We start from the raw sequence: 57,228 nt of genomic DNA, 5'->3' as shown, positions 1-57,228 counted from the left end.
CGCGATTTCGGGTCCGGCAGGCTGCCGCGGCGCGCCTCGCTGAGCAGCGGGTTGGCGTCGGCATTGGCCGGGGGATTGCCGAGCGCCTCCATGTGCCGGGCCTGGACGGGCGCCGAAAGCTGGTAGGCGATCAGGCGGATCGCCGCCTCCTTGCGCGGCGAGCCCTTCATGACGCCCAGGAAGATCAGGGCGTTGGTGTAGCCGGCATCCCAGACGATGCGCAGCTTGCGGTTGTTGGAGTTGTTGGCGGCGTTGACGCGGCCGAGCCAGCCATAGCCCATCGAGACCTCGCCGGTGAGCAGGAGCTGCATCGACTCGTCGCCGCTCTTCCACCATTTGATGTGCGGCTTGAGTTCGGCGAGCTTCCTGAAAGCGCGGTCGACGCCACCTGGTCCCGTGAGGACGTTGACGACATCGGAGGGCGCGACGCCGTCCGCCATGAGCGCGATCTCGAGCGTCTGGTCCGGCTGGTACATCAGGGAGCGCTTGCCGGGGAACTTGGCGACGTTCCAGAAATCGGCCCAGCTCTTCGGCGCCGCGTCGCCCTTCAGCTTGTCGGAGTCGATGACGAGAGCGCCGGGCGAGGCGAGGTAGGGCGCTCCGCATTCGCCGAAGCCGCCTACGGCTTCGAAGGCTTCAGGCCTGGCGTGTTTCGACCAGTCGATCTTTTCGAGCAGGCCTTCCTCGCAGCCGGCGACCTCGTTGATCGGGTTGAGGCTCACCGCATCCCAGACGAGGTTGCCCGTCTCGACCTGCGTGCGCAGCCGCGCCAGCTCCTGATTGAACGTGTCGACCCTGATCTGGATCCCGGTTTCGGCCGTGAAGGGCTCGAAGACCGTCTTCTTCTGGACATCGCCCGGCTGGCCGCCCTGGGTGACGATCGTCAGCGTTTCGGCGCCGAGAACCTGCGCCTGTGAGAAGGTAAGGGCGATCGCGGTCGCGATCGCAGCATGAACCGGCCGCATCGGTAGTCTCCCTGGATCCGAGTGCTATTGCGCGGCGAAGGTGATGAAGCGCTGGAGCAGCGCGTCGCCGTTGTTGAGCCAGAAGTCGAGATAGACCGTCCCGCTCTGCAGCGACGCCAGCTTCATGTGCCCGGCGGGCAGCGTCGCGCGCTCGGCTTCGGTCAGGAAGGCGTAGGCCTTGGCATTCACCGGCGCATAGTCGATGGCGCGCGCGAAGTTCGCCTGTGGCTCCGGCGACGATGCGAGCTTGATGAAGTCGACCGCGACGTCCTTCTTCTTGGTCCCCTTCATCACCGCGATCATCTGGCTGCCGGACACGTGGCCGGCGCCGAATTCGATCTTGAGCTGGCGGTTGTTGGCGCGGTTCGCCATGCCGACCCGGCCGTTCCAGGCGAAGGTCATGACGACCTCGCCGGTCAGGATGGCCTGCATGGACTCGTCGCCGCTCTTCCACCATTTGATGTGCGGCTTGAGCTCCGCGAGCTTCTTGAAGGCACGGTCGACGCCGCCGGGCGCAGAGAGGACCTTCATGACGTCGGCCGGGGGCACGCCGTCGGCCATGAGCGCGACTTCCAGCGTCTGCTCGGCGCGATAGAGCAGGCCGCGCTTGCCGGGAAACTTCTTCACATCCCAGAAATCGGCCCAGCTCTTCGGCGCTTCGCCGCCTTCGTAGCGCTTCGAGTCGTAGACGAGGCCGCCGGAGACGAAATTGTTGGGCAGGCCGCATTGGCCGAAGCCGCCGACATCGGCGAAATCCTTCGGGTCGAGGTGCTTTGACCAGTCGATGCGCTCGAGCAGGCCTTCGTCGCAGGCCGTGGCCTCGTTGATCGCCGTCACGCTGACCACGTCCCAGACGAGATTGCCCGTCTCGACCTGCGAGCGGATCTTCGCGAGCTCCTGGCTGAACTGATCGTCGACGATCGTGTGCCCGGTCTTGGCGGTGAAGGGCTTGTAATAGGCCTCGCGATAGCCGGCCCCGGCGGCGCCGCCGTTATTGGCGACCGTGATCGAATCTGCGGATGCGATTTGCGGCGCGATCAGTCCGACCAGCGCCATGCTCAGGCCGAGCATGCTGCGGTTTGCCATGGCGACAACCTCCGTTCCCCGTTGGATTGGTTGCATTTTTGGTTGCGATTTGGCTCGCATCCAGATTGTTGGCGCTTACTTGAATATCTGTCTTGGTCGCTGTCAACTCTGAATCGTGCCGAAGAATCTTGACTTTGTGAGCAAGGCTTGAGCATTTGATTTCAACCAAAGCAAATCATTGGTTGCAATTATGACTCGCCAGCGGATCACGAACGAGATTAGATCGGCTCTGGAAGAGGGCATCGAGGCGATGATGGCGGCTGCGGCAGATCGAACGGGGGCGAAATTGCCCACGGAACGGGAGCTCGCCGAGCGCTTTCAGGTGACCCGGCACGCCATAAGACAGGCCCTGGAGCGGCTCGAGGCGAAGGGCTCGCTTTGGCGACATGTCGGCCGCGGCACCTTCCGCGGCCGCCGCAGCGAGGCCGAGCCGCTCGCGACCGACGTCACGGACTTCTGCAGCCCGCGGCACATCCTGGATGCCCGCCGGATGGTCGAGCCATCGCTTGCGTCGCTCGCGGCCGTGAACGCCACTCCTTCGCAGATCGCCGAGATCCAGGCCACCTGCCGGCGCTGCGCCGCGGCGAGGAACATGGATGACTACGAAGTCTTCGACGAAGCCTTTCATCGGGCAATCGCGCAGGGCAGCGGCAACCCGCTCGCAACGGAGCTGTTCGAGACCGTCAACCAGGCACGCAAGAAGATCGTCTGGGGGGCCATGCGCCGCGCGGTGCTCCGCCCCGATCGCAGGGCGTTCTTCAGCGAGCAGCACCGCGAGATCGTCGAAGCGATCGCCCGGCGCGATGCGCATGCCGCCTGGCAGGCGGTGATGTCCCACATGGAAACGGTCGCGCAGACCTACGAGACCCTGCGGCCGGGTGAACCGTTTATCGTCTAGTGTCGAGAGGGCTGAGACAGTGGAGCTAGAGAGCGTTGACCTCGCGGTGCGCGGTCGCATCGTTACCATGGACAAGGACCGGACCGTCATCGACGACGGCATGGCCGTCTCCCGGGCCGGCCGCATCCTCGCTGTCGGTCCGCGCAAGGAGATCGCGTCGCGCTTCCGCTGCGACCAGGTCCTAGGTGACGCCCACTCCATCATCATGCCGGGCTTCATCGACGCCCATACGCATTGCACCCAGTGCTTCGTCCGCTCGCTGACCAGCGGCGAGCTGCCGATGATCCCGCGCATCTACAGCCCGGCCCAGCGCTCTCTGAACCCCGAGCAGGCCGCCACGACCGTCAGGCTCATCGCCGCGCAACTGCTGCGATCCGGCATCACGACGATGTGCGAGGGAACCCTGAACCCTGCGCATGAGCCGGCAATCGTCGAGGCGATCGAGGAGACCGGAATCCGTTGCGTGATGGCGCGGGGCGCGGCGGACCAGGATTTCCACCACGCGGCGCTCTACAGCCAGATCACCGATCGCTCCTGGTACAAGGCGCGGGAAGGGCAGGCCGAGAAGGAGCTTCTCGCGACCGAGGATTTCCTGAAGCGGCACCCGGCGCGCGGGGAGGGCTTGATCCGGGGGGCGGTCAATGTCTCCGCGCTGATGAATTTCTCCGAGGCCTATTTCAAGGGCGGGGCCGAGCTCGCGCGCCGGCATGACGCGACGATCCAGGTCCATATCGGCAGGGATCGCGAGGAGGTCGAGTTCTGCCTCGCCGCCTTCGGGCGCCGCCCGATCGAACGGCTCGCCGATCTCGGCGTCATCGACGAGCATCTCGTCGCGGTCCATGCCGTGCTGGCGAGCGAGAAGGAGATCGAGCTCCTGGCCCGCGGCGGGGCGGGCCTCGCGCACTCCCCGGTGGAATGCGTCGCCAATCTCAATGCCATTCCCAACCTGCCGCGCTTCCGGGCTTCGGGCATCCGCGTCGCGCTCGGCTGCGACAACCAGGCCAACGACATCTTCGTGAACATGCGGGCCGCCTGGCTGATCCATGGCGCCAAATGGGGCGTGTCGAGCTACGACGCCGAATTTCTGTCCGCCGGCGAGATCATCGACATGGCGACCATCGAGGCCGCCTCGGTGCTGCGATGCGACGATCTCATCGGTTCGCTGGAGCCCGGCAAGGCGGCCGACATGGTCGTGCTCGACGGCAGCGGGCCGCACATGATGTCCTCGCAGCATCTCTCAAGCGAGCTGCTGCGCTACGCCTCGCGGGCCGAGGTCAAGTCGACGATCGTCGCCGGCAAGGTTCTCTATTCGGACGGGGAGTTCCCGACGATTGACATCGAGCGGCTGCGGGAGGAAGCCACGGCCGGCGCGCGGTTCGTGCGCGACGTCGTGGCCGACCGGCGCTACCGCCCGCTTCCGGCCTGGTAATCCACCGGTGCGAACCATGCGATCGATGTCTTTCCGGCCATCGCATGCGCGCCTCAGGAGCTGCAATGTATCTCGCGGTCGTGCTGATCGGCCTGAATCTCAGGCCTTTCCTCACCGGCGTGGCTCCCTTGGCTTCGGATATCCACGCGGCGACGGGGCTCAGCGATCAGGGCATGTCCCTGTTCGCGAGCCTGTCCATGGCCGCGATGGGGCTGTGCGCCTTCGTCGGCCCCGCCATTCAGCGAAAAATCGCCGAGGACCGCTGGGTCATCATCGGGGCGCTGACCGCGCTCGGCTTGTTCTCCGGCTGGAGGATGACGACCGATAGCGGCAGCGTTCTGATCGCCACCACGACGCTTTGCGCCCTGGCCGTGGCGCTCCTCCAGGCGGTTTTCCCGCGGCGCATCAAGGCGCATTTCCTCGACAGGACGCCCTTCGCCATGGGGCTGTTCTCGGCGTGCCTGATGGGCGGTGGCGCCATCGGCGCCCAATTATCGCCGCTGATCGCCGAAGCGAGCGGCAATTGGCGGCTCGGTCTCGGCTGGATGGCGCCGTTCGCCGTCCTGGCCGCTGCCATCTCCTTCTTCCATCTGCCGTCCAACGGCGGAGGCCCGAGCGGCACGCTGAGACTTCGGGACCTGATGTCCAGGCCGCGAGCCTGGCTGCTGATGGTCGGCTTCGGAATCGTCAACGGCAGCTATGCGTCGATCGTCGCCTGGCTCGCGCTCGCGCCCTATTATCAGCGGATGGGCTGGACCAGTACGAACAGCGGCAGCCTTCTCGCCGTGCTGGCGACGAGCCAGGCGATCGCCGCGCTCGCGCTTCCCGTGCTGGCTTCCAGGGGCCTGGACCGGCGCCCCTGGATCCTCCTCTCTCTCGGCCTGCAGCTCGTCGGCTTCTGCGGTCTCGCATTTGTTCCCGAATTCCACCCCGCCCTGTGGGCGGTCGTGATCGGCACCGGAATGGGGGGAGCGTTCTCGCTGTTCATGGTCGTGGCCCTGGATCACCTGGAGAACCCGATCGACGCAGGCGCTCTTTCCGCCTTCATGCAGGGCGGCGGTTTCCTGATCGCGGGCAGCTTTCCGTGGATCGTCGCCGCCCTGGGCGAACGAGCCGGCGGTCTTTCATTCGGTTGGCTCGTCCATGCCGGGGCCATGGGCCTCGTCGCTGTCCTGGCTTGCCGCTTCAGGCCACAGGATTACGCGCTCGCGCTGGGCATTCGCTGCGATCGTGGTCTACGGACCAGTTCGGCCGCCCGCAGATAGAAGTGCCGAACGCCGAGCACAGAATCCAGGTCCGGGTATTGGCTGGTCGGCAACTGCGCGCGGACGACGTTGTCCTCATATCGAAGCGCGGCATTCGCGACGACGTGCTGGGCGATGCCGTCGCGAATGCCGTCTTGCCCATGACAAGTCTCGGCGCTCAGTTCGGCGTGTAGACCAGCTCGCGCTCGCCCTTCGGCGGCAGGAACTGGCGCGAGAAGATCTCCTCCGGCTTCGGCGTGCGGGCAAGCTGGTAGCCCTCGACGATGATGCCGATGGCGCGCGCCATGCGGTCGTCCTTGGTGTCGCCGACGCCGATCTCCTTCATCTCGGGCGAGACGATCAGCTCGCTGAACGAGTACTGCAGGCGTTGTTTCTCGATCTTCTCGTCGACGAGGTTGTCGAAGTTCATCACGCCCTTCATGCCGAGATTCTGGTCCTTGCCGATCTCGAGCATGGCCTTGTTGGTGGCGCGGACCAGCCCGGCGACGGCCTTCGGGTTCTCCTTGAGCAGCTTCTGCGAGACCATCAGCCCGTTCGAGTAGAGGTCGAGGCCGTAGTCGCCGAACATCAGCCAGTTGAAGTCCTTCTGCGGGTCCTGCCGGTTCAGCAGCAGATTGAAATAGCTGGTGATGTTGAAGATCAGCGCGCCGTCGATCTCGCCCTTGATCAGCAGCGGCTCCTGCAGGTTCGGCGCCATGTTCGAGAGCTTGATCTTGGACATGTCGACGCCGTTCTTGCGCGCGAAGACCTCGAGCAGGCGCGTCGTCGGCGTGCCCTGCGAGCCACCGAGCGTCTTGCCTTCCAGATCCTTCGGCTTGGCGATGCCGGTCGTCTTCTTGCTGGAGATCGCGAAGGGAGGGCGGTTCCAGATCATGTAGACCATGACCGGGTTTTCGCCGGGCTTGGCCGCAGCGTTCTGGATGATCGCATTGACGTCGCCGAAGCCGGCATCATAGGCGCCGCCCATGATGCGGGTCACCGTCGCGCCCGAGCCTTCTCCCTGGTCGATCACGACGTTCAGCCCTTCGGCCTTGTAGTAGCCCTTGTCGCGGGCGACGAAGAAGGCGGCGTCCGATCCTTGGGTCTTCCAGCCAAGGGTGAACTTGATGGTCGTCTCCTGCGCCAGTGCGGAGCCGGCCAGCGCGAAGCTCGCGAGCAGGGCCGCAGTCAGTGTCTTGAGCATGGTCTTTCCCCTCTTGTTTTGCGCGGATTGAGATCAGGCGGCGGCGAAATCATTCTTGCGGTTGGCCCAGCCGGTGACGCGCATCTCGATCAGCGAGAAGGCGACGTAGAGGGCGACGCCGAGCCCGGCGAGGATGAAGAGCCCGGCGAACACCAGCGGCACGTTGAAGTTGGAGGAGGCCGTCATCATCACGTTGCCGATGCCGCGATTTGAGGCGACGGTCTCGGCCAGCACGGTGCCGACGAAGGCATAGGTGACGGCGACCTTCAGCGAGGCGAAGAAGAACGGCATCGTCCGCGGCAGGCCGACATTCCAGAGGATGTCGAGCTTGCTGGCGCCGAGCGCCTTCAGCACGTCCTCCATTTCGGGCTCGGTGGTGGCGAGGCCGGTCGCGATATTGACGACGATCGGGAAGAAGCAGATCGCGAGCGAGGTCAGCACCGCCGGGACCGTGCCCGAGCCGAACCAGAGCACGAAGATCGGCACCACGGCGACCTTGGGGATCGACGAGAACCCGATCAGCAGAGGATAGGCCGTGTCGTAGGCGGTGCGCGAGACGCCGATGATCGCGCCGAGCACGACCCCGAGCGCCACGCCGAGCCCGAAGCCCAGCATCGTCGTCGCCAGCGTCTGCAGGATATGCGGCCAGAGGATCGGGAAGCGCTGCACCAGCGTGGCGAAGACCTGGCTCGGCCGCGGCAGGATCAGGTCCGACATGCCGGACGCGATGCAGAACACCTCCCAGCCGGCGAAGAACAGCAGGATCAGCGCAGCCGCCCAGAATTTGCGCTTGAGGTTCTCGGACATGTCAGTGGCTCCCCGCTATTGCCTGGGCCGAACGGGCATCGACGATCAGCTCGCGCAGGCGCTGGTTCAGCGCCACGAAACCGGGCTCGAAGGTCATGGCGATGCTGCGCGGCCGCGCGAATGCGACGGGGCTGTCGTCGATGATCCGACCGGGCCGGGCGCTCATCACGCAGATGCGGCTCGCCAGGAAGCCGGCCTCGCGCAGATCGTGCGTCACCAGCAGGACGGTTGGCCGATGGGTCAGCCAGAGCTCCTGAAGGATCGCCCAGAGTTCCTCGCGGGTGAACTGGTCGAGCGCGCCGAACGGCTCGTCGAGCAGCAGCATCCGCGGCTCATGGATCAAGGCGCGGCAGAGATTGGCGCGCTGGAGCATGCCGCCGGACAGCTGCCAGGGATATTTGCCGGCAAAGCCCTGCAAACCCACTTGCGCGAGCAGCGCATGCGCCCTGTCGCGGAAGCTGCCGCGCTTCTCCTTGCGGAACCGCGAGCGGAATGGCTCGACGATCTTGAGCGGCAGCATGACGTTCTGCTCGATCGTCATCCAGGGCAGCATGGTCGGGTTCTGGAAGGCCATGCCGAGCCGCAGCGCCTTGGCCGCGACCTCGCGCCCGCCCACGATGACGGCGCCCGAACTCGGTTGCACGAGGCCGCTGACCAGGCGCAGGATGGTCGACTTGCCGCAGCCGGAAGGGCCGACCAACGCGAGGAACTCGCCATCCGGAACGCGCAGCGTCGTCTCGGAGAGGGCAGGGACGGCGTTCGCCCCGCGCCCGAACGTGACGGAGGCCTGGGAGAGTTCCGCCGCGAGCCGCGGCTGCGCGGCGGGCTGCGTTTCGGGTTCCGGCGCCACCGCGATGGCGAGAAGGGGGCTGGTCTGGCTCATGAGAAAGTGCATGCAATAGGAATGCCAAACTGCATTCGATGCTCTGTGGCCGCTCTCCGTTCATGGAGCGGCGAAGGCACGACCGCTGCCGCGGCTGTTCGCACGGTTCCTGGCGCACTGCATGCATTGCGCGGTCCCCCGGGACGGCGCTAAGACGACTCGTACAGGGTGGACGATGACGATGGCGCGTGACGGTGGCGGGGGCAGTGGCCCCTCGGACAAGGTCGGACAGATATGCCGGGCCCTGCGCCGCGCGATCATCGAGCAGGCGCTCGAGCCGGGCGAGAAACTGCCCGAGGATGCGCTTGGTGAACGTTTCGGCGTCAGTCGCACAATTGCGCGCCATGCGCTCGGTCAGCTGGCCGCCGAGGGGCTGGTCGAGCTGCGCCGCAACCGCATTGCCGTGGTTGCGACCCCGAGCTGGCAGGAGGCGCGCGACACGTTCGACATCCGCATTGAGCTCGAGCGCCTCGTCGTGCGCCAGCTCGCCGGCCGGCTGAGCAAGAGCCAGGTCGCGACGTTGCGCGCCCATGTCGATGCCGAGGATGCCGCACGCAGCGGGCCGGACGCAGTCTCGATCCGGCTTGCGACCGAGTTCCACATCCTGCTGGCGACGATGACGGAGAGCCCGATCCTGATCCGCTATGTCAGCGAGATCGCCTATCGCTGCTGCCTGACGCTATCGCTGTTCAGCCGGCCGCATTCATCCGAGTGCGGGATAAACGAGCACAGGCTGCTGATCGATGCGCTCGAGGCGGGGAATGCAGAGGCTGTGGCGAGCCTGATGCACCATCACCTCGACTCGGTCGCGGAACGCGCTTTGGTCGCGCACGCGAAACCGCGCGGGCGCGACATCATGGATATTCTGGCGCCCTATGCCGAGACGGCGCCCGCCGCCCCGCCTTCCGGGCGCAGGCGCCGGCTGGACGCGGCCGAATAGCCGCTTCAGGCAACGATGCCGCGCTGCTGCAGGATGCGCTCGGCGCTGTCGTTCCAGACGTCCATCTTGACGATCAGCCCATCGCGCACGACGAAACGATCGACATAGCGATTGCCTTCGAAGGCAGTGCCGTCTGGCCATTCGCCATAGAGCGTGCCGACGCTGTAGACGACCGTCTCGCCCTCGGCGGGGCAGACATCGAAACGCTCCATGCGCTTCTTCACCCAGCGATAGCGCATGGCGTTGAAGCCCGACGGTCCGCTCGGATGGTCGAACAGGCGCCCGCCGGTAAAGGTGATCGGCGTCCCCGGCGCCATGTACTGCGCCGCGCCGTCCGGATCCGGCACCATCGAGGCTTCGAGATAGGCTCGCACGATCTCGGCGTCCGAGAGCGTCTCCACGCGGTTCAACATGGTCTGGTCCACTGTCACGGGGTAATCCTGAGCCTAGTGTTTAGCGTCTCGGCACATAAAGTGCATGCATGTTTTCTGCGCAACTGAATACCAAACGACAAGCAGAGCCATGCCGACCGCCCCTTCTCTCGATCTCGTCTTTCGCCGAGCGACCATCCGCGGCCATGACCAACCGCAGGATATCGGCGTCAGGGCCGGGAGGATCGCGGCCATAGGCGCGGGGCTGTGTTGCGATGCGCCGGAGGTCGAGGTCGGCGGCCGGTTGGCGCTGCCGGGCTTCGTCGACAGCCATATCCATCTCGACAAGGCCTGCCTGCTCGGCCGCTGCGGCCACGGCCATGGCGGACTCGCCGGCGCCATCGCGTCCGTCGCCGCAATGAAGCGCGACTTCACCGAGGCCGATGTCTACGAGCGCGGCGCCAGGGTCATCGAAAGGGCGATCGGCAAGGGCACCACCCGGATGCGCACCCATGTCGAGGTCGACCCGCGCGCCGGACTGCGCAGTTTTGCGGCGATCAAGGCGCTGAAGGCCGACTATGCCTGGGGGCTCGACCTCTCGATCTGCGTCTTTCCGCAGGAGGGGCTGACCAACGATCCCGGCACCGAGGAGCTGCTCGTCACCGCACTCGAGGACGGGGCCGACCTCCTCGGCGGCTGCCCCTACACAGACACCGATCCGGCGGCCCAGATCGAGCGACTCTTCGTCCTGGCGCGGCGCTTCGATGTCGATCTCGATTTCCATCTCGATTTCGACCTCGATCCGAGCTGGATGCATCTCGATGAGGTCTGCCGGCAGGCCCAGTTGCATGGCTGGGGCGGGCGCGTGGCGATCGGCCACGTGACCAAGCTGTCGATGATTCCGCCCGATGCCCTGGCGACGATCGGGCGAAGGCTCGCCGATACCGGCATCGCCCTGACCGTGCTGCCGGCGACCGATCTCTACCTCATGGGTCGGCAGGAGACCCATGCGAGACCGCGCGGGCTCACGCCGGCGCACCTGCTGGCGGCTCAAGGCGTGACCTGCTCGGTCGCAACGAACAATGTGCTCAATCCCTTCACGCCCTTCGGCGACGCCTCGCTCCTGCGCATGGCCAATCTCTACGCCAATGTCGCGCAATGCGGCCCGCACGAATTCGAGCAGTGCCTCGACCTTGTGACCACCGCGCCGGCACGGCTGATGCGCCTCGCCGATTACGGCATCGCCGTCGGCAATCCCGCTGACCTCGTCATCCTGGATGCCGGGGCGCCGGGCGACGCGCTGGCGGAAATCGCTGAGCCGGTCATGGGCTTCAAGCGCGGCCGCCTGAGCTTCGAGAGGCCGCCAGCGCGGTTGAACCTGCCGACCGCGAGTATGTCCAGCGAGCCAATGGCTTGAGCGAACATTGCCTATCGCGCAGCCGCCATCCCGCCAGAGTGGCCCCGCCGAGCCCGATGCATGGTCCGCTTTGCGGGGCAAATGGCGGAGTCCGCGGGAATGCTCGGCACTTCTGCGATCCGACAACGCCGACCGGGAGGCGGTCGACTGACGGTGGGCCGGACGCCACGGACATGGGCCGCGCCAACCGCGCCCGTGGGAGGGCTGGACGGGGTGCTTCCTAACCTTCGCGGACTCAGCTTGCGCCGGCAGCCGAACGCCTGACAATCAGCTCGACCGGCAAAACAGTATGCTGCTCAATTGCTTCGCGCCGGACAAGCGCCATCAGCTTCATCGCCGCAAACTGACCGATCCTGCCGGTCGGCAGATGCACGGTCGTCAGCGAAGGCGAGATGTGAGCGGACATGTCGAGCCCGTCGATGCCGACGACCGCGAGGTCGCCGGGCACGTTCATGCCGCGCGCATGGGCCTCCTCGATGCAGCCGATAGCCAGCAGGTCGACGCCGCCGATCAGCGCTGTCGGCTTGTCATCGAGTTCGAGAAGGGTGGCGCAGCCGGCGCGGCCGCCGGCCAGCGTCAACGCCTGTTCTGTGACCAGCTGGTCTGGGAGCGACAGTCCCGCCTTCGCCAGTGCCTGCCTTGCCCCGGCGAGGCGCGCCGTCTGTCGGTCGTTGAACTGGAGCGGGCCGGTGATCATGCCGATGCGCCGGTGGCCGAGCGCGATCAGATGCTCGGCGGCCAGCCTTCCGGCTAGCACGTTATCGATCGCGACCGAAGCGAAATGGCCGTCTCCGCACCAAGTCAGGACGACGGGAACGCCCGAAGCCCTGAGCAGCGCGGTCGTTTCCGGCGCACGCTCAGCTCCAACCAGCATCAGCCCGTCGACGCCGCGCCCGAGCAGGGCCCGAACCGCCTGTGTCTCAGCCGCTGGGCTGGCCTCGTGCGAGGCGACCAGCAGCAGATAACCGGACTGCGCCAATGTGGCCTGCATCGCCTGGAGCGCGCGGGCGAAGATGGCGCTGTCCAGTGTGGGGACAATCGCGCCGATCGTCATCGAGCGGCCCGAGGCGAGCGCGCGCGCCGCGCCATCCGGCAGATAGCCGAGGCGCTGGGCGCTGGCCATGACCTTGGCCAGCGTCTCGGGCGAGACCAGCTCCGGCTGCGCGATCGCACGCGACACGGTAGCGGGCGACACGCCGGCATCGCGGGCGACATCGCTCAGCTTGATGCGGCGACCATCCATCGGTCTTCCCTGATGAAAATTCTTTCATAACCCTAGCGCCCAAGCCAGGTCGGATACAAGCGCTCAAGCCCGATATACCATCTCGCAAGGCATGTTGACATCCGGATGGCGATCTGGAAGCTTAACTGAAAGCGCTTTCATAAAAGAGCGCATGAGGAGCGCGATGATAGGACGGCGAGGATGGGTCAGTCTGGCCTCGGTAGCGGCGACGCTGCTGCTGTGGTTTGTCTTGACGACGGCGACGGGCCTGGTTTCGCCCGGCCGTTTTCCCTCGCCCACCGAATTCTGGCAGTCGCTCAACCAGATCACGACGCGCGGCTATGCCGGCGCCGAGCTTGCGAACCATGCCTTCCATAGTGTCCGGCTCGTCGTCCTCGGCTTTCTCGTAGCGATCGCCACCGGCGTGCCGCTCGGATTGTGGATGGGCTGGAGCCGGCGGGCCGAGGCGGCGATCAACCCGATCTTCCTGATCATCCGCCCGATCCCGCCGCTGGCCTGGATCCCGCTCGCGATCCTCTGGCTCGGCCTCGGCGACGCCGCCAAGATCATGGTGATCTGGTTCGCGGCCTTCGTCCCCGCGGTCATCAATGCCTTCGCCGGCGTCCGTAACATCGACCGACCGATCATCGAGGCGGCGCGCATGCTCGGCACACCGCGCTGGCGGCTGGTCAGCGAGGTCATCGCACCGGCGGCGTCGCCGATGATCTTCACCGGCCTTCGCCTATCGCTGCAGGCGGCCTGGACGACGCTGGTCGCCGCCGAACTGGTCGGGGCGCTGGTCGGTATCGGCTTCGTCCTCAACATGGCGCAGCAGGACATCTACCCCGGCATGATCCTCGTCGGGATGGTCACCGTCGGCGTCCTTGGCTGGGCGACGACGCTGCTTCTCGGCCTCGCCGAGCGCCGCGCGCTCGCCTGGAACGTGGCGGGGAGAGACTGAGGCCATGAGCGACTCACCACTGCGATTGGGCGAAAAGCTGGCATGGGGGCTGCTCGGGCTCGTCGGATTCATCGGCCTGTGGACCCTGCTCTCGGTCTCGGGGATCGTGCCCCGGCAGTTCCTGCCTTCGCCGCTCGATGTGCTGACGCGGACCCTCCAGCTCAGCTCGACACCCTTCGCAGGTGCGACGCTGCCGCAGCACCTTGCCTCCAGCCTGCAGCGCTACGCCTTGGGCGTGCTGCTCGCCGCCGGCATCGGCGTCCCGCTCGGCCTGCTGATGGGCTGGTTCCGCCTGCTCGACGACATCGTCACGCCGCTCTTCGACGGGCTGCGCTTCATCGCTCCGATCGCCTGGGTGCCCTTCGCCGCGCTCTGGTTCGGCACCGGCATCGGCGGGCCCGTCCTGATCATCTTCGCCGGCGCCTTTCCGCCCTGTCTGATCAACGCCTATCGCGGCGCGCGCTTCGTCGAGCCGCGCCTGATCGAGGCGGCGCGGATGCTCGGCACAGGCCATTTGCGGATGATCCTGGAAGTCCTGCTGCCGGCGGCAATGCCCTCGATCGTCGCGGGACTGCGCGTCTCGGCCGGGCTCGGCTGGCAGTCGCTGGTCGGCGCGGAGCTGATCGTCGCGGCGGCCGGCGTCGGATTCATGATGGTGCAGGCGCAGGCCAATGTCGCGACGCCGACGGTGATGGCCGGCATGGCCGCGATCGGCATCGTCGGCATGCTGATCGACATGTTGCTGCGGCAGGGCGAGGCGTGGATGCGCCGTCGCCGCGGCCTCGAGGCTTGAAGGGCTAGACGATGGGATCGATCCGTTTCGACAAGGTCGACAAGGTCTTCGGGCCGCGCGGCTCCGGCGTGAAGGCGCTCGACGACATCAATCTGGAGATCGGCGAGAAGGAGTTCGTCGCGATCGTTGGCCCCTCCGGCTGCGGCAAGACCACCTGCCTGAGGATGGTCGCGGGCTTCGAGCCTCCCAGCGCGGGCACGGTCAGCGTCAACGGCAAGGCGGTGACCAAGCCGGGGCCGGATCGCGCTGTGGTGTTCCAGCAATTCGCGCTGTTCCCCTGGAAGACTGTGCGCGAGAACATCGAGCTCGGCCTGCGCAACAAGGAGCTGCCGAAAGCGGAGCGCGACGAGCTCGTCGCCGGCGCGCTGAAGCTGATGAACCTCGAGAGCCATGCCGGTGCCTTCCCGCATCAGCTCTCCGGCGGCATGCAGCAGCGCGTCGCCATTGCCCGCGCCTATGTGCTCGACCCCGAAGTGCTGCTGATGGACGAGCCCTTCGGCGCGCTCGATGCGCAGACCCGCGTCGTCATGCAGGAGGAGCTGGTCCGGCTGGCAAGGGTCAATCCCCGCACCGTCCTGTTCATCACCCATGCGGTCGAGGAAGCGGTCTATCTCGCCGACCGGGTCGCGATCATGACGCGGCGACCGGGCCGCATCAAGGAGGTGCTCGACATCCGCTCGATCCGCGAGGCCGAGAACTGGGACCGGCTGCAGAAGATCGAGGACGTGATGGACCTCGAATCCTTCGTCCATCTGCGCACCCAGATCTGGAAATCGCTGCGCGAGGAGAAGGGCGCCCATGGCGGCTGACCGCGCCGACAGGCGACCGAGACGCTGCCTCGCGCAGCCAATCAAGCCGGCGCGGCTGCTCGAGGCCGAGACCGGAGAAGCACGACCAGGGAGGAAAAGATGAGACGGATCATTGCAGGACTAGGTATCGCCGCAGCGCTCGCCTGCACCCTGCCGGGGGCCGCACGGGCCCAGACAGCGATCGGGGTCAGCTATCAGCCTTCGCTCTACTGGGCGCTGCCCTTCCACTACGCCACGGTGAAAGGCTGGTGGAAGGAGGTCGGCCTCACCCCCAATTTCTCGACCTTCCCGGCCGGTGCGCCGCAGATCGCGGCGGCGGCCGCCAAGTCATGGGATGTCGGCGGCACCGGCTCGGTGCCGGCCGTGCTCGGCGCAGTCCGGTTCAACATCCTGACGATCGGCCTCACCAACGACGAGTCGAAGACCAACGCCATGATGGTGCGCGGCGACAAGTTCGACGCGATCAAGGCCGATCCGAAGTCGCTGAAGGGCCAGAAGCTGCTGCTGACGACGAATTCCACCGTGGACTACTCGGCGCGCAAATGCCTGACGAAGTTCGGCCTGGCGCATGGCGACATGCAGTTCGTCAATCTCGGCCAGGCCCAGATCATCACGGCGATCACCTCCAACAATGGCGACGTCGCCGGCGTCTGGGCGCCCAACACCTACACGCTGGAAGACCGCGCCAACGCCAAATATCTCTGCTCCGGCGCCGATGCGAACGCGATCGTGCCCGGCGCGCTGATCGTGCGGGCCGAGTTCGCCAAGGAACGGCCGGACGATGTCGCGAAGTTCCTCGCAGTCTTCCTGCGCGGCTGGTCCTGGGCCAAGGCCAACCCGGCCGAGGCGCGCACGCTCGCGCTGGACTTCTACAAGCAGGGCGGTCTCGAGGTCACGGCCCGCGCCATAGACCAGGAATTCGCGCTGCGTCCGACCTTCGGTCTCGACGAGCAGTTGAAGCTGATGGCGCGCGGCGCGGCTGCCTCGACCGTCGATGGCTGGTTCAGCGAGATCGGCAAGTTCATCACCGAGGTCGGCACGATCCCGTCGAACCCGGACACCAAGAACTATCTCACCGACGACTTCCTGAAGCGTGTCGCGGCGGACCCGAAGCTCAAGGCCTTCGCCACCGAGTTCGACAAGAAGTGACCTGAGATCGGACCAAGCATGGCGATGGCGGCGCCCTCCGGGCCGCCATCGCGTTCCCCACCTTTTTGACCGAAGCGGACAGCGCCATGGCGATCACGCATCTGAAAACAGCCACCAAGACGCCCGAGACGGAAACCGACACCGCCCGCGCGGTCGTCACCGAGATGCTGGCTGCGATCGAGACCGGGGGCGAGCAGGCCGTGCGCGACTATGCGGCCAGGCTCGACAAATGGGACGGATCGATCGTCCTGGACCAGGCGGCGATCGCCGAGCGCATCCGGGACATTCCGCAGAACGTGAAGGACGACATCTCCTTCGCCGCCGGGCAGGTCCGGCGCTTCGCCGAGGCACAGCGCGCCTCCTGCCGGGATTTCTCGCTGGAGATGTCGCCGGGCCTGCATCTCGGGCAGAAGCTGGTGCCTGTGAACACGGCCGGCTGCTACGTCCCGACTGGCCGCTACGCCCATATCGCCTCGGCCTACATGTCGGTCGCCACTGCCAAGGCAGCGGGCGTCAAGACCGTCGTTGCCTGCTCGGCGCCCTATCGCGGTCAGGGCATCCATCCCCATGTCCTCTATGCGATGACGGTGGCGGGCGCCGACATCATCATGTGCCTTGGCGGCGTGCAGGCGATCGCCGCCATGACCTTCGGCCTGTTCACCGGCCGCCAGGCCGACATCATCGTCGGTCCCGGCAACAAGTTCGTCGCAGAAGCCAAGCGCATGCTGTTCGGGAAGGTCGGTATCGACGTGTTCGCTGGCCCTTCGGAGGTCGCAGTCCTCGCCGATGACAGCGCCGACCCGCTGCTCGTCGCGACCGATCTCGTCGGGCAGGCCGAGCACGGCCATGAGAGCCCGGCCTGGCTGATCACAAGCTCTCGGCGGATCGCGCAGGAGGTGTCGCGGCTGGTGCCCGAGCTGATCGCGGCGCTGCCCCCGACCGCCCGCGACGCCGCCGGCGCAGCCTGGCGCGACTATGGCGAGATCGTACTCTGCGACAGCCGCGAGGAGATGGTCGAGGTCTCGGACCGCTATGCCTCGGAACATCTCGAAGTGCACTGCGCCGATCTCGACTGGTGGCATGCGCAGCTGAGCAATTACGGCTCGCTCTTCCTCGGCGAGGAAACCAATGTCGCCTTCGGCGACAAGGTCTCGGGCCCCAACCACATCCTCCCGACCAAGTTCGCCGCCCGCTATTCGGCCGGGCTCTCGGTCCATAAGTTCCTGAAGCCATTGACCTGGCAGCGCATGGACCGCGAGGCCTGTACGCGCATCGCTCCGGTCTCGGCGCGGATCTCGCGACTGGAGGGCATGGAGGCCCATGCCCGCACCAGCGATGCGCGGATGGCGAAGTACGCCCCGGGCTCGAATGTCGATCTCGGCCAGCCGGTGGAGGCGTGAGCGTGTTCCGCCTCGCGGCACTGTTCGATCTGACCGGGCGCACGGCCCTGGTGACCGGCGGCAACAGCGGCATCGGGCTCGCCATGGCGCGGGCGCTGGGCCTCGCCGGTGCCCGGCTCGTCCTCGTCGCACGACGCGAGGAGGAACTGCGCAAGGCGGCGCAGGCACTCGCGACGGAGGGGATCGCCGCCGAGATCGCCGCGGCCGATCTGGCCGCGCCGGAGGCGGGAACCGCGCTGGCGACCACCTGCGAAACCCTCGGATGCGAGATCGACATCCTGGTCAACGCAGCCGGGCTCAATCTGCGCCAGCCCTTCGGCGAGGTTACGGCCGCGGCGTTCGACCTGCACATGGCGGTGCATCTGCGCGCGCCCTTCCTGCTGACGCAGGCCTTTGCTCCGGCCATGGCGAGACGCGGTCATGGCCGGATCATCAACATCGCCTCGCTGCAAAGCTACCGGGCCTTTCCCGACAGCGCGCCCTATGGCGCCGCCAAGGGCGGCGTCGTGCAACTGACGCGGGCGATCGCGCAGGAATGGTCCAGCCGAGGCGTGACCTGCAATGCGATCGCGCCTGGCTTCTTCCCGACGCCGCTGACGCAGGCGGTGTTCGATGACGCCGAACGGGCGGCCCGCAATGCCGCGCAAACCGCGATCGGCCGCAATGGCGAGCTGGAGGATCTCGCCGGCGCCACGGTGTTCCTCGCCTCTCCCGCTTCGGCTTACGTCACCGGCCAGACTTTGACCGTCGATGGCGGTTTCACCGCCAAATGAGGATGGATGTGGTATGAAGGCACTGGTCTATACCGGCCCCAACAGCCTCGCCTTCCGCGACGAGCCGGACCCCGTGCCGCAGGCCGACGAGGTCCTGGTCCGGGTCGAGGCGGTGGGCATCTGCGGCTCCGACATGCATGCCTATCACGGTTTCGACACGCGGCGGCCGCCGCCGTTGATCCTCGGCCACGAAGCGGCGGGGCGGATCGCGACAGGGCCACGAGCCGGCGAACGCGTGACCATCAACCCGCTCGTCGTCGATCCCAACTGTCCGTATGCGATCGAGGGACGCTGGCATCTCTCGCCAACGCGGCAGATCATCTCGATGCCGCCGCGGCCAGGCGCATTCGCCGAACTGGTGCGCATCCCGCTGCGCAATTTGACGCCGATCCCCGACACGATGCCGGTCGCCCACGCGGCGCTCGCCGAGCCGCTCGCCGTTTCCTGGCATGCGATCCGGACCGGGGTGAAACGTCTGCACCAGCCTCTTTCCGCCTGCCGCGTCGTCGTGCTCGGCGGGGGCGCCATCGGCCTGGCGGCCGGGCTCGTCGCACGCCTGTTCGGTGCGCGCGATCTCCTGCTCGGTGAAACCAATCCGCTGAGGCGAGAAACGCTGATGGCGGAAGGGTTCGCCGTTTATCAGCCCGGCCAGGACGAGCCGCCTGAAAATACCATCGACCTCGTCATCGACGCAGTCGGCGCCGATGCCACACGTGCTGCTTCCTGTCGCCTGGTGCGGCCCGGCGGCGTGATCGTCCATGTCGGCCTGCTCCCCGGCCAGGCTGGCCTCGACGTTCGAAAGATCACCCTGCAAGAGATCACGTTTGCCGGTGTCTATTGCTATACGCCCGCCGACTTTACCCAGACCGTCGAAGCCCTCGCCAAAGGGCGTCTCGGCGATCTCGGCTGGATCGAGCAACGCTCTCTCAGCGAGGGAGACCACGCCTTTGCCGATATCGATGGCGGTCGTGTCGGTTCAGCAAAAATCGTTCTCAGGACCTGAAGCGAGATCCCCAGCACACCGGGAGGTTCGGCTTGAACTTCTGCTCCCCCGGGGAGGGGAGCGAGCAATGTCAGCTTATGGCGCATGGGCGACCTCGACGATCGCGTGGCCGCGGGTTCCTGCCGGCAAGACCTCGCTCATGGGCGCAATGACTGGAATAGCATCGCGCCCGTGAGCGGCGGCCGCCGTCGTCGGCTACGCCGCGCTATGGGTATGACCCGACAGAGCGCACCTCAACCGCCAGCCCGGCCCCTGCGGTCGGGCTCGCCGTCCAGGAGGAAGGCATCGACTGCGGCCCCGAAAGCCGTGGCCTGCTCGATGTTCGAGATATGTGCGGCGTCCAGAACGCACTTCTGCGCGCCGGGAATCGCAGCGACGATGGCCTCGCCATCGGTCGGTGTCGTCGCCGGATCCTTCGAGCCAATGATCACGAGCACCGGATTTCGGATACTTTTGATTGTCTCCCGCTGATCCATGTCGCGGATCGCCAGGCACGATCCCTGGTACCCGACGGCGGGAGTCCTCAGGATCATGGCCCGCATCCGTTCGATCGTTTCAGGTGCGGCGGCCCGGAAAGCCTCCGGGAACCAGCGCGTTATGGTCGAATCGACAAGCGCTTCCATGCCGCCGGCTTCTGCTGCTGCGACACGCCCGTTCCAGAGATCGGCCGGCCCCATATAGGCGGCGGTATTGGCGAGGACCGCCCGGTCGACCCGGTCCGGCGCATGGGTCAGCAGCCACATGCCGACCATGCCGCCCATCGAGAGCCCGCAGAAATGCGCGCGCTGCACGCCGAGCGCATCGAGCACGCGCAGCGCATCCCGGCCCAACTGTTCCATCGAGTAGGGCGCGGGGGAAACGGTGCTGCCCCCGTGGCCCCGCTGATCGTAGCGGATCACCCGGAAGTGTTGCGACCAGAGCGGAATCTGGTCTTCCCACATCGACATGTCCGAACTGAGCGAGTTCGACAGCAGCAGCGCGGGCGCCGCGTCGGGGCCGTCGATGCGCACCTCGAACTCCTCGTCTTCGATCATGATCCGCATCGTCATCGCTCCATCCGCTTCCGCATCTTTGTGTCCCGCCGGCATCGCCGTGCGCAACATCGGGAAAAACAAACATGCATACTTGTCTGTTTGTTTCTAGCTGCTAAGGTCCGCCCATGCCGCCATCAGCCGACAAGCAGCGCCGGACGCAAGAGGAACGCTCGACGGAAACGCGGGCGCGTCTCATCGACGCGACGCTCGATCTGCTGGTGGAGCGCGGCTATGCGCTCGCGACGACGTCCGAGATCGCAGCACGCGCCGGCGTCACCCGCGGCGCGCTCAACCATCACTTTTCCGGCAAGGACGATCTGATCGTCCAGTCAGTGAGTCATCTGCTGCAGGGCTGGATCGGCGAGATCCGGCGGGTTGCCGAGCTCGTCAAGGCCGGCAGCCTGTCCCTTTCCGACTTCGTCGACCGGATGTGGGAGCTGTTCTCCGGCCGGCTGTTCCTGGTGACGCTCGAGCATGTGACCGCCGCCCGGCACAATCCCTATCTGCGCGAGCAACTGGTTTCGGTGACGCGCGAGTTCCACGCCGCCCTCGACGGCACCTGGCAGGATTTCTTCGACGGAACCGGCCTGCAGAAGCCCGAGGTCGAGGCGGCGTTCAACGCCACGCTCTGCCTGATGCGCGGCATGAGCCTGCAAACCATCCTGCGCGACGACCCGGCCTACTATGCGCGGCTTCTCGGCTTCTGGAAGACGGTCCTGGCCGGGCATTCGCAGCAGAGCCGCGCCGGCGAGGGCGCCATTTCCGATCCGACCAAGCAAGGCATGCACCCGTGACACAGGCTATCATTTTCGAGAATGCGAGGCTGCTCGACGGCACCAGCCCCGAAGGCGAGTGCGACCGCTTCGTGCGCGTCGAGGGCGGGCTGATCCGCGAGGTCTCCGACCGCCCGATCGCCGATGGCGGCGCGCGGCGCATCGATCTCAAGGGCCGGACGCTGATGCCGGGCCTGATCGACTGCCATGTCCATGTCATCGCCAACTCGGCGAATTTCGGCCAGAACGCGATGCTCCCGGATGCGCTCGTCGCTCTGCAGGCGGTGAAGCTGATGGGCGAGATGCTGCAGCGCGGCTTCACCACCGTCCGCGACGTCGGCGGTGCGACCTATGCCCTCGTCGAGGCGCAGGAGCAGGGCCTCTATGTCGGGCCGCGCCTCGTCATTTGCGGCAAGGCCCTGTCGCAGACGGGCGGCCATGCCGATTTCCGTGGCCGCTACGACAACCGCCGGCCCGACTACCAGACCCATCAGCTCGGCTCGCTCGGCCGCATCTGTGACGGCGTCGACGCCTGCCGTGCCGCCGCGCGCGACGAAATCCGCCAGGGCGCCCAGTTCGTGAAGATCATGGCGAATGGTGGCATCGCGTCACCGACGGATCCGATCGCTTTCCTCGGCTTCAGCGATGCCGAGATCACCGCGATCGTCGAGGAGGCCCACAACGCCCAGACCTACGTCGCCGCGCATCTCTATACGGATGAGGGCATTGCGCGCGCCGTGAAGCTCGGCGTGCGCTCGGTCGAGCATGCCAACCTGATTCAGGCCGCGACGGCCCGCCTCATGCATGAGCGGGGCGCGATCGCCTGCCCGACGCTCGTCACCTATGAGGCGCTGAACAATGAAGGGGCTTCCTACGGCCTGCCGCCTTCTTCGGTCGCCAAGATCGACGATGTCCGTCTGCGCGGCCTGGAGTCCCTCGAGATCATGCGCCAGGCGGGTGTGAAAATGGCCTATGGTACGGATCTGCTCGGCGCCATGCACCGGCACCAGTCGGAAGAGTTCGTCATCCGCGGGCGCGTTCTTCCCGCGATCGAGGTCATCCGCTCGGCAACGGTCAACGCAGCAGAACTGATCGGCATGCCCGGCAAGATTGGCGTGATCGCGCCCGATGCCTATGCCGACCTCATCGTGGTCGACGGCGATCCGCTGGCCGATCTCTCGCTGCTGACGGGGCAGGGGGAGCACCTGCCGATCATCATGAAGAGCGGCGACTTCATCAAGAACGAGCTGAACTAACCTAAAAGGGAACAGGCCATGACCACCAACCGTCGTCAGTTCATCGGCACGCTCGGAGCCGCTTCGGCGCTCATCGCGGCGCCTTCCGTCCTGCGGGCCCAGCCGCAGGGCGTCTTCCGCATCGGCGCGCTCTGCCCGGTGACGGGCGCTGGCGCGCCCTACGGCTCCGGCATGCAGAAGATGATCACCGCCGCCGCCGAGATCGTGAACGCCGCAGGCGGCGCGGCCGGCCGCAAGATCGAGGTCGTCTCGGAGGATACGCAGACCAGCCCGCAGGCCGGCGTTCTCGCCGCCAAGAAGCTGATCGACGTCAACAAGGTCCAGGCCATTCTCGGCACCTGGTCTTCCGGTGTTTCGCTCGCCGTCGTGCCGCTGACGAACGACGCCAACATCATCCTGATGAACACGTCGGGCGCACCTGCGCTCTCGGTGCCGCCGGCCAACGCCAAGGGGCTGTCCTACCGGTTCCAGGCGACCAATGACCGCTTCGGCAGGGCCTTCGCCGAGATCTGCGCCAAGGAGGGCTTCAAGCGCCCGGCCACCATGGCCTTCAACAACGCCTCCGGCATCGGCAACACCGAAGGTTTCCGCAAGGCCTGGGAAGCCAAGGGCAACAAGGTCGTCGCGAACGTCGTCTACGAGCCGAACCAGCCGTCCTACCGCTCCGAGCTGCAGAAGGTCCTCGCCGCCAACCCGGACGTGATCGTCACCGGCTCCTATCTGTCGGACACCACGATCATCATGCGCGAGTGGTTCCAGAGCGGGCAGCCGGTCAAGTGGATCATCCCCGGCTGGGCCGCCAACCCCGATCTGGTCAAGGCGACCGGTCCGGAGGTGGTCGAGGGCGTGATCTCGGTCGACTCGATCTCGAACGAGACGGCGCCGTCGTTCAAGGCCTATGCCGAGGTCTACGAAAAGGCGACCGGGCAGTCCGGCCAGTCGAACATCTTCAGCGCCATGACCTGGGACATGGTCCATTCGCTCGCTCTGGCGATCGAGGCGGCCGGCTCCACCGAAACAGCGGCGATCAACGCCAAGATCCGTGAAGTCTCGAACCCCGACGGCACGAAGGTCTACAGCTACGCCGAGGGCAAGGAAGCGCTGAAGAAGGGCAAGATCAATTTCGAGGGCGCCTCCTCGGTGCTCGACTTCGACCAGTATGGCGACGTCTCCCCGTCCTTCGGCGTCTTCTTCATCGAAGGCGGCAAGCTCAACCGCCGCTACGTCGTCAACATCTGACGCATCGCCCCTGCAGGCCATCGCCTGCAGGGGCTGCCGGCTCCAGGCGCCGCGATGCCCGACCAGGTTGTTTCATGTTTTACGCTCAGCTTTTCGTAAACGGGCTGTTCCAGGGCCTCGTCATCGGCCTGGCGGCGCTCTCGATCACGCTCGTCTTCGGGATCGCACGCTTCCCGAATGCCGCGACCGGTGACTCCATGACGCTCGGCGCCTATGCGGCGTTGGCGGCTCACAAGGCCAGCGGCTCCTTCATCGTCGCCGGCCTCGGCGCCGCAAGCGCGACCGGTATCGTGCTGCTCCTCGCCTATTGGAGCGTGTTCCGGAAGCTCGCCGGCCGCTCCGTGGTCGCGCTTCTCGTCGCCTCGATCGGCATCGCCTTCCTGCTGCGGGCGGCGCTCGGCGTCGCCTTCGGCCACGGGCAACAGGTGTTCCAGATACCGCTTGCACGCCCCTACATCTTCGGCGGGCTTCGCATCCTGCCGCTCGACCTGCAGATGGCGCTCGTCGCCCTGGTCACGCTGATCGCCGTCTTCGGCTTGCTCTATCTCACCGCCATCGGGCGGCAGATGCGCGCCGTCGCCGACAATCGCGACCTTGCCCGCGTCTCGGGCATCCGTCCCGGCCGCGTCATGGTCGCGCTCTGGCTGCTTGCTGGCGCAGTCGCCGGCATCGCCGGGATGATGCTCGGCATGAAGACGATCGTGACGCCGGAATTCGGCTGGGAGATGCTGCTGCCGGCCTTCACCGCCGCGATCCTCGGCGGCATCGGCTCGCCGGTCGGCGCAGTCGTCGCCGGGCTCATCCTCGGCGCGATGCAGGAGTTCTCCACGCCCTTCGTCGGGTTCACCTACAAGATCGCCATTGCTTTCCTGATCATGCTCGCCGTCCTGCTGGTCAGGCCGCGCGGATTGTTCGGCCGCGTCGAGGGAGTGCGCTGATGGAAGCCTATCTCGTCGCGATCGGCATCATCGCGCTGATCTACGTCCTGCTCAGCCTCGGGCTGACGCTGCAATACGGCCTCACCGGTCTCATCAACTTCGGCCATGTCGGCTTCTTCGCGATCGGCGCCTATACCAGCGCGCTGCTCGTGATGAACGGCGCGCCCTTCATCGTCGGCTTCGCCGGCGCTGCACTGCTCGCCGGCATCGCTGCCTGGCCGATCGGCCTGGTTTCGCTGCGCCTGCGCGACGACTACTTCGCCATCGTCACGCTCGGCTTCTCGGAGGTCGTGCGGATCGTCCTGACCAGCGAGCGCTGGTTGACCAATGGCGTGCAGGGCATCCCCGGCATTCCGCGGCTCTATTCGGAACTCGGCGGCGCGGCGGGTCAGATCGCGACCTTCGCCACCATCCTGGCCGTCACGGTTGCGGCCGCCTGGATGATCCGCCGGATCGCAGGTTCGCCCTTCGGACGGATCATCGAGGCGATCCGCGACAACGAGGAAGCCGTGCAGGCCCTGGGCAAGGATCCGCCGCGCTTCAAGATCCAGGTGCTCGTCGTCGGCGCCGCGCTCGCCGGCATCGCCGGTGCGTTCTACGCCCACTACATCACCTACATCGTGCCCGAGCAGTACATCCCGCTCGTCACCTTCTATGTCTGGATGGCGATCATCATGGGCGGCGTCGGCCGCGTCTCCGGAGCAGTGATCGGCTCCGTCATCCTGATGGCCTTTCTCGAGGGCTCGCGCTTCATCCGCGACGTCATTCCCTGGATCTCCGAGGTCGACATGGCCTCGGTCCGGATCGGCCTCGTCGGCCTGCTGCTGATCCTGTTCATCATCTATCGGCCCCAGGGGCTCATGGGGGATTACACCAAGCGATGAGCCTCGAAATCCGCGACATCACCAAGTCCTTCGGCGGCTTTCAGGCCCTGGACGGCGTACGTCTGACCATCGAGACGGATGCCCTGTTCGGGATCATCGGCCCGAACGGCGCCGGCAAGTCGACCTTGTTCTCCGTCATCTCCGGCTTCGTCGCGGCTGATGCCGGCGAGGTTCGGCTGAACGGCAATCGGATCGACGCCCTCTCGCCGCCGCAGCGCGCGCGTGCCGGCATGCTCCGCACCTTCCAGGTGCCGCGCGAGTTCTCGCATCTGACGGTGCGCGAGAACCTGATGGCGTCCGCCCCCGACCAGACGGGGGAGAGCCTGCTTGGCCTGTTCTTCCGTCCGGGCAAGGTCCGCACGGAGGAAGCTGCCATCGCCGAGACGGTCGAGCGCACCATGGCCTTCCTCAAGCTCGACAAGGTCGCCGACGTGCCCTCCGGCAAGCTCTCGGGCGGCCAGAAGAAGCTGCTTGAGCTCGGCCGTGCCCTGATGGTCCAGCCCAAGCTGATCCTGCTCGACGAGCCTTTCGCCGGCGTCAATCCGGTGCTGATCGGCGAAATCATGGAGCGGATCAAGGAGCTGAATGCGCGCGGCATCGGCTTCGTCATCATCGAGCACGATCTGGAGGCGTTGACCCGCCTGGTGCCGCGGCTCGCGGTCATGGATCGCGGCAAGGTCCTGGCGGAGGGCGCCCCCGCCGCAGTCCTCGAGGATCCGGTCGTGCGCGAAGCTTATCTTGGAGGCGTGTCGTGACCTTGCTCGACATCAAGGACGTGCGCGGCGGCTACGGCGAGGTCGACATCCTCAACGGCATCTCGCTGTCGCTCAAGAAGGGCGAGATCTTGACGGTTGCCGGCACCAACGGCGCCGGCAAGTCGACGCTCGCGAAAGCGATCGTCGGCCTGTTGCCCCGCGTTTCCGGCGGCATCCTGTTCGAGGGACGCGATCTCTTGCCGCTCGTCACGGAAGACCGCATCGCGGCCGGCATCGGCTACGTTCCGCAGGTCGCGAACGTCTTCGGCTCGATGAGCATCCTGGAGAACCTTCAGGTCGTCGTCGGCGTGCGCGACCAGGCACAGCGCATCCGCGAACTCTTCGAGGCCTTCCCGCTGCTGGGCGAGCGCAAGCGTGCCCGTGCCGGCTCGCTCTCCGGCGGTGAACGCCAGCAGCTCGCCTTCGCCCGCGCCCTGATGACACGCCCCGGCCTGATGATCCTCGACGAGCCCACGGCGGCCCTTGCCCCCGCCAAGGTCGCCGAAGCTTTCGATCTGATCCGGCGCCTGCCCGAACTCGGCGTCTCGGTCCTCGTAGTCGAGCAGCGCGCGCGCCAGGCGCTCGCGATCTCGGACAATGGCTGCATCCTCGACGGCGGCAAGGTGGCGCTCGCAGGCGCGGCGAAGAGCCTCCTCGACGACCCGAAGGCGGCGGAGCTCTATCTCGGCCAGCATTGACCACGCGGCGGCCTGGATCGCCGGCAAGGCGACGTTCAACGCGTCAGCTTGAGCCAATTACGTTGATGGAATCGGCGTTGCTGCGAAGGTGAAACGCCGATTCCGTCGGCCTTGGGTAGAGGGCGACGTCATGACGGTGACGCTGCTGATCGGACTCAGCAGGCAGTCGGACGGACGACGATCTCATCACCGAGATCGATCACTCTTCGCCGCGTGCCGATCCCGTTGATGTTCGGGAAGCGATAGAGATGGGCGCCAATGGCCTTGCCGGCTCGGGCATGAGTGAACTCGGCCGGGACATGGCGGATCATGTCCTCCGCTTCTTGGCGATGGCCCGATGTCCGGACGTTGGCGCATGACGAAGGTCAGACGCATCGAGCCGAATTGAATCGCGCAGATTTGTGGAGCTGTACGCGCCGAGGCAGCGTCCGAGCTCAAATGCGTGGGCGCTGGAGCAAGTAAGGAAGCAGATTTGAGCACTCCCGCGTACTAATGGCCCCCGCTGGTTTGCACCGGGGGGCCATTTGTCGTTTCAGGCGAGCGTTCGGAGCGGGCTCTCGAGAGCGGCCTCAGATGATCTTGTCGACGATCTTGTCGACGAAGGCGGGAACGCTGTCCTGGAAGTTGTGCATGGAGCGGCCACCGACCTGATCGGCGTCCATGAACATCCCGACTCCCTTTGCAGCGTAGTGGATGCCCGTCTTCACCCCCGAGGCGACGAGATCCACAGCACCCGTGATCAGCCCGCCACCGCTGACCGCGTCGAGGACGTCGTCGCTCAGCGGCGCGCCGCGCTCGCAGACCTGGGAGGAGGCGATGTTGAAACCGGTGGTCATGACAATGTCCTTCGTTCGGTGCCTGGAAGCCGATCCCGGGACGCCCCGTCCGCTTCCTGATGAAACGAGGATAGGTCGCGGCAGCTGACATGAACCTTACAGACGGAACTTGCCCGATCTTCTTTGGTCGGCAGGTTCAACCAAGGCTCAGAGTCCAAAGCCCGCCCATGACAGGAGCGCCCGCGGTGCCGACGGCTCCGACCGGCCGCATCTTGTGTGATTTGAGAGGCCACGCGGTCGCTTCGCCTGGCCTCTTTTCGTCGTTGCGGGCCTTATCGGGCCGTCGCCTCCGGGAACAGCATCTCCTTCTTCCAATCGGCCGGGGCGTTCTTCAGACGGCCGACCTTACCCATGAAATCGGTGAAAGAGCCGAGATTGAGCACGTCCGTGGTGATATGCGTCGTCTTGTCGTCCAGGATCGCCACGAGTTCCTCCTTCGAGGAGCGATCCTTCGTCAGGCGCAGATAAGCTTCCGCGGCCGCGCCCTTGTCCTTGCTGACGATATCGGTCGCTTCCTTGAGGGCGGCGAGGAAGGCGCCGTAGAGCTTCGGATTATCGTTGCGGAACTTGCCGGTCGTCGCGATCACATTGAACGAGATCGGACCTCCGAGAATGTCGTCGGAATTCATCAGCGCCCGGATGTTCTGATCCTTGAGCTGGACGTTGGAGAAAGGCGGCGAGGAGAAGTTCGCGACGATCTCGGACTTGCCGCCCAGCATCATCGCCGTGGCGTCCGGATGCGAGAGCGAGACGGTGAGGGAGTCGAGCTTCTCGAACTCCTTGTCGCCCCATTCCTTTGCGGCGGCGATCTGCAGAGCCGTCGCCTGCCCGGAGACCTTCACGGCCGGAACGGCGATGCGGTGCTGCGCGGTGAAATCCTTCAGCGACTTGATGGCGGGATCGCGCACGTTGAGCGTCCAGGCCATCGCGTTGAGGCCGCTGGCGGCGCGGACATCGACATTGTTGCGGGTGCGCGACCAGATCGTGATGATGCCGGTCGGACCGAGGCTCGCGAAGTCCAGATTGCCGGAAATCAGCGCATCGTTCATCACGTCACTGGAGCGGAAGGTCGACCAGTCGACCGTGACGTCGCCGAGCCCGGCGGCCTTGGCGTGCTTCTCGACGAGCTTCTGATCCTCCATCAGCATCAGCTGGATGTAGCCGAGCCCGTATTGCTTCGCGACGCGCAGCGTCTTGGCTTCGGCCAATGCCGAGGTTGCCGTGCCGAACAGCGCGAGCGCCGCCGTCGCGGCCATAAGCAATTGCTTCATCTTTCTTCTCCCTGTCGTCACCGCGACGACCGAAGGCCACCGGGCGCATTTCGTCCCAGATTGCTGCGGGGCGGTTCGAGCCGCCTTCTCGGATGATTGTTCAGGGGGCGCTCAAGGCTCCGCCAGGAGCTGGAGGACCGTCACCTGCTTCTCGGCGACCATGCTCTTCGTCGCCGCATCGAAGCGCTTGAAATGCGGGCTCACGCAATGCGCGTCGAAAGCCGCACGGTCGCGGTAGATCTCGTAGAGCAGGATGCAATCCTTCTCGTCTTCCGGCTGCAGCACGTCGAAACGCTCGCATCCCGGCTCTTCGCGCCGCGAGGCCTGCGCATTTTCGATCATCAGCGGCAGGAAGGCCGCCAGCTGCCCATCGGCGATGCGGAAGCGAACGAGGATGGTGAACTGCGCCATGAATAGTCCTGATGTTTGGCTGCGACGCTTAGACGTCGGAGGCTTTCCAGTAGAAGTCGCCGACTTCGGCGAGATGGGCGTACATCGCGTCACCGGCCGCCTGCGGATCGCGCGCCGCAACGGCCCGGCAGATCCGTTCATGCGCCGTGAAGGCGGCCTGCGCAGCGCCGCGGGCCTTGAGCGAGGTGGTGCGCTGCTCGGTCAGCCACTCGGTCAGGCCCGTATGCAACGCGGTGAAGATCGGATTGCGGGTGATCTCGGCCAGCACGAAGTGGAAGGCGACGTCGGTGCGCTCGAAGCCGCGGCCCTGTTCGAGCGCCGCCTTGTTGGCGGCGAGCGCCGCCTCCAGCTTCGCGACATCCTCGGGAGTCGCCGTCTCCGCCGCCAGCCGCGCGACGCCGACCTCGAACATGGTGCGGGCCTGCTGGAAGTGATGAGCACCGCCGGGGCGCGACAGGAGATGGCGCGCCACGCCCGAGAGCTCGTCGATCATCGTTCCGGCGCTGGGCTGCGAAACGCGCGCGCGCTCGCCGCTGCTGATCACGATCAACCCCATGCGCTGCAGCGCGAACAGCGCCTCGCGAATGGCGGTGCGACCCACCCCATAGGCCTCCATCAGCTCGCGCTCGGCGGGAAGCTGATCGCCGGGTGCGTAGTGGCCGTCATTGATGGCGGCCTCCAGTCGCTCGACGACTTCCTCGTAGAGCTTGCGCCGCCGGATCGGCCGTTGGTCCGGAATGCTTGCGCCAGAGATCATGGTGGAATCCTTCACCGGGGTTCTGCCGGCCCGACTTGCCCGGAATCAGCTTCCTGGCAAGGCGTGAACGTTGTCGAAGAAGAGCTCTTTCCAATCCTTGGGAGCCTTCTTCAAGCGGCCGGTCTCGGCCATGAAGCCGGCCATCTTCATCGTCTGGTGTGGGGTGAAAGTCATCTCGACTTCCGGTGCCGCGATCATCGCGTAGATGTCGTCGACGCTCTCCTTGGTGCCGGTCATGCGCTGGTAGGTGGCCGCGGCGGCGCGCTTGTCCTTGTTGATCTGCTCGATCGCTTCCTGGAGACCAGCGACGAAGGCCTGATAGGCCTTGGGATTGGCGTCGCGGAAGCGCTTCGTCGAATAGATGGCGGTGTTGGTCGCGGGGCCGCCGAGCACGTCATAGCTGCTGAGCACCTTGTGGACGCGCTGGTCGCGCTTCTGCTGGTGCTGGAAGGGCAGGGCGGAGAAATGCGCCGAGATCACGCCGGAGCCCGAGAGGAGGGTCGAGGTGGCTTCCGGATGCGGCAGCGAGACCGTCAGCGGGTCGAGCTTGGCGTAGTTCTCGGAGCCGAACTCCTTGGCGGCCGCCATCTGCAGCAGCAGTGCCTGGTTGGAGACGCGCACGGTCGTAACGGCGATGCGGTCCTGCTCGGTGAAGTCCCGGATCGACTTGACCTTGGGATTGGTGGTCAGCAGCTCCATCGGCATGTTGACGATGGCACCGGCGCCCTTGACCTCCATCGCCGTGCCCTGAGTGCGCGACCAGAGCGTCAGAAGCGAGGGCACGCCGCCGCTGCCGAAATCCAGCCCGCCCGAGACGAGCCCTTCGGTGATTGCGCCGGGATTGCCGAGCTTCACCCAGGTCACGGTGAGCTCGGGCAGGCCGAGCGCCTTGGCGTGCTTCTCGACGAGCTTGCCGTCCTCCATGATCATCAGCGGCAGGCTGCTCAGCCCGTATTGCTGAGCCGCCTTGATCTCCTTGACCTCCGCATGCGCCTGGCTCGTCGCCAGCAGTGCCAGGCCGGCCGCGGCGGCCAAACCGATAATGCGTTTCACAGCGCTTCTCCCATAGTGAAAGCAGTTGCCCTTGTCGGGTCTGATCAGTGCTGCATGCCCCAGCGCTGCACCGTGCGCTTCTCGATGGCGCGGAAAATCACGGACTCGACGAAGAGGCCGATCAGGATGACGGTGAGCAGGCCGGAAAAGACCCGGGCGGTATCGAGCTCCGAACGCGCCTCGAAGATGTACCAGCCCAGCCCGCCGGAGCGGGACGACACGCCGAAGACGAGTTCGGCTGCGATCAAGGTGCGCCATGCGAAGGCCCAGCCGATCTTGAGGCCGGCCAGAATCGCCGGGAAGCCGGCCGGGATCAGGATGTGGATCACGTAGCGCAGGCCCTTCAGGCCGTAATTGCGCCCGCTCATGCGCAGCACTTCCGGCACGGCGCGGAACCCGGTCAGCGTGTTGAGCGAGACCGCCCAAAGCACCGAATGGACGATGACGAAGATCAGCGAGCCGATGCCGAGGCCGAACCAGATCAGCGCGAGCGGCAACAGGGCGATCGCCGGCAGCGGATTGAACATCGCGGTCAGCGTGTTGAGGATGTCCGTGCCGAAACGGGTCGAGACGGCCACCGTCGTCAGGACCGCCGCCAGCGCGAGGCCCGTGCCGTACCCGTAGATGAGCGAGCGCATTGAGGTCGCGACACGGTCGATCAGCGTGCCGCTTGAGAGATCGCCGACGAAGGTGGCGACCGTTTCCGCGAAGGAAGGGAAGAGAAGGGGATTGTTGAGCCAGCGCGCGTAGAGTTCCCAGACTATGGCGAGCGCGATCAGGATCGTCACCTTGCGCACGGCATCGTTGTTGACGATGCGTTCCATGGCGGAAAGCGGCCGTGCCACCTCGCCGATGCCGCTCGCGTCGATCGGCTCGATCTCGAATTCGGGGCGGCGAGCCAGCGCCGTGCCCTCATTGCGTCCCAGCGTCGCCATGCTCATGCCTGGGCGTCCTCTTCCTGCCGCTGCGGGCCGAGTTCATGCTCGAAGAGCAGGTTGTGGATTTTGTCCGACAATGCGCCGAAGGCAGGCGTCCCCACGGTGTCGAAGCCGAGCTGGGAGGCGTCGAGCTCGGCTCTGACGCGGCCGGGATGCGGCGACAGCACCAAGATGCGCGAGCCAACGATGATCGCCTCCTCGATCGAATGCGTCACGAACATCAGCGTGAAGCGCACCTGCTCCCAGAGCTGCAGCAATTCGTCCTGCATCTTGCGGCGCGTCAGCGCATCGAGCGCGGCGAAGGGCTCGTCCATCAGGAGGATGTCCGGCTCCATCGCCATGGCGCGGGCGATCGCAACGCGCATCTTCATGCCGCCGGACAGCATGTGCGGATAGACGTCGCGGAACTTGGTGAGCTTCACCTTGTCGATGATCGACAGGGCGCGATCCCTCGCGTCCTTGCCCTTGAAGCGGCCCGAGATGCGCATCGGAAACAGCACATTCTCGAGCACCGTCTTCCACGGCATCAGCTGCTCGAATTCCTGGAAGACCATCATCCGGTCGGGCCCCGGCCCGGATACCTCGCGGCCGCGCAGCCGAATGTGCCCTTCCTCGGGCGTCATGAAGCCGCCGACCGCCTTCAGCATGGTGGATTTGCCGCAGCCGGACGGTCCCAGGATCACATAGCGGTCCTGCTCATGTACCGCGCAATCGACGCGATAGGTCGCCGTCACCAAATGGTTCGGCGTCTTGTACTGCAGCGTCAGCCCCTCGACTTCGAGCAGCCTGGGCAGGACCGGGGCCGCCTCCCGAGGCGGAGCCTGGCCGCCTGCAGCGCCGGAAAGGCCATGCACCGGCCGCGGTTGCGCAATGGCTGACAATGTCACGCCCTTCTCCTCGATCGTTCCTCGCCTGCCGCGCGCTCGCTTAAGGTGGCCGCAGCTTGTCTACTGGTCTACGTGTAGACCTGTCATACCAGATGTGTCAAACCGCTGGCCAAGGCGTCCGCAGGAGATGCCGGAAGCTGGGACAGGAAAGCCATGGATAGCGAGAAGACCGTCATCGTCACCGAAACGGGGCTGAAAGACTTCTGCCGGGCGATGTTCACAAAGGTCGGCGTGCCGGAGGACGAGGCCATCCTGATCGTCGACAATCTCGTCGAGGCGGACTTGCGCAATGTCGCCTCGCACGGGGTGGTCCGCCTGCCCATCTACATTCAGCGCATCGAGGATGGCGGCTCCAATCCGCGCCCGCAGCCGAAGATCATCCGCCAGACGCGGACGACGGCCGTGCTCGACGGCGATAACGGCATGGGCCAGATCGTTGGGGTCCGCGCCGTGGAGATCGCGATCGAGAAGGCTGGCGACGGAGATTGCGCCTTCGTCTCCGTCTGCAACAGCAACCACTATGGCGCCGCCTCGCATTACGCCGAGATGGCGGCGAAGGCCGACATGATCGGGCTGAGCTTCACCATTGGCGGCATCAATCACATGACACCCTGGGGCGGGGCCGAGGCCATTCTCGGCAACAACCCGTTCGCCTTCGCCTTCCCGACGCGGGATGGCTTCCCCGTCGTGCTCGACATGGCCTGCAGCGTCGCCGCGCGCGGCAAGATCATCGTCGCCGCCAAGGACGGCACTCCGATCCCGGCCGACTGGGCGAGCGGCCCGGACGGCGCGCCGACGACCGATCCCGTCGAGGCACTCAAGGGCTTCGTCCTGCCGGTCGGCGGGCCGAAAGGCTATGCGCTGACGCTTGGTATCGGCCTGCTCAGCACCATGCTGTCGGGTGCCTATTTCGGTTCCGAGGTCACCCACATGTACGAGCAGACGACGACGCCGCAGAATGTCGGGCACCTGTTCGGGGTGCTGCCGATCTCGGCCTTCGAGGATCTCGACCGCTATTACGCGCGGATGTCGAAGGCGATCGCCGATATTCAGGGGACGAGGAAGGCGCCCGGCGTCGAGCGCATCCATTTGCCGGGGGAGCGCGAGCACCTCGCTCTGGTCGAGCGCCGCCGCGACGGCATTCCGCTCAATGCCGCGGTCTTCGACGAACTCAACGAGCTCGGCGCGAAATACGGCATCGCGCTCCAGGCGGCCTGACGCCGCGAGGGTGGCTCGCGCCTTGCGCCGCGGGCCGCCGCATTTTCAGCGCTGACCCGTCTTGCCAAGGCGCGAAATCTGCCCTACGCCTATGCGCATCGATTAACGTATACGTTATTGGATGCGATGGATCTGAATCAGCCTCTCGCGACGATGGGCAGCCGGGCGCCGCGCTCGACCGACACCGTCTATGCGCGGCTAAAGCAGCACATCCTCGACAATCGCTATCCCCCGGGTGCCCAAATCCTCGAGAGCGAGGTGGCAGCCGAACTCGATGCCTCGCGTACTCCTGTTCGCGAAGCCTTTGTGCGGCTGCAGCAGGAGGGGCTGCTCGAGATCGTGCCGCGCCACGGCGTGCGCATCTCGGCGCTTTCTCCCGACGACATGCGGGAGATCTACGAGGTTCTGATGTCGCTGGAGCCGACGGCGGTCGAGCTGCTGGCGGCGCGCCGACCCGACCGGGCCGAGCTCGAGAGTCTGATCGCCTCTTGCGACGCGATGGAGGCGGCGCTGGCCCGCGAACCCGATCTGCAGGCCTGGGCTGCGGCGGACGAGGCGTTCCATCTCAATCTCGCGCGGCTCTGCGGCAACAAGCGCCTGGCGGCGATGATCATGCAGGTCTGGGACCAGGCCCATCGCGCCCGGATGTTCACGCTGTCGCTGCGGCCGCTGCCCGTGCGCTCGACGGAGGAGCACCGCGCCGTGGTCGAGGCCATCCTGGCCGGGGATGTCGAGCGTGCCCGCTCGATCTACCACGCGCATCGCAAGCGCGGCGGCAACGAACTCACCACCATCATCGAAAGACACGGAATTCAAAGGCTATGACGTCCAACTCCTTCCATCTCGCAATGATGCCCGGCGAGGGCATCGGTATCGAAGTCATGGAGGCCGCCGGCGCGGTACTCGGCGCGGTCGAGAAGCGCTTCGACCTGTCCTTTCGGCAGGAGCACATTCCGGGCGGCGCGCATCACTACAAGGAAACGGGTGCCATCCTGCCGAAGGACGGCATGGAGCGCGCCGGCAAGGCCGACGCGATCCTGTTCGGCGCCATGGGCTGGCCTGATATCCGCTTCGCCGACGGCACCGAGATCGCGCCGCAGCTCGACCTGCGCGTGGCCTTCGATCTCTATGCCGGCGTCCGGCCGATCCGCGCCATCCCCGGCACGCCTCCGGTCCTGTCCGATGCGCGCTGGAAGGATATCGATTTCGTCATCGTGCGCGAGTCGACGGAGGGTATGTTCGCCTCGCGCGGCAAGGGCGAGATCATCGACGACAAGGAGGCCCGGGACACCCAGGTCATCACCCGCAAGGTCACCGAGCAGCTGACCGATTTCTGCTGCGGGCTGGCACGGCGGCGCCGCGAGGCGCGCGGCACGCCCGGGCGCGTGACGCTGGTCGACAAGGCGAATGTCTTCCGGTCTTTCGCCTTCATGCGCAAGGTCTTCTACGAAACGGCGGCCAGGCACGAGGACATCGAGGCGCGGCACCACTACATCGACGCGATGGCGCTCGATCTGGTCCGCAGGCCCTGGGATTTCGACGTTCTGCCGACGGAGAACCTGTTCGGCGACATCCTCTCCGATCTCGGCGCCGGCCTGATCGGCGGCATGGGCTTTGCTCCCTCCGCCGATATCGGCGAGTCGCATGGGATGTTCCAGCCGAGCCACGGCACTGCGCCCGACATCGCCGGCAAGGGCATCGCGAACCCGACCGCGATGATCCTGTCCACGGCGATGATGCTGGACTGGCTCGGCGATCGCCATGGCAGCAACGCAGCCCGGGATGCCGCTCGCGCGATCGAACTCAGCGTCGACCACGCCTTCGGCAAGATGAACCTGCGGACCTACGATATCGGCGGCCGCCATGGCACGCGTGATATCGGCAGCGCCATCGCCGAGCTGATCAGCACCGGGGCTGCCGATCCGCAATGACACTGAGGGTCGCCATCGCGGGCTGCGGCTATTTCAGCCGGTTCCACCAGGATGCGTGGGGCCGCATGGAGGATGTCCAAGTCGTCGGCGTCGCGGATCGCGATGTCGGGAAGCGCGATGCGGCGGCGGCCCTGTTCGTTGGCGCGCGGGCCTTCGACGATGCCGAGACGATGCTGGACGCATTGCGTCCGGACCTGATCGACATCGTCACGCCGCCCGGGACGCATCGTGCCCTGGTCGAGGCTGCGGCGAGCCGCGGTGTCAGGATGATCTGCCAGAAGCCGCTGGCCCCGACCTATGACGAGGCTGAGACCATCGTCGACATCGCCGAGCAGGCCGGCGTGATGCTGGCGGTGCACGAGAACTTCCGCTTCATGCCGTGGTTCGTCGAAACGCATCGGCTGATCCAGGACGGCGCAATCGGCCGGCCGCTCAACATCACGTTTCGCCTGCGGCCCGGCGACGGCCAGGGGCCCGAGGCCTATCTCTCGCGCCAGCCTTATTTCCAGACGATGCCGCGGTTCCTCATCCACGAGACCGGCATCCATCTGATCGATGTGTTCCGCTACCTCATCGGGGAGGTCACCGGCGTCTTTGCGCGCTTGCGGCGGATCAATCCGGTGATCAAGGGCGAGGATGCCGGGCTCGTCGTCTTCGACTTCGCCAACGGGGCGGCCGGGCTGTTCGACGGCAATCGCCATGTCGACCATCCCTCGGACGATACCCGGATGACCAATGGTGTGCTGCTCGTCGAGGGCGATGGCGGCGTGCTGCGCCTCGACGGCTATGGGCGGCTGTTCCTGCGCAAGCTGCGCGGCGAGGAGCGCGAGCACCCCTACAGCTGGCAGGACCGCGGCTATGGCGGCGACTGCGTCTACGGCCAGACCCGCCATGTCGTCGAGCACCTGATCTCGGGCGCTCCGCTGGTCAATGGGGGCCGCGCCTATCTGCGCAATCTTGCGATCGAGGAGGCGGTCTACCGCTCCGCTGAGGAAGGACGCTTCATCACGATCTGAACCACGAGAAGGCGGCGATCGGAGCCGCCCGGCTGGGCAGGAAAGATCAATCCAGGGAGGACATCATGCAGAACAGGCGCAATCTCCTGAAAGCCTCGGCCGTGCTGGCCGGTGGCGCGGTCTCCGGATTTCCCTTCATCGCCAGAGCGCAGAGCGCACGCATCTTGCGCTTCAGCCACACCGACACCTCCGTCGGTGCGGCACATGACGCCGCGACGCGCTTCGCGGAGGCCGTCGAGAAATACACCTCCGGCCGCTGCAAGGTGCAGGTCTTTCATTCCGGCCAGCTCGCGAACGACGCCAAATCCCTCGATCAGCTCCAGCTCGGCGGCCTCGACTTCGCCCTGACCGGCGTCGTGACCTTCACGCCGCATGTGAAGGACCTCTCGCTGATCGCGCTGCCCTATCTCGCCGAGAACTACGAGCAGGGCTGGAAGCTCTACGACACCTCGAAATTCATCAAACAGCAGGCCGATCTGCTGCCGGCCAAGGGCATGCGGATCATCGGCAACTGGGAGGCCGGTTTCCGCAGCTTCACCACCAATTTCCCCCTCAACAGTCCGGCCGATGCCAAGGGCAGGAAGCTGCGCATCGCGCCCGTCGAGATGATCCGCTGGATCATGGAGTCGATCGGCTTCTCGCCGGTCGTCATGCCGGTGACCGAGGTCTATCTCGCGATCCAGCAGAATACCGTGTCGGGCCAGGAGAACCCGATCGACACGATCTTCTCGCAGCGCTTCTACGAGGTGGCGAAGCACGTCACCCTGTCGCAGCATGTCTACTCGCCGCGCTGGCTCGCCATGGCCGAGCGGACCTTCAAGGGGCTGAGCCCGGCCGATCAGGAGGGCGTGCTGAAGGCCGCGAAGGAAGCGGGCGACTGGAACCGCCGCGAAGTGCGCGCCAATGACGACAGGCTGCTGGCCGAGATGACCGCCAAGGGCGCGACCATCGCCAAGCCCGACCTCGCCGTTTGGCGCAAGGCGAGCGAGGGCGCCTATGAGCGGGCACGCAAGGAGTTCGGCGCGGCGGCGGTCGACCAGATGCTCGGTGAGGCCGCCGAGATCCGCAAGAGCATGAGCTGACCCGGGCTGCGGGGCGGAGGCCGGCATGCGTTTCCTCTATCGTCCCGACCTTCCCGAGCCGGCGCCGCTGCGCTGGCTCGGCGACCTGGTCGATCTCGCCGTGACGTTGCTGGCCGCGATGCTGCTCGTCGTGATGTTCGCGAATGTCGCCGCGCGCGTCGCGTTGAACAGCGACCTCGCCTGGAACACCGAGTTCGGCGAGTTCGTGCTGCTCTGGGCGACCTTCCTCGGCGGGGCGTCCGCGGCCCGCCGGGGCGCCCATATGCGCATCACCGAGTTCACAGAGAAGATGCCGCCGAGGCTGCAGCAGGTCGTCGAGATCGCGACGCGCCTCGGCGTCATCGGGCTGCTTTGCCTGCTGATCGGCTACGGCCTCAGCATCACCGAGCGCACGATGGGCCAGGAGCTGACCGTGATGCATGTCCCGATGGGGCTGCAATACCTCGCCATGCCGGTCGGTTCGGCGCTGGCGCTCGTCTTCGTCATCTACGAGACGATCCTGCTCGCCCGCGGCAAGCCGATCCCGCAAGAAGCCTTTCAGGATTGACGCCATGGTGCTCGCGGTCATCTGCGCGGTCTTCTTCGCGCTCGCCCTGCTCGGCATGCCGCTGGTCTGGGCGCTGCTGCTCACGACAGTCGCGACGATCGGGATTTTCGGTCAGGGCTACCCGCTCGAAGCGATTTTCCTGTCCTATATCTCGAGCGTCGAGCCGCTGCATCTCGCGGCGATCCCGCTCTTCATCTTCACCGGCGAGCTCATCACCCATGGTGGCGTAGGGCGGCGGCTGATCGACTTCGCGCGCTCGCTGCTGGCCTTCATGCCTGGTGGACTCGGGGTCGTGACGGTCTCCGCCTGCACGATGTTCGGCTCGGTCTCGGGCTCCGCGGTCGCCGACTCGGCGGCGATCGGCTCGATCATGGTGCCGCGCATGGCCGAGCGCGGCTATCCGCGGGCCTTCGCCGCCGCCCTGATCGCCGTCGCGGGAACGATCGGCGTGCTGATGCCGCTGTCGATCCCGCTGCTGGTCTACGGCTTCGTCGGCAATGTCTCGATCCGCGAGCTGCTGGTCTCCGGTGTTTTCCCGGCCTTCACGCTCGCCTTCGTGCTGATCCTGCTCTGTGTCTGGAAGGGGCGCGCGCTCGGCTGCGATCTCGGCGGTGCGATGCCGAGCCGCGCCGACATCTGGAAGAGCTTCGTCGCCATCCTGCCCGCCTCGGGCATGCCGGTCGTCATCCTCGGCGGCATCCTCTCCGGCGTGTTCACGCCGACCGAGGCTGCCTCCGTCGCAGTGTTCTATGGGTTGATCCTGGCTCTGCTCGTCTATCGCGAGGTCAAGGCGGCGCAGGTGCCCGGAATGCTGCTGCAGAGCTTCCGCACCAGCGCCGTGGTCATGCTCGTGGTCGGCGCGACCGGGGCGCTCTCCTGGCTGATCACAGTCGAGCAGATCCCCGCCAATCTGGCTCAGGCGATCCTCGACATCGCCGAGAACAAGTATGTCTTCCTGTTCCTCCTGAATCTCGCCCTGATCCTGGTCGGCATCTTCCTCGAGCCGCTGCCTTCGCTGATGCTGACGGCCCCGCTGTTCATCCCGACCGCCAAGGCGTTCGGCATCGATCCGGTGCATCTCGGCCTGATCATGGTGTTCAACCTGGTGATCGGGCTCTACACGCCGCCGGTCGGCGGCACGCTCTTCGTCGCGGCAAAGATCGCGCGCGTCGGCATGGTCGCGATCTCGCGCGAGCTGATCCCGATGTTCTTGCTCGCGCTCTGCGTCCTCTTCCTCGTGACCTATGTCGAGGCGATTCCGATGGCTCTGGTCTGGTTCATGCGCGGATGAAACTCTCCCTCGCCGATGTTTCCCTGCTCGGTTCCGGACTCAGCCGGCCGGAATGCGTCCTCGCCACGGCGAAAGGAGATCTCTACACCGCCGACTGGCGCGGCGGCGTCGCCCATCTCAAGCCGGACGGTTCGCAGACGCTCTATGCAGGCACGACGGCCGACCTGCCGGAGGGGCTGCGTCCGAACGGCATCGCGCTCGAGCCCGACGGCGCATTCCTGCTCGCCAATCTCGGCGGCGAGACGGGCGGGGTCTGGCGCCTGACGCGGGACGGCCAGGTCTCGGCCTTCTGGACGCAGATCGACGGCGTGCCGATCGCGCCGTCGAATTTTCTGGTGCGGGACCATCTCGGACGGCTCTGGCTGACGGTTTCGACGACCCTGGTGCCACGCTCGCTCGACTATCGCCGCGAGGCACGCAGCGGCTTCATCGCCGTCATGGACGAGAAGGGCGGGCGCATCGTCGCCGATGGGCTAGGCTTCACCAATGAATGCCAGGTCTCCCCGGACCGGCGCTGGCTCTATGTCAACGAGACCTATGGCAGACGGCTCAGCCGATTTGCGTTGCGCGACGATGCGAGCCTCGGGCCCAAGGAAGTGATCTACGAGTTTGGCGAGGGCCAGTTTCCGGACGGGCTGGCTTTCGACGAGGAGGGGCGGATCTGGATCGCTGGCGTGATTTCGAACCAGTTGATGCGGCTCGACCCGGAGACAGGTGGCTGCGAAATCATGTTGAGCGAGGCCGATGCCGCCCATGTCGACTGGGTCGAGAAGGCTTATGCGGCCAACGCGCTCGGCCGCCCGCACATGGATACCAATCCGTCGACCAAGCTGCGCAACCTCTCCAGCATAGCCTTCGGCGGTCCCGATTTGCGCACCGGCTATCTCGGCTGCCTGCTGGGCGATGCGATCGGCGCCGTCAGGTTGCCGGTCGCAGGTATTCCGCCTGTACACTGGGGATACTGACCGCCGCGTCCCCTTTCAGACAAGATGGCAACGTCTGCTCATGGCGCAGTGCGTCCAGACTGGCGGTCGAGCTCCGTAGCTCAGCTTATTGCGGCGCTTCAATGCGCCAGAGCTGGTCGACGCAAACGTTCCTTGCCTCTCAAGCTCTGGTACCGTCGTTTAGCTCGTGCCGGCGCGGCGCGCTGTTCAGCCTTTGCGCTGCGATGACCACTTCCAGCCTGTTGCGCGCGCGGAGTTTGGTCATGAGACCGGTCATGTAGCCCTTGACCGTCTTCTCGCTCAGCGCCAGCGTCCGAGCGATTTCTCTGTTGCGTTTGCCGCAAAGGAGCAGATGTACGATCTGCTCTTCCCTGATGCTGAGCCTCGTGCTTTCCGCCGTACGCTTTTCCAGGGCCTTGTTCTGCAGCGCGCCGATGACCTTGGTCGCGAAGGATGGCGTGACGTAGATCTCACCCCGCCGCACCGCTTCAATCGCCTCGAAGAGTTCGTCGGCGCGGCCGCTTTTCAGCAAGTACGCATCCGCGCCGGAATCGAGAGTGCGCATTGCATGGTCCGCGTCCGCAAGGGAAACGAAGGCAATGATCTTCGTGTCAGGCCGCTCCTTGCGGAGTTTCGTCATCGCCTGGAAGCCTGCCTCTGGCGTATTGATGCCGATGATTACCACATCGACTTGCCAACTCGACGGAGACGCCAAGATTTCTTCGACGCTTGCTCCCGTTACAGCAACGGCAAAACCCGTTCTCCGCCGAAGAACGGACTTGATCCCCTCTGCCATGAGTGGATGTTCATCGACGATGCCGACCGAGATCACCTCATGTCTCCGCTCTGCTCTTGTTGCGTAGTGAGCCAGGAGAGCTATTGCGTGGTTTAGAGGCAATGTAAACAAGGTGGTAAATTTAATGTTAATCGAGCGCCTGGCGTTGCCTAAGAAACTGCACTCGCGATGAATGTCCGGCGTTTGCTCATTCGGGGCAATGATCGATTTCAAGAATTTATAGTTCAATGTTTATATTTGTCGGATAGTTGTTTCTTCAGCTTGCGATCTGTCTGCTCTGATGAGGTTCCGGCGCGTCGCTCGATGACGGTCAATCGTCTGCCGGAACGTACTTCTGGGCCACGACGGCGGCTTCGGTGCGGTTCTTGAACCCTCCTTTCGAGAGGATGTTCGAGACATGGAACTTCACTGTCTTGACCTGGACGCCGGTCGCCTGCGCGATTTCCCGGTTGCTCAGGCCGTGAGCGAGGAGGCGAAGGACGCGCGCCTCGGCGCGAGACAGCAGGGCAAGCCTGGCCTGCACCGGATCGGCTGCCTGAGGCTTGCGCATTGCCGTCAGAAGCTGGACCGCCATGCTGGGGGGGACGTAGCGCTCGCCATCTGCGATCGAGCGCACGATGTTGACCAAGTCCGACGCGGAGACGCCCTTGAGAACATATCCGACCGAGCCGGCATCGAGCGCTTTCAAGATGGTTTCCTGATCTTCGGAAACCGTCAGCATGATGACCTTCACTTTTGGCCAGCGCTTACAGATTGTCTGAGCTGCGTCGAGACCGCCTCCGGGCATCGAGACATCCGCCAGTGCGATATCGGGCGCGAGGCGCTCGACCAGATCGATCGCATCTGCGGCACTCGCCCCTTCGCCGACGACGCTGAAATCGTCGACCTCGCGAAAGGCCTGAACCACGCCGCTTCGAAAGAGCGAGTGATCATCGACGACGACGATCGATCGTCTGTCAGTGCTCAAGCAGCCCTCCGACCAGTTCCAGGCTCATGGAAATCCTCGTCTCCCCCGATTGCCGGAACTCAGCGGTGAAGGCTCCGCCGAGACTCTCGATGCGATGCCGCAGCCCCTGCAAGCCGAGGCGGTCTCGGTCCCGCTCCACGGCATCGTCCTGGACGGCGGCGGCGGCGTCATTAGCGACCGCGACCGAGAGCAACGTTCCGCTAAGCGTACTGCTGACGTACTGGCTGGCACCGGCGGCGTGTCGGAAGGCGTTGTTCAAGCCTTCCTGAACGAAGCGGAACACGCAAGCTCTCACTGCATCCGACACCTCGATGTCGACGGCTTCGATCGCCAGCGCCACCTGCACGTTGGTCCGCGCCTCGTGGGCGCTCACTGCGCGCGCAATGACGTCCTGCAAGGGCAGGCCTGCGAGATCGGGCAAGAGGAGCCCCTTTGCGATCGTCCTGATCTCGTGCAGGGCTTGCGAGAGCACTGTGCCCAAGTGCTGGACCAGGCGGCCACGCGTCGCGGAATTGGAAGCGGCCGAGATCTCGTCCAGCTTGAGCTTCGAGAAGCCGACCAGCTGGGCCGGGCCGTCGTGCAATTCGGCGCCGACGGTGCGGATGAACTGCTCGTTGAGCTCCGCGACACGGGCGGAGGCGCGCTGCAGGCGCTCTCGCAGGCTCTGGTTCAACATCGCCAGGCGCTCCGCCTCGGCGATACGCGCTTCCAGGGCGGTGTGCTGCGCTTCAATGGTGCGGCTTCCGCGACGGACGATGCCGTAAAGGCCGAGCATGATCGCAAGTGTGCTTCCTGCCACGACCAGCCAGCTGCCCCAGCGCACATTGGCGAGGTCCTGCTGCAGCGGCTGGGTGAACTCATGGATTTCAGCGACAGCCAGAATATGCCCTTCGACACCGGAGCGTATTGGGCTGTAGATTTCGAGAAAGGGCGTGTCGATGTCCCGGACGCGGTGCTCGCCGGCGCGCAGATCCGCATAGTCGGCGACGACCTCGCCTTTCAGCGCGCGCGAAAGTCCGGCGGATCGCGGAAAGCGCTGCCCGATGATCTGGGTCGAATTCGAATAGGCGACGGTTCCGTCGGGTTTCCAGATCTCGAAATAGGGGAAGCGATCCTTCAACTGCTCGCTCGACAGAAGGGCATCGAGCCTGGCGGATGATGCCGGCGACAGGTGACCGGCGCTCGCGAGCTCATCGGTAAAGGGGGCAACCAGGCTCTGCATGAAAAGCGCCGTGGCGGCCGCTTTGTGATTGATCGTGCTGCGCGCGACGAGAGTGCTGATCACGTAGCCGGCAAACAGCATCGCAACCAAGAGCAGCAGACCGCCTGCGACCAGGAACTGGGCGGACAAGCTGCCGAGTGGACGCTTTCCCGAAGCAGCTCGGCCGGGGCGCAGACCGCCGCGAAGACCTGGTCTCACCTCATCCTCCGTCTTGCGGCCACGCCCGGAGCGCTTCGCGCCAAACTGGTCCAAAGACCAGAAACGCCACTGGACCACGGTTCAGATTTGGCAGTGTTCTTAAGTCGTTTTCTCGCCACCAGATTTGGTCTCGAAATTGATCGGACCTATTTCTCTCACCAGCTCTGTTTAGTTACCGCACTATCTCGCTAACGAAGGATTAACCTGTCGCCGTCGTCCCGACGTCGGTGAGCTTATTCCATATTCGATTTGTCTTCGTGAGCGAGGGTGTGATGAAACTCAACACGCATGACCTGCAATTCATCCTGAAGCAGATCAAGATCTCCGAAGCTCATACCGATGGGGCCTCGCTCACAGATCTCGTCGACAACCCGCTCGTTCCCTATGGCCTGCGGACGGTCGATGGCTCGTGGAACAACCTCACCCCCGGGCGCGAATGGGTTGGCTCATCCGACCAGATCATGCCGCGGTTGCTCGATCCGGTCTTCCATAACGCTGAGACAGCCCCTGCCGGACTCCATGGTCCGGGATCGCCCGCGGGGACCACACAGACCAGCTACGAGCAGACCGCCGGAAACGTCTACGATTCCCAGCCGCGCCTGATCTCGAACCTGATCTCCGACCAGACCCTTGCCAACCCGGCGACGATCATCTCCGCGCTGATGAATCTCGGCCATGAGGACCCTTACGCCTTCCTCGCGATCGCCGCGAACAAGGCGGTCTATGACGGGGCGGTGTCGGCCTACGAGACCTATGCGGCGGCCGAGAAAGGCGTGGCGACGGCGAAGCAGGCGCTGGCGAACCTCTACTACGGTCCGCCGCCCGCCGCCGCGACGGTTGCCGCGATGCAGGCCGTGATCCAGGCCGCCGAAGCCGTGCTCGACACCGCGACCGAGGCCAAGGACGACGCCTACGCGGCTCTCGAGGCGACGCTCGGCGTGACCATGGAGGGCGACTCGGTCCTGATTCCGAATGTCGCGCCCGATCTTGGCGACACGGCTCCGTTCAATGGCTTCTTCACGCTGTTCGGCCAGTTTTTCGACCATGGCCTCGACCTCGTCAGCAAGGGCGGAGCCGGCACGGTCTACATCCCGCTCCAGCCCGACGATCCGCTCTACGTGCCGGGCAGCGCCACCAACTTCATGGTACTGACCCGCGCGACGCCCGTCATGGGGGCCGGCGCGGACGGTCAGCTCGGGACCGCGGACGACACGCGCGACCACAACAATGAGACGACGCCCTGGATCGACCTGAACCAGGTCTACACCTCGAACCCGTCGCATCAGGTCTTTCTTCGTGAATACGCGCTGGTCGATGGCAAGCCCGTCGCGACCGGCCGCATGCTCGAAGGCGCCAGCGGTGGCCCTGCGACCTGGGCCGACGTTAAGACCCAGGCGGCCGAGATGCTGGGCATCCAGCTGACCGACATGGACGTGCTGCGGGTTCCCGCGGTGCTGACCGATCTCTATGGCGAGTTCGTCCGCGGCGCCAACGGCTTGCCGCAGCTCGTGACGGCGTCCGGCCCCGTCGAAGGCGTCCTCGGCGCTCCGGTCGCGGCTTCGCAGGCGTTTTCAGCCGGACGGGCCTTCCTTAACGACATCGCACACAGCGCGGTGCCGTCAGGCCCCGTCGACCATGACCGCAATCCGGATACGCCGGCCGTCGAGGTGCTGCCCGACGCCGACAATATCGCCGGCAACGTCATCACCCCCAACATGTACGGTATCGCCACGACCTACGACGACGAGCTGCTCGACGCGCATTTCATCGTCGGCGACGGGCGCGGCAACGAGAACATCGGCCTGACTTCGGTGCACCAGATCTTCCACGCCGAACACAATCTGCGCGTGGAGCAGATCAAGCACGAGCTCTTCACAGCAGAGAACGCCAGCGTCGCGTTCCTCAACGAGTGGCTGGTGACCGACCTGACCCAGGAGCAGTTCAACACCGCCAGGGCCCAGTTGCTGGCGCTGGAGAATGCCCCGACGCCGAATGAACAGGCGATCGACGCCTTCTATGCCGGCTTCGCCTGGGATGGCGAGCGCGTGTTTCAGGCCGCCCGCTTCTCGACCGAGATGGTCTACCAGCATCTCGTCTTCGAGGAATTCGGCCGGGCGGTCGCACCGGACGTCGACCCGTTCCTGTTCTCGAACACGACCACCGTCGATGGCGCCATCGTCGCCGAGTTCGCCCATGTGGTCTACCGCTTCGGCCATTCAATGCTGACCGACACGGTCGACATCCTCAAGGCTGGTCCGGGCGGTGTCCCCGTCGCCTCGGAGATCGGGCTGATCGAGGCCTTCCTCAATCCGATCGCGTTCAATGCGGCTGGGACCAGCGCTGAAGACGCCTCCGCCGCGATCCTGCGCGGCATGATGCGCCAGACCGGCAACGAGATCGACGAACACCTCACCGATGCATTGCGCAACAACCTCGTCGGCCTGCCGCTCGATCTCGGCACCATCAATATCGCCCGCGCCCGGGAGACGGGCGTGCCGTCGCTGAACGAGGCGCGCCGGCAGTTCTACGAGGACAGCCAGGACAGCCGGGTTAAGCCCTATGAGAGCTGGTTCGACTTCGCCCTGTCGATGAAGAATCCGGCGTCGCTGATCAACTTCATCGCCGCCTACGGCACGCATTCGACGATCACCTCGGCGACGACGCTCGAGGACAAGCGCGACGCCGCGACCCTCCTGGTGATGGGCGGGGCAGAGGCGCCGGCCGACCGGCTCGCCTTCCTCAACGGCGGCGGTGCCTGGGCCAATGGCGCGGATGGCGCGACCATCACCGGCCTCGACCGTGTCGACTTCTGGATAGGCGGCCTGGCCGAAAAGAAGATGACCTTCGGCGCGATGCTCGGCTCCAGCTTCACCTATGTCTTCGAATATCAGATGGAGCAGCTCCAGGCGGGCGACCGCTTCTACTATCTCAGCCGCACGCAGGGCCTGAACCTGCTGAACGAGCTCGAGGGCGACTCCTTCGCGCAGCTGATCATGCGCAACACCACGGCCGGCGACGAGAACGCGCCGCATATCAACGGCGCCGCCTTCCAGACCGCCGCCTATATCCTGGAGGTCGACCAGGCCAGGCAGATCACCGGGCTCGGGCCAGACGGCAAGGCCGACCCGCTCCACACCAACCCGGTGCTGCAGGCGATGAGCCCGCTCGTCGTGCGCGACAATCCGGCGACCAGCGAGGTCGAGACCAACTATCTGCGCTACACCGGCCTTGAGCACGTCGTGCTTGGCGGCACCGCCCAGAACGACACGCTGATCGGCGGCGAAGGCGACGACACCCTCTGGGGCGGTGATGGCGACGACCGCCTCGAGGGCGGCTATGGCGTCGACCACCTTCACGGCGGCGCCGGCAACGACATCATCACCGACAGCGGCACCGATATCGGCGCGGCCGACGTGATCCACGGCGATGACGGGCACGACGTCATTACCCCCGGCAATGGCCTCGACCTGATCTTCGGCGGCCGTGGCAACGACTTCATCTATGGCGGGACCGAGGCCAAGACGGTCTCAGGCGGCGAAGGCAACGACTTCATCCGCGGCGGCACGGGCATCAGCTTCCTGGCGGGCAACGAGGGCGACGACTGGATCGAGGGCGGCGACAGTTTCGACACGCTGGCCGGCGAGAACTCGGAACTCTTCTTCAATTCCTCGATCATCGGCCACGACGTGCTGAACGGTCGCGGGAACGACAACGACTACGACGCCGAGTCCGGCGACGACATCATGTTCCAGGGCGAGGGGATCGAGCGCAACAACGGCATGGCCGGCTTCGACTGGGCGATCCACAAGGGCCATGAGCAGGCCGCCGACTCCGACATGACGGTCTCGATCTTCCAGAACCAGCAGAACAACATTCTGCGCGACCGCTTCGACCTCGTCGAAGGCCTTTCGGGCTGGAAGTACGACGACAAGCTGGTCGGCCGCGAAGTTGTCATGGGCGCCTACGACGCCGACGGCAACGCGGCGGAAGTCGATCCGGACGCGCCGCTGGATTCCTATTCGAACGCGCTGCTCGAAAAGAACCTGCACCTGATCGATGGGCTGGACGCGCTGGTCGCCCATCTCGAGCGCAGGCAGGTCACGGTCGCTGGCAAGACCGAGACCATCGTGATGGACACCGCCGACGCATCGGACATCATCCTCGGCGGCGGCGGCAGCGACCTGATCGAGGGCAAGGCCGGCAACGACATCATCGACGGCGATCAATGGCTGAACGTCCGCATCAGCATCCGTGACGATGAAGGCAACCAGCTCGCCACCGTCGACAGCCTCGACCAGGTCGTCACGGGCGCGGCCGTCGCGACCTGGAACGGCAAGACCCTGCCGGAGCTGATGCTCAGCCGGGCCATCGTGCCGGACCAGCTGCACATCGTGCGCGAGATCCTCGACGGCGAGGAAGATGGCGACGTCGACACGGCGGTCTACTGGGACGTGCGCGAGAACTATGCCTTCGTGCGCAATGCCGACGGCAGCGTCACGGTCGAACACGTCACCCAGTCCGACGCGATCGACCCTGTGACGGGCCGCAACCGCCTCTCGGACGGTATCGACAGGTTGTTCAACATCGAGCGTCTGCGCTTCGCGGATGGCGAGTTCGATATCGAGGACCTCGCTCCGCCGCCGAACAACGTCGCGACGGGCCTGCCGCTGATCAGCGATCAGACCCCGACGGAGGGACAGGTTCTCACGGTCGACACCAGCGCAATCCAGGATGCGGATGGCCTTGGGACCTTCAGCTACCGGTGGCAGGTCTCGACCGATAACGGCACGAGCTGGAGCAACATCCTGGCCAACGCCACCGGGCCGAGCTTCACGCCGACCGACGGCGTTCTCGGGACCGGCGGCCAGGTCGGCGGGCTGATCCGCGTCGTCGTCACCTTCACCGACGGCGCCGGTCACAGCGAGACGCTGACCTCGGTCCCGACGGGAGTCGTCGGCGACAGCTGGGACGCCATCCCACTCGTGGCAAACACGTTCAACGGCACGGCCGGGGATGACATCGCCAATGGTACCAGCGGGTTCATTGGCCTCGGCGCCAACGACACGCTCAACGGCAATGGCGGCAACGATATCCTCAACGGTGCCGGCGGCAGCGACACGCTGAATGGCGGCGCCGGCAACGACACGCTCGACGGCGGCGCCGGCAACGATACGGCCGTCTATGCCGGTGCGATCCGCAACTTCGCGCTGACGAGCAACGGCACCACGATCACGGTCACCGACAATACCGGGGCCGAGGGCGTCGACAGCGTCACCGGCGTCGAAACCCTGCGCTTCAACAACGTGAACTATGCGGTCGTCAACGGCACCGCCGGCAACAACGTCAATCTCAACGGCACCAACGGTACCGCCGGTTCGCAAGCGATCTTCGGGCTTGGCGGCGCGGACAGCGTCAATGGCGGGGCCGGGGACGACTATGTCGACGCTGGCGCCGGCGACGACACGATCACGCAACTCGGCTCGACCGGTGGACGCGACTTCGTCGATGGCGGGGCGGGAACTGACACCTATGTGCTCAACGGCGCGGCCGGCGCAGAGACTTTCGTGGTTTATTCCCGCGCTACCGCGGTTTCGGCCATCGCCGGACTCGCGTTGGGCGCCAACACCGAGATCGTCATCGCCCGCAACGGTACCGTGATCGCGGAACTCGACAACATCGAGGAGATCCGGATCAACACCCTCCAGGTCACCAGCCCGGGCGGTGCGGGTGGCGGCACGAGCGGCGGCGACCAGATCCAGGTCGTCGGCGACTTCACCGGCACCAGCCTGAACTTCAGCACGATCACGATCGACGGAAGCGCCGGCGACGACACGGTCGACATCTCCGGCCTAGCCTCGGCCCATCGCATCGTGTTCCGCTCGAACGGCGGCAACGACACGATCGTCGGCACCCTGCGCCCGCAGGACGTGATCGAGCTGCCGGCCGGCACCGCGCCGGAGGACTACGAGATCACGACCGACGCGAACGGCGTGACCACGATGACGAGCCAATCGCACAGCATCTGCTTCACGGCGGGCGGTCACGGCATGCCGCAGTTCGGCTCCGGTCAGCATGACGACGATGATCATCACGGTGGTCACGACGACGATGCCTGCGACCGCGACGATGACGACGGCGCGCAGCCGCAGCCCGGCGGTCCGCGGACCGGCACGCCGCAGACCGATGTCCTGATCGGCACGGCGGGCGACGACAACATCGTCGGCTTCGCGGGGGATGACGTGCTGATCGGCGAGGCCGGCGACGATGCGATCTCCGCGGCCGAAGGCGCCGACTTCGTCGATGCTGGGGCTGGCAGGGACGTGGTCTTCGCCGGCGCCGGTGACGACCAGGTCTTCGGTGGCGCCGGCTCCGACTTCCTCCATGGCGAGGCCGGCAGCGACCGGATCTTCGGCGAGGCGGGCAATGACTGGATTGTGGCCGGCGCGGGCGACGACACGGTGGTGGCTGGCGCCGGCGACGACGTGATCGTCGGTGAGCAGGGCGATGGCAACGACACCTATTTCGGCGACGATATCGGCGGCGGCGCCGGCAACGATACGCTCGACCTGTCCGCGATCACCGCGAACCTGACCGTCGATCTCGGCAACGGCCTGCTCGGACGCGGTAGCGCCTACAGCACGCAAAGCGGCAGCGACGTGCTCTGGGGCATCGAGAACGTCGCGACCGGCGCGGGTGACGACACGATCACGGCGAGCAACGCCGTGAACGTGATGGAGGGCGGTGCGGGCAACGACACCTTCCGCTTCCTCAGCACCGCGGCGGCCGACGGCGACACGATCCTCGATTTCGAACCGGGCGACCGACTCGATCTCAGCGGCATCGACGCCAATACGGGGCAGGGCGGCAACCAGAGCTTCACTCTGGTGAACGGCCCGCTCACCGGCGCGGCTCAGCTCGCCGTGACCTACGAGACCCGCCAGGACGGCGACTACACGATCGTCAGCGGCAGCGTCGATGCGAACAGCGACGAAGAGTTCCGCATCGAGTTGAAGGGCAGCCACAACCTGAACGCCGGCAACTTCTCGCTCTGAGCGCCTGGCAGCCAGTGCAGGCGGGGGCAAGCCCCGCCTGCCTCCACCGCGTTTCCTCATGAAATTCGAACTCACGGTCTGCCGCCATGGCAATGTCCAAAGGCCTCGCAAGTGCCCGCAAGCGCGATGTCGCGAAGCTGACGGAAGGGTTCCGCAACGCCTTCCTCTTCCTGTTCCTGGTCTCCGGCATCATCAACATCCTGGCCCTGACCGGCTCGCTCTACATGTTGCAGGTCTACGACCGGGCGCTGACCAGCGGCAGCGTGCAGACCCTGGCGGCGCTCTCGATCCTCGCGATCGGGCTCTATCTCTTCCAGGGTGCCTTCGACGTGATCCGCTCGCAGGTGCTGGTGCGGCTCGGTGCAAGGCTCGACCACAACATCGCGCCGATCGCGCATCGCGTCGCCATCGACATGCCGCGCTTCGGCTTCTCAAGCGCAGAAGCCTTGGAGCGCGGCCGCGACGTCGATACGGTGCGCGGCTTCCTCGGCAGCCAGGGCCCCGGCGCCCTGTTCGACCTGCCCTGGATCCCCCTCTATCTCGCCTTCGTCTATTTCCTGCACCCCTGGCTCGGCGCCCTGACGTTCGGCGGTGCCTTCGTGCTCGCCCTGCTGACGGTGCTGAGTGAGGTCGCGACGCGCCAGATCAACGGCACGACGCGCCAGGCCGCAATCGCCCGCAACACGATCGCCGACAGCAATGCCCGCAATGCCGAGGTTCTCAAGGCGATGGGCTTCGCCGATCGCGCGGCCGAGCGCTTCAACCAGGCCAATCGCGAGCATCTCGTGCTGCAGACGAAGTCGAACGATTTCGGCGGCACCTTCGGCGCGGTGTCTCGCGTGCTGCGCATGGTCCTGCAATCGGCGACGCTGGGGCTGGGCGCCTATCTGACGATCAAGGGCGAGCTCTCCGCGGGCGCGATCATCGCAGCCTCGGTCGCCTCCTCGCGCGCCCTTGCCCCGGTCGACCAGGCGATCGCCAACTGGAAGCCCTTCGTCTCGGCGCGCGGGGCTTTCCAGCGCCTGCGCGAGACCGTGGTGGCCCTCAGCCAGGCGTGCGAGCCGATGGCGCTGCCGACACCATCCCGTTCTCTCAAGCTCGAGAAGATCTCGGTGGCCGCGCCAGGGAACGGTCAGATCCTGCTGAGCGATGTCAGTTTCGAGCTCGCCGCCGGCAAGGCGCTCGGCATCATCGGTCCGAGCGGCGGCGGCAAGACTACCCTGGTCCGGGCCCTGACCGGGATCTGGCCGGTGCTGCGCGGTTCGGTCCGGCTCGACGGTGCAGAGCTCGGCCAATGGCCGGAGAATACCCTCGGACGCTCGATGGGTTATCTGCCGCAGGAGGTGAGCCTGCTCGACGCCACGGTCGAGGAGAACATCTCGCGCCTCGATCCGCATGCCGATGCCTTCGACATCGTCGCGGCCGCAACGGCCGCCGGCATCCATGAGATGATCCTGCGCCTGCCCGAAGGCTACAAGACCCAGCTCGGCCCTCAGGGCGCCTCGCTCTCGGCCGGCCAGCGCCAGCGCATCGGCCTGGCACGGGCGCTCTATGGCAACCCGTTCCTGGTCGTCATGGACGAGCCCAACTCCAATCTCGACGGCGAGGGCGAGGCCGCTCTGAAGACGGCGATCGAGACGATCAAGGGGCGTGGCGGCATCGTGGTCATCGTCGCACATCGGCCGAGCGCCCTGACGGCAGTCGATCTCGTTGGCGTCGTGCAGAGCGGCAAGCTCGCCGGCTTCGGCCCGCGAAGCGAGATTCTCGGGCCCGCACTGAACCAGGTGGGGCCGACGCCGCAGCCGCTCCAGACCCCCGCCATGTCTCCCACCCCAGCCAGGATGCCGCGGGCGACCGAGCATCTCAACACCTTGCACGACCGGGTGTCGGCATGACGATCGAGGTCAGATCCTTCAGGTCCGAGGCGTCCCAGCTTCCCGCGGCGCAGGATATCTACCGAGGGCCGGCGACCGAGCCGGCTCCCTCGTCGCGCTGGCCCGCGGCGATCGTCCTGGCGCTCACCGCCGTCGCCGTCTACCTGAAGAGCATCTTTCCCAGCCTCGCCAAATCCGACCCTGAGCCATCCGCCAACCAGCCCGATCCGCAGGCGGCTGCGGAAAACCGCATGCGGCCGGCCCGCACTGACGAGGCACCGGCGGAGGAGGATAGGCAGCCTGAGGACGAGACTGGCTCGCTCGACGACAAGCCGGGCGAAACCGACCATGCGATCGGCTCCGGCGGGATGCTATCGGCGGTCGGCGGCATCGCCGATTTCATGGGCATTGATTCACCTGCGATCGATTACGCGCTGCTGCCGCTGCCTACACTCCAGCTGGCGAAAGAGTTGCAGCTCGATTACGGCCGCGACCGCGCCGGCAACGACAATATGGGCCTTGCCTCCCTCGGCGGGTCATCTGCCGGGGTGGATTCTCGCAGGCGCGAAGACATCGGTGACGGCGTCGCCGATGCTGGCGCTGGCGCTATTGAAAACGGTGCTCGGCCCAACCTGCCGGTGATCGTCGGCCCGTTCGCACCGGTGATCGTCACGCCCGCTCCGGAGCCGTCGCCCCATGACGATGACGGTGCCGATGTTGACCTGCCCGCAGATCCGCCGCCGACGGCGCGCAATCGCGCGCCGCGGGTAGCGGCACCGGTCGTGCTGGGTGAGATCGGCATCTGCAAGAGCTTCCTGATCACGGCGGTCGCGCTGCTCGCAGGCGCGTCCGATGCCGACGCCGACCCGCTCTCGATCGTCAACCTACGGGCCTCCTCGGGCCAGGTCGTCGCGGTCGACGGCGGCTGGGAGTTCAGGCCGGCCGAAGGCTATTACGGCCCCGTGACCTTCCGCTACGAGGTCAGCGATGGCGCAGCGAGCTCTGCGCAGTTTGCCTCGCTCAGCATTGTCGCCTTCGTCGAGCTGACCGGCACCGATGGCGACGACAGCCTCGTCGGCACCGACTGCGCCGATCTGATCGAAGGGCGGGACGGCAACGACACGATCGACGCTCGCGGCGGCCGCGACGTGGTCTTCGGCGGTGACGGCGCCGACCTCATCTACGGAGGAGCCGGCGATGACCTGATCCATGGCGGGCGAGGCGACGACATTGTCCATGGCGGTGGCGGCAATGACACGATCCATGGCGGCGCGGGCAACGACCAGCTCTACGGCGGCGATGGCGACGACATCATCAACGGCGATGACGGGGACGATCTGATCGTCGGCGGCGCAGGCAACGACCAGCTCTCCGGCGGCGCAGGCAGAGATCACCTCATCGGCGGCCCGGGCAATGACATCATCCTTGGTGGCGACGGCGATGACATCATCGACGGCGGCGAGGGTGACGACAGGATCGAGGGCGGCTCAGGCAACAACGTGATCTCGACCGGCTCGGGCACCAATACCGTCACCGTCTCGGGCAGCGGCAGCAACCTGGTCATCGGCGGCTGCGGGGTGGACACGGTCCAGCTCGCCGCGGGCGACGATACCGCCAAGCTCGGCGATGGTGACGATGCCGCTTGCGGGGGCGACGGCGACGATCGCCTCTTCGGCGAGGGCGGCGACGACACCCTGTGTGGCGAAGGCGGTGACGACGTCCTGGATGGCGGGGCCGGAAACGACAATCTGTCGGGCGGTGCCGGCAGCGACAAGCTCTATGGCGGCGATGGCGCGGACACGATGGATGCCGGCGCGGGTGACGACTACGCCGAAGGCGGCGACGGCAACGACGTGATGCTGCTGGCCTGCGGCAACGACGAAGCCAAGGGTGGAGCCGGCGACGATGCCATGTTCGGCGGCGACGGCGATGACGATCTCGACGGCGGCGACGGGAACGACGTCGTTGACGGCGGCGATGGCGACGACCGCATCCAGGGTCGCGACGGTCACGACGTCCTGCGCGACGGCGCCGGCCGCGACCATGTTCGCGGTGGTGCGGGCGATGACCGCATCGTCGCCGCGCTGGATGGTGACGACGATTGCTACGACGGGGGCGACGGCCACGACACGCTCGACCTGTCGCAGGCGCGACGCAGTGTCGACATCGACCTCGTCGATGGCACGGCGATCGGTATCGAGATCGGCCACAACCGGATCTTCGACCTCGAGGAGATCGTCGGCGGCAGCGGTGACGATCACTTCACCGTGGGCGCCAAGGCGATGACGCTCAGCGGCGGCGAAGGCTGCGACACCTTCACCTTCGATGTCAGCCTCGATGACGACGATCGCGCGCTGGTTCACGACATCCTCGATTTCGAGGCGGGCGATCGTCTCGTCATCAAGCAGTACCAGATCCGCTCCGACTGGGACGATGACGACGATAGCAAGCGTGACCGCGAGGACGATCGCTTCGAGCGGAACTACGGCGACAAGGACGATGACGATCAGCCGTTCAGGTTTCGCATTGAGAAGATCGGCGACCGCGAATGGACCTTCGTCGACGTCTTCGTCGAGCAGCAGGATGAGCGGGATTTCTCCATCGAAATCCTCGGCAGCCACCGGCTCTATTACTACTGAACCGGCGGAATTGACGCGTTTTCAGGCGCCGCGGCGCCGAAGAGGGAGAGCAGCGTGACAGCCCACCAGGTCGATGCAGCCGATCCCGGCGACGCCGGTCGGAAGACAAACTTCCGGCTCGGGCCCCATGTCGTGGCGGGCTCCGCGCTCATGCTCATGCTCGTGGTCGGCTGCGGCGGCTGGGCCGCGACGGCCAACCTCAACGGTGCGGTGATCGCCCAGGGCGCGGTCAAGGTCGACCAGAACCTGAAGGAGGTCCAGCATCGCGACGGTGGCATCATCCAGGCACTCATGGTGCGCCAGGGCGACCAGGTCGAGGCCGGGCAGGTGCTGTTCAGGCTCGACGATGTCCAGATGCGCGCCGAACTCTCGATCATCCACTCTCAGCTTGGCGAGAATCTCGGGCGCAAAGCCAGGCTGGCGGCCGAGCGCGACGACCTTGCCGCGATCCAGTTTCCGGCGGAGCTGGCACAGCTTTCCAGCGATGCAGCGCGTATCATCGAGGGCGAGACGCGGCTTTTCGAGGGCAACAGGACCAATCGCCAGAGCCGAAAGGAGCAGCTCGAGATCGGCATCGTTCAGTCTGGCGAGGAGATCAAAGGACTGGAGGCGCGGCACGTCGCCAAGGTCGAGGAACTGCGCCTGGTCGAGCTTGAAAAGCAGAAATACGCCGGCCTTTTTTCAAAGGGCCTGATCGACGGTGCGCGCGTCTACACCGTCAACCGCGAATGGGCCCGCCTGCTCGGCGAGCGAGGCGAGATCGATGCCGCGCTCGCCCGCGCGAAGCTGCGCATCAGCGAGGCCCGGTTGCAGATCATCGCGGTCGACGAGACCGCGCGAACTGAGGCCCAGCGTGAGCTGCGCCAGGTCGAGGCCAAGATCTCGGAGTTTGGCGATCGACGCCTTGCGACCGAGGACAGGCTCGCCCGCACCGAGATCCGCGCTCCGATCGACGGCACGGTCAATGAGCTGACCGTCTTCACCGTAGGCGGCGTCATCACGCCCGCGGCGCGGCTCGCCACCATCGTGCCGCGGCAGGCCAGGCTGACGGTCGAGGTACGGATCGCGCCGGTCGATATCGATCAGATCAAGCCGGAGCAGCCGGCCCGGCTGCGCTTCTCTGCCTTCGCCAAGAACACCACGCCGGAATTCTCCGGCAAGGTGATCCACGTTTCGCCCGCGACCTCTCGCGATCCGAGCAACGGCTCGACCTACTATTCCGGCGATATCGAACTCGAGAATGAGGCCCAGGTGGAGAACCGCAGGCTGCTGCCGGGCATGCCGGTCGAGGTCTTCATCCAGACGGAAGAGCGCACGGCCCTGTCTTACCTCGTCAAACCCTTCACCGATCACGCCAGCAGGATCTT

At 65.9% G+C, this 57,228-nt stretch carries 50 protein-coding genes (2 of these 50 running past the window's edge); 31 read left to right on the top strand and 19 right to left on the bottom strand.

Annotation, left to right across the window (positions count from 1 at the left end):
* A protein-coding gene (locus AC1REK_RS12365) for an ABC transporter substrate-binding protein (protein ID WP_492267816.1) crosses the window boundary here: on the bottom strand, window positions 1-965 show its 5' portion. It extends 97 nt beyond the left edge of the window; only the first 965 of its 1,062 coding nucleotides appear in the window; it begins with the start codon at window positions 963-965; its stop codon lies off the left edge, out of view.
* 24 nt (window positions 966-989) lie between these two features.
* A complete protein-coding gene (locus AC1REK_RS12360) occupies window positions 990-2,051 on the bottom strand; it encodes an ABC transporter substrate-binding protein (RefSeq protein ID WP_492267817.1) in 1,062 nt (353 codons plus the stop codon).
* 190 nt (window positions 2,052-2,241) lie between these two features.
* On the opposite strand from AC1REK_RS12360, the gene AC1REK_RS12355 reads away from it, so the two are divergent.
* The 3 genes from AC1REK_RS12355 (at window position 2,242) to AC1REK_RS12345 (ending at window position 5,643) form a co-directional block, all read left to right on the top strand.
* A complete protein-coding gene (locus AC1REK_RS12355) occupies window positions 2,242-2,949 on the top strand; it encodes a FadR/GntR family transcriptional regulator (RefSeq protein WP_492267818.1) in 708 nt (235 codons plus the stop codon).
* Between the two features lie 67 nt (window positions 2,950-3,016).
* Window positions 3,017-4,378, top strand: a complete 1,362-nt coding sequence (locus AC1REK_RS12350) for an amidohydrolase family protein (RefSeq protein WP_492267819.1) — start codon at window positions 3,017-3,019, stop codon at window positions 4,376-4,378.
* Window positions 4,379-4,443: 65 nt separating this feature from the next.
* Window positions 4,444-5,643, top strand: a complete 1,200-nt coding sequence (locus tag AC1REK_RS12345) for an MFS transporter (RefSeq protein WP_492267820.1) — start codon at window positions 4,444-4,446, stop codon at window positions 5,641-5,643.
* A gap of 157 nt (window positions 5,644-5,800) precedes the next feature.
* On the opposite strand, the gene AC1REK_RS12340 is transcribed toward AC1REK_RS12345, so the two are convergent.
* Genes AC1REK_RS12340 through AC1REK_RS12330 form a run of 3 tightly spaced genes read right to left on the bottom strand, consistent with a single transcriptional unit; the run spans window position 5,801 to window position 8,516 of the window.
* Entirely contained in the window at window positions 5,801-6,826 is a 1,026-nt protein-coding gene (locus tag AC1REK_RS12340; RefSeq protein WP_316019106.1) for an ABC transporter substrate-binding protein, read from the bottom strand.
* A 33-nt stretch (window positions 6,827-6,859) separates the two neighbouring features.
* Complete coding sequence (locus AC1REK_RS12335) at window positions 6,860-7,633, bottom strand: ABC transporter permease (RefSeq protein ID WP_316019107.1); 774 nt, start codon at window positions 7,631-7,633, stop codon at window positions 6,860-6,862.
* Window position 7,634: 1 nt separating this feature from the next.
* Window positions 7,635-8,516: an ABC transporter ATP-binding protein gene (locus AC1REK_RS12330; RefSeq protein WP_492267821.1), complete on the bottom strand. Its 882-nt coding sequence runs from the start codon at window positions 8,514-8,516 to the stop codon at window positions 7,635-7,637.
* Window positions 8,517-8,697: 181 nt separating this feature from the next.
* Here AC1REK_RS12330 and AC1REK_RS12325 point away from each other — a divergent pair, with 181 nt between their 5' ends.
* On the top strand, window positions 8,698-9,456 hold the full coding sequence (locus tag AC1REK_RS12325; protein ID WP_492268204.1) for a GntR family transcriptional regulator: 759 nt from the start codon (window positions 8,698-8,700) through the stop codon (window positions 9,454-9,456).
* A 5-nt stretch (window positions 9,457-9,461) separates the two neighbouring features.
* On the opposite strand, the gene AC1REK_RS12320 is transcribed toward AC1REK_RS12325, so the two are convergent.
* Window positions 9,462-9,869 carry a nuclear transport factor 2 family protein gene (locus tag AC1REK_RS12320; protein ID WP_492267822.1) on the bottom strand — a complete coding sequence of 136 codons (408 nt, stop codon included), beginning with the start codon at window positions 9,867-9,869 and terminating at the stop codon, window positions 9,462-9,464.
* A 109-nt stretch (window positions 9,870-9,978) separates the two neighbouring features.
* Between AC1REK_RS12320 and AC1REK_RS12315 the strand changes: the two genes are divergently transcribed.
* Window positions 9,979-11,244, top strand: coding sequence for an amidohydrolase family protein (locus tag AC1REK_RS12315; protein ID WP_492267823.1), 1,266 nt, complete (start codon window positions 9,979-9,981; stop codon window positions 11,242-11,244).
* A 235-nt stretch (window positions 11,245-11,479) separates the two neighbouring features.
* Here AC1REK_RS12315 and AC1REK_RS12310 read toward each other — a convergent pair whose 3' ends face one another.
* Complete coding sequence (locus AC1REK_RS12310) at window positions 11,480-12,487, bottom strand: LacI family DNA-binding transcriptional regulator (RefSeq protein WP_492267824.1); 1,008 nt, start codon at window positions 12,485-12,487, stop codon at window positions 11,480-11,482.
* A gap of 229 nt (window positions 12,488-12,716) precedes the next feature.
* Between AC1REK_RS12310 and AC1REK_RS12305 the strand changes: the two genes are divergently transcribed.
* From AC1REK_RS12305 to AC1REK_RS12275, 7 genes are all read left to right on the top strand, one after another.
* Window positions 12,717-13,427 carry an ABC transporter permease gene (locus AC1REK_RS12305; RefSeq protein WP_492267825.1) on the top strand — a complete coding sequence of 237 codons (711 nt, stop codon included), beginning with the start codon at window positions 12,717-12,719 and terminating at the stop codon, window positions 13,425-13,427.
* A 4-nt stretch (window positions 13,428-13,431) separates the two neighbouring features.
* Window positions 13,432-14,220, top strand: a complete 789-nt coding sequence (locus tag AC1REK_RS12300; RefSeq protein WP_492267826.1) for an ABC transporter permease — start codon at window positions 13,432-13,434, stop codon at window positions 14,218-14,220.
* Between the two features lie 11 nt (window positions 14,221-14,231).
* Window positions 14,232-15,029 carry an ABC transporter ATP-binding protein gene (locus AC1REK_RS12295; protein WP_492267827.1) on the top strand — a complete coding sequence of 266 codons (798 nt, stop codon included), beginning with the start codon at window positions 14,232-14,234 and terminating at the stop codon, window positions 15,027-15,029.
* Window positions 15,030-15,128: 99 nt separating this feature from the next.
* The gene (locus tag AC1REK_RS12290; RefSeq protein ID WP_492267828.1) at window positions 15,129-16,178 is read left to right on the top strand and encodes an ABC transporter substrate-binding protein; all 1,050 of its coding nucleotides are present in this window, start codon (window positions 15,129-15,131) and stop codon (window positions 16,176-16,178) included.
* Between the two features lie 86 nt (window positions 16,179-16,264).
* The gene (hpsN, locus tag AC1REK_RS12285) at window positions 16,265-17,578 is read left to right on the top strand and encodes a sulfopropanediol 3-dehydrogenase (protein ID WP_492267829.1); all 1,314 of its coding nucleotides are present in this window, start codon (window positions 16,265-16,267) and stop codon (window positions 17,576-17,578) included.
* Between the two features lie 2 nt (window positions 17,579-17,580).
* Entirely contained in the window at window positions 17,581-18,351 is a 771-nt protein-coding gene (locus AC1REK_RS12280; protein ID WP_492267830.1) for an SDR family NAD(P)-dependent oxidoreductase, read from the top strand.
* Window positions 18,352-18,364: 13 nt separating this feature from the next.
* The gene (locus AC1REK_RS12275) at window positions 18,365-19,354 is read left to right on the top strand and encodes an alcohol dehydrogenase catalytic domain-containing protein (RefSeq protein WP_492267831.1); all 990 of its coding nucleotides are present in this window, start codon (window positions 18,365-18,367) and stop codon (window positions 19,352-19,354) included.
* 233 nt (window positions 19,355-19,587) lie between these two features.
* Here the strand turns inward: AC1REK_RS12275 and pcaD are convergent, their stop codons facing one another.
* The gene (pcaD, locus tag AC1REK_RS12270) at window positions 19,588-20,403 is read right to left on the bottom strand and encodes a 3-oxoadipate enol-lactonase (protein WP_492267832.1); all 816 of its coding nucleotides are present in this window, start codon (window positions 20,401-20,403) and stop codon (window positions 19,588-19,590) included.
* Between the two features lie 110 nt (window positions 20,404-20,513).
* Between pcaD and AC1REK_RS12265 the strand changes: the two genes are divergently transcribed.
* From AC1REK_RS12265 to AC1REK_RS12235, 7 genes are all read left to right on the top strand, one after another.
* Window positions 20,514-21,182, top strand: coding sequence for a TetR/AcrR family transcriptional regulator (locus AC1REK_RS12265; RefSeq protein ID WP_316019120.1), 669 nt, complete (start codon window positions 20,514-20,516; stop codon window positions 21,180-21,182).
* The gene (locus AC1REK_RS12260; protein ID WP_492267833.1) at window positions 21,179-22,417 is read left to right on the top strand and encodes a metal-dependent hydrolase family protein; all 1,239 of its coding nucleotides are present in this window, start codon (window positions 21,179-21,181) and stop codon (window positions 22,415-22,417) included. Before AC1REK_RS12265 ends, AC1REK_RS12260 begins: the two co-directional genes overlap by 4 nt.
* 18 nt (window positions 22,418-22,435) lie before the next feature.
* On the top strand, window positions 22,436-23,656 hold the full coding sequence (locus AC1REK_RS12255) for an ABC transporter substrate-binding protein (RefSeq protein WP_316019122.1): 1,221 nt from the start codon (window positions 22,436-22,438) through the stop codon (window positions 23,654-23,656).
* A gap of 74 nt (window positions 23,657-23,730) precedes the next feature.
* On the top strand, window positions 23,731-24,594 hold the full coding sequence (locus AC1REK_RS12250) for a branched-chain amino acid ABC transporter permease (protein ID WP_316019123.1): 864 nt from the start codon (window positions 23,731-23,733) through the stop codon (window positions 24,592-24,594).
* Window positions 24,594-25,478: a branched-chain amino acid ABC transporter permease gene (locus AC1REK_RS12245; protein ID WP_316019124.1), complete on the top strand. Its 885-nt coding sequence runs from the start codon at window positions 24,594-24,596 to the stop codon at window positions 25,476-25,478. Before AC1REK_RS12250 ends, AC1REK_RS12245 begins: the two co-directional genes overlap by 1 nt.
* A complete protein-coding gene (locus AC1REK_RS12240; protein ID WP_327524704.1) occupies window positions 25,475-26,233 on the top strand; it encodes an ABC transporter ATP-binding protein in 759 nt (252 codons plus the stop codon). The genes AC1REK_RS12245 and AC1REK_RS12240 overlap by 4 nt, the downstream gene beginning before the upstream one ends.
* Window positions 26,230-26,931, top strand: coding sequence for an ABC transporter ATP-binding protein (locus AC1REK_RS12235; RefSeq protein WP_492267834.1), 702 nt, complete (start codon window positions 26,230-26,232; stop codon window positions 26,929-26,931). Before AC1REK_RS12240 ends, AC1REK_RS12235 begins: the two co-directional genes overlap by 4 nt.
* Window positions 26,932-27,086: 155 nt before the next feature.
* Here the strand turns inward: AC1REK_RS12235 and AC1REK_RS12230 are convergent, their stop codons facing one another.
* From AC1REK_RS12230 to AC1REK_RS12195, 8 genes are all read right to left on the bottom strand, one after another.
* Window positions 27,087-27,242, bottom strand: coding sequence for a hypothetical protein (locus AC1REK_RS12230; RefSeq protein ID WP_492267835.1), 156 nt, complete (start codon window positions 27,240-27,242; stop codon window positions 27,087-27,089).
* A 258-nt stretch (window positions 27,243-27,500) separates the two neighbouring features.
* Entirely contained in the window at window positions 27,501-27,767 is a 267-nt protein-coding gene (locus tag AC1REK_RS12225; RefSeq protein ID WP_492267836.1) for a hypothetical protein, read from the bottom strand.
* Between the two features lie 272 nt (window positions 27,768-28,039).
* A complete protein-coding gene (locus tag AC1REK_RS12220) occupies window positions 28,040-29,038 on the bottom strand; it encodes an ABC transporter substrate-binding protein (protein ID WP_492267837.1) in 999 nt (332 codons plus the stop codon).
* Between the two features lie 111 nt (window positions 29,039-29,149).
* A complete protein-coding gene (locus AC1REK_RS12215; protein WP_327524709.1) occupies window positions 29,150-29,449 on the bottom strand; it encodes a putative quinol monooxygenase in 300 nt (99 codons plus the stop codon).
* A gap of 28 nt (window positions 29,450-29,477) precedes the next feature.
* The gene (gene nanR / locus AC1REK_RS12210; protein ID WP_492267838.1) at window positions 29,478-30,206 is read right to left on the bottom strand and encodes a transcriptional regulator NanR; all 729 of its coding nucleotides are present in this window, start codon (window positions 30,204-30,206) and stop codon (window positions 29,478-29,480) included.
* 45 nt (window positions 30,207-30,251) lie between these two features.
* Window positions 30,252-31,259, bottom strand: a complete 1,008-nt coding sequence (locus tag AC1REK_RS12205) for an ABC transporter substrate-binding protein (RefSeq protein WP_327520835.1) — start codon at window positions 31,257-31,259, stop codon at window positions 30,252-30,254.
* 44 nt (window positions 31,260-31,303) lie between these two features.
* Window positions 31,304-32,194, bottom strand: coding sequence for an ABC transporter permease (locus tag AC1REK_RS12200; RefSeq protein WP_492268205.1), 891 nt, complete (start codon window positions 32,192-32,194; stop codon window positions 31,304-31,306).
* 2 nt (window positions 32,195-32,196) lie between these two features.
* The gene (locus AC1REK_RS12195; RefSeq protein WP_492268206.1) at window positions 32,197-32,991 is read right to left on the bottom strand and encodes an ABC transporter ATP-binding protein; all 795 of its coding nucleotides are present in this window, start codon (window positions 32,989-32,991) and stop codon (window positions 32,197-32,199) included.
* A 246-nt stretch (window positions 32,992-33,237) separates the two neighbouring features.
* On the opposite strand from AC1REK_RS12195, the gene AC1REK_RS12190 reads away from it, so the two are divergent.
* The 8 genes from AC1REK_RS12190 (at window position 33,238) to AC1REK_RS12155 (ending at window position 41,134) form a co-directional block, all read left to right on the top strand.
* A complete protein-coding gene (locus AC1REK_RS12190) occupies window positions 33,238-34,302 on the top strand; it encodes an Ldh family oxidoreductase (RefSeq protein ID WP_492267839.1) in 1,065 nt (354 codons plus the stop codon).
* A gap of 126 nt (window positions 34,303-34,428) precedes the next feature.
* Window positions 34,429-35,127 carry a GntR family transcriptional regulator gene (locus tag AC1REK_RS12185; protein WP_492268207.1) on the top strand — a complete coding sequence of 233 codons (699 nt, stop codon included), beginning with the start codon at window positions 34,429-34,431 and terminating at the stop codon, window positions 35,125-35,127.
* Window positions 35,124-36,233 carry an isocitrate/isopropylmalate dehydrogenase family protein gene (locus AC1REK_RS12180; RefSeq protein ID WP_492267840.1) on the top strand — a complete coding sequence of 370 codons (1,110 nt, stop codon included), beginning with the start codon at window positions 35,124-35,126 and terminating at the stop codon, window positions 36,231-36,233. The genes AC1REK_RS12185 and AC1REK_RS12180 overlap by 4 nt, the downstream gene beginning before the upstream one ends.
* The gene (locus AC1REK_RS12175) at window positions 36,230-37,249 is read left to right on the top strand and encodes a Gfo/Idh/MocA family protein (RefSeq protein ID WP_492267841.1); all 1,020 of its coding nucleotides are present in this window, start codon (window positions 36,230-36,232) and stop codon (window positions 37,247-37,249) included. The genes AC1REK_RS12180 and AC1REK_RS12175 overlap by 4 nt, the downstream gene beginning before the upstream one ends.
* A gap of 65 nt (window positions 37,250-37,314) precedes the next feature.
* Window positions 37,315-38,331: a TRAP transporter substrate-binding protein gene (locus tag AC1REK_RS12170; protein WP_327521755.1), complete on the top strand. Its 1,017-nt coding sequence runs from the start codon at window positions 37,315-37,317 to the stop codon at window positions 38,329-38,331.
* A gap of 25 nt (window positions 38,332-38,356) precedes the next feature.
* On the top strand, window positions 38,357-38,878 hold the full coding sequence (locus tag AC1REK_RS12165) for a TRAP transporter small permease (protein ID WP_316019140.1): 522 nt from the start codon (window positions 38,357-38,359) through the stop codon (window positions 38,876-38,878).
* A gap of 4 nt (window positions 38,879-38,882) precedes the next feature.
* On the top strand, window positions 38,883-40,169 hold the full coding sequence (locus AC1REK_RS12160) for a TRAP transporter large permease (protein ID WP_492267842.1): 1,287 nt from the start codon (window positions 38,883-38,885) through the stop codon (window positions 40,167-40,169).
* The gene (locus AC1REK_RS12155) at window positions 40,166-41,134 is read left to right on the top strand and encodes an SMP-30/gluconolactonase/LRE family protein (RefSeq protein WP_492267843.1); all 969 of its coding nucleotides are present in this window, start codon (window positions 40,166-40,168) and stop codon (window positions 41,132-41,134) included. Before AC1REK_RS12160 ends, AC1REK_RS12155 begins: the two co-directional genes overlap by 4 nt.
* 139 nt (window positions 41,135-41,273) lie before the next feature.
* Here AC1REK_RS12155 and AC1REK_RS12150 read toward each other — a convergent pair whose 3' ends face one another.
* From AC1REK_RS12150 to AC1REK_RS12140, 3 genes are all read right to left on the bottom strand, one after another.
* Window positions 41,274-41,945 (bottom strand): response regulator, encoded by a 672-nt coding sequence (locus AC1REK_RS12150; protein WP_492267844.1) that lies wholly within the window; start codon window positions 41,943-41,945, stop codon window positions 41,274-41,276.
* Window positions 41,946-42,219: 274 nt separating this feature from the next.
* Window positions 42,220-42,876: a response regulator gene (locus AC1REK_RS12145; protein WP_492267845.1), complete on the bottom strand. Its 657-nt coding sequence runs from the start codon at window positions 42,874-42,876 to the stop codon at window positions 42,220-42,222.
* The gene (locus AC1REK_RS12140; protein ID WP_492267846.1) at window positions 42,866-44,227 is read right to left on the bottom strand and encodes a sensor histidine kinase; all 1,362 of its coding nucleotides are present in this window, start codon (window positions 44,225-44,227) and stop codon (window positions 42,866-42,868) included. Before AC1REK_RS12140 ends, AC1REK_RS12145 begins: the two co-directional genes overlap by 11 nt.
* Window positions 44,228-44,568: 341 nt before the next feature.
* Here AC1REK_RS12140 and AC1REK_RS12135 point away from each other — a divergent pair, with 341 nt between their 5' ends.
* The 4 genes from AC1REK_RS12135 to AC1REK_RS12120 all read left to right on the top strand — a co-directional run.
* Window positions 44,569-51,348, top strand: a complete 6,780-nt coding sequence (locus AC1REK_RS12135) for a peroxidase family protein (protein ID WP_492267847.1) — start codon at window positions 44,569-44,571, stop codon at window positions 51,346-51,348.
* A gap of 86 nt (window positions 51,349-51,434) precedes the next feature.
* Window positions 51,435-53,243 (top strand): type I secretion system permease/ATPase, encoded by a 1,809-nt coding sequence (locus AC1REK_RS12130; protein WP_492267848.1) that lies wholly within the window; start codon window positions 51,435-51,437, stop codon window positions 53,241-53,243.
* Window positions 53,240-55,861, top strand: a complete 2,622-nt coding sequence (locus tag AC1REK_RS12125) for a cadherin-like domain-containing protein (protein WP_492267849.1) — start codon at window positions 53,240-53,242, stop codon at window positions 55,859-55,861. The genes AC1REK_RS12130 and AC1REK_RS12125 overlap by 4 nt, the downstream gene beginning before the upstream one ends.
* 54 nt (window positions 55,862-55,915) lie before the next feature.
* Window positions 55,916-57,228, top strand: partial view of an HlyD family type I secretion periplasmic adaptor subunit gene (locus AC1REK_RS12120; protein ID WP_492267850.1) — the 5' portion only. Its footprint extends 13 nt past the window's final position; the window shows 1,313 of its 1,326 coding nt (coding positions 1-1,313); it begins with the start codon at window positions 55,916-55,918; its stop codon lies off the right edge, out of view.

The organism is Allobosea sp. GW823-FHT02B03, assembly GCF_058797755.1.
Note: the sequence above shows the minus strand (reverse complement) of the source record. Positions and strands in the feature narration are given on the sequence as shown.

What these genes read in the sequence shown, in the direction of transcription:
- nanR (WP_492267838.1), bottom strand. Translation starts at nt 30,206, where the DNA reads ATGATCTCTGGCGCAAGCATTCCGGACCAACGGCCGATCCGGCGGCGC.
- AC1REK_RS12155 (WP_492267843.1), top strand. Translation starts at nt 40,166, where the DNA reads ATGAAACTCTCCCTCGCCGATGTTTCCCTGCTCGGTTCCGGACTCAGC.
- AC1REK_RS12320 (WP_492267822.1), bottom strand. Translation starts at nt 9,869, where the DNA reads ATGTTGAACCGCGTGGAGACGCTCTCGGACGCCGAGATCGTGCGAGCC.
- AC1REK_RS12295 (WP_492267827.1), top strand. Translation starts at nt 14,232, where the DNA reads ATGGGATCGATCCGTTTCGACAAGGTCGACAAGGTCTTCGGGCCGCGC.
- AC1REK_RS12225 (WP_492267836.1), bottom strand. Translation starts at nt 27,767, where the DNA reads ATGACCACCGGTTTCAACATCGCCTCCTCCCAGGTCTGCGAGCGCGGC.
- AC1REK_RS12160 (WP_492267842.1), top strand. Translation starts at nt 38,883, where the DNA reads ATGGTGCTCGCGGTCATCTGCGCGGTCTTCTTCGCGCTCGCCCTGCTC.
- AC1REK_RS12335 (WP_316019107.1), bottom strand. Translation starts at nt 7,633, where the DNA reads ATGTCCGAGAACCTCAAGCGCAAATTCTGGGCGGCTGCGCTGATCCTG.
- AC1REK_RS12250 (WP_316019123.1), top strand. Translation starts at nt 23,731, where the DNA reads ATGTTTTACGCTCAGCTTTTCGTAAACGGGCTGTTCCAGGGCCTCGTC.
- AC1REK_RS12340 (WP_316019106.1), bottom strand. Translation starts at nt 6,826, where the DNA reads ATGCTCAAGACACTGACTGCGGCCCTGCTCGCGAGCTTCGCGCTGGCC.
- AC1REK_RS12275 (WP_492267831.1), top strand. Translation starts at nt 18,365, where the DNA reads ATGAAGGCACTGGTCTATACCGGCCCCAACAGCCTCGCCTTCCGCGAC.
- AC1REK_RS12355 (WP_492267818.1), top strand. Translation starts at nt 2,242, where the DNA reads ATGACTCGCCAGCGGATCACGAACGAGATTAGATCGGCTCTGGAAGAG.
- AC1REK_RS12240 (WP_327524704.1), top strand. Translation starts at nt 25,475, where the DNA reads ATGAGCCTCGAAATCCGCGACATCACCAAGTCCTTCGGCGGCTTTCAG.
- AC1REK_RS12265 (WP_316019120.1), top strand. Translation starts at nt 20,514, where the DNA reads ATGCCGCCATCAGCCGACAAGCAGCGCCGGACGCAAGAGGAACGCTCG.
- AC1REK_RS12315 (WP_492267823.1), top strand. Translation starts at nt 9,979, where the DNA reads ATGCCGACCGCCCCTTCTCTCGATCTCGTCTTTCGCCGAGCGACCATC.
- AC1REK_RS12175 (WP_492267841.1), top strand. Translation starts at nt 36,230, where the DNA reads ATGACACTGAGGGTCGCCATCGCGGGCTGCGGCTATTTCAGCCGGTTC.
- AC1REK_RS12330 (WP_492267821.1), bottom strand. Translation starts at nt 8,516, where the DNA reads ATGAGCCAGACCAGCCCCCTTCTCGCCATCGCGGTGGCGCCGGAACCC.
- AC1REK_RS12165 (WP_316019140.1), top strand. Translation starts at nt 38,357, where the DNA reads ATGCGTTTCCTCTATCGTCCCGACCTTCCCGAGCCGGCGCCGCTGCGC.
- AC1REK_RS12300 (WP_492267826.1), top strand. Translation starts at nt 13,432, where the DNA reads ATGAGCGACTCACCACTGCGATTGGGCGAAAAGCTGGCATGGGGGCTG.
- AC1REK_RS12255 (WP_316019122.1), top strand. Translation starts at nt 22,436, where the DNA reads ATGACCACCAACCGTCGTCAGTTCATCGGCACGCTCGGAGCCGCTTCG.
- AC1REK_RS12290 (WP_492267828.1), top strand. Translation starts at nt 15,129, where the DNA reads ATGAGACGGATCATTGCAGGACTAGGTATCGCCGCAGCGCTCGCCTGC.
- AC1REK_RS12185 (WP_492268207.1), top strand. Translation starts at nt 34,429, where the DNA reads ATGGATCTGAATCAGCCTCTCGCGACGATGGGCAGCCGGGCGCCGCGC.
- AC1REK_RS12220 (WP_492267837.1), bottom strand. Translation starts at nt 29,038, where the DNA reads ATGAAGCAATTGCTTATGGCCGCGACGGCGGCGCTCGCGCTGTTCGGC.
- AC1REK_RS12360 (WP_492267817.1), bottom strand. Translation starts at nt 2,051, where the DNA reads ATGGCAAACCGCAGCATGCTCGGCCTGAGCATGGCGCTGGTCGGACTG.
- AC1REK_RS12130 (WP_492267848.1), top strand. Translation starts at nt 51,435, where the DNA reads ATGGCAATGTCCAAAGGCCTCGCAAGTGCCCGCAAGCGCGATGTCGCG.
- pcaD (WP_492267832.1), bottom strand. Translation starts at nt 20,403, where the DNA reads ATGACGATGCGGATCATGATCGAAGACGAGGAGTTCGAGGTGCGCATC.
- AC1REK_RS12345 (WP_492267820.1), top strand. Translation starts at nt 4,444, where the DNA reads ATGTATCTCGCGGTCGTGCTGATCGGCCTGAATCTCAGGCCTTTCCTC.
- AC1REK_RS12125 (WP_492267849.1), top strand. Translation starts at nt 53,240, where the DNA reads ATGACGATCGAGGTCAGATCCTTCAGGTCCGAGGCGTCCCAGCTTCCC.
- hpsN (WP_492267829.1), top strand. Translation starts at nt 16,265, where the DNA reads ATGGCGATCACGCATCTGAAAACAGCCACCAAGACGCCCGAGACGGAA.
- AC1REK_RS12135 (WP_492267847.1), top strand. Translation starts at nt 44,569, where the DNA reads ATGAAACTCAACACGCATGACCTGCAATTCATCCTGAAGCAGATCAAG.
- AC1REK_RS12215 (WP_327524709.1), bottom strand. Translation starts at nt 29,449, where the DNA reads ATGGCGCAGTTCACCATCCTCGTTCGCTTCCGCATCGCCGATGGGCAG.
- AC1REK_RS12190 (WP_492267839.1), top strand. Translation starts at nt 33,238, where the DNA reads ATGGATAGCGAGAAGACCGTCATCGTCACCGAAACGGGGCTGAAAGAC.
- AC1REK_RS12310 (WP_492267824.1), bottom strand. Translation starts at nt 12,487, where the DNA reads ATGGATGGTCGCCGCATCAAGCTGAGCGATGTCGCCCGCGATGCCGGC.
- AC1REK_RS12245 (WP_316019124.1), top strand. Translation starts at nt 24,594, where the DNA reads ATGGAAGCCTATCTCGTCGCGATCGGCATCATCGCGCTGATCTACGTC.
- AC1REK_RS12230 (WP_492267835.1), bottom strand. Translation starts at nt 27,242, where the DNA reads ATGATCCGCCATGTCCCGGCCGAGTTCACTCATGCCCGAGCCGGCAAG.
- AC1REK_RS12350 (WP_492267819.1), top strand. Translation starts at nt 3,017, where the DNA reads ATGGACAAGGACCGGACCGTCATCGACGACGGCATGGCCGTCTCCCGG.
- AC1REK_RS12200 (WP_492268205.1), bottom strand. Translation starts at nt 32,194, where the DNA reads ATGGCGACGCTGGGACGCAATGAGGGCACGGCGCTGGCTCGCCGCCCC.
- AC1REK_RS12325 (WP_492268204.1), top strand. Translation starts at nt 8,698, where the DNA reads ATGGCGCGTGACGGTGGCGGGGGCAGTGGCCCCTCGGACAAGGTCGGA.
- AC1REK_RS12170 (WP_327521755.1), top strand. Translation starts at nt 37,315, where the DNA reads ATGCAGAACAGGCGCAATCTCCTGAAAGCCTCGGCCGTGCTGGCCGGT.
- AC1REK_RS12180 (WP_492267840.1), top strand. Translation starts at nt 35,124, where the DNA reads ATGACGTCCAACTCCTTCCATCTCGCAATGATGCCCGGCGAGGGCATC.